52 protein-coding genes (1 of these 52 cut by a window edge) are annotated in these 56,083 nt (G+C 72.0%); 17 read left to right on the forward strand and 35 right to left on the reverse strand.

The window, feature by feature from the left end; all coding sequences use genetic code 11:
- Positions 1 to 602 precede the first annotated feature (602 nt).
- On the forward strand, positions 603 to 1,604 hold the full coding sequence (trpS, locus tag ABZT74_RS28505) for a tryptophan--tRNA ligase (protein ID WP_356439340.1): 1,002 nt from the start codon (positions 603 to 605) through the stop codon (positions 1,602 to 1,604).
- 60 nt (positions 1,605 to 1,664) lie between these two features.
- On the opposite strand, the gene proC is transcribed toward trpS, so the two are convergent.
- The 7 genes from proC to ABZT74_RS28540 all read right to left on the reverse strand — a co-directional run bounded on the left by proC (position 1,665) and on the right by ABZT74_RS28540 (position 7,202).
- The gene (gene proC / locus ABZT74_RS28510; RefSeq protein ID WP_355878642.1) at positions 1,665 to 2,474 is read right to left on the reverse strand and encodes a pyrroline-5-carboxylate reductase; all 810 of its coding nucleotides are present in this window, start codon (positions 2,472 to 2,474) and stop codon (positions 1,665 to 1,667) included.
- Between the two features lie 119 nt (positions 2,475 to 2,593).
- Entirely contained in the window at positions 2,594 to 3,433 is an 840-nt protein-coding gene (locus ABZT74_RS28515; RefSeq protein WP_356439342.1) for an ABC transporter permease, read from the reverse strand.
- Positions 3,430 to 4,236: an ABC transporter ATP-binding protein gene (locus ABZT74_RS28520; protein ID WP_355878648.1), complete on the reverse strand. Its 807-nt coding sequence runs from the start codon at positions 4,234 to 4,236 to the stop codon at positions 3,430 to 3,432. The genes ABZT74_RS28515 and ABZT74_RS28520 overlap by 4 nt, the downstream gene beginning before the upstream one ends.
- 664 nt (positions 4,237 to 4,900) lie before the next feature.
- Positions 4,901 to 5,713 (reverse strand): class I SAM-dependent methyltransferase, encoded by an 813-nt coding sequence (locus ABZT74_RS28525; RefSeq protein ID WP_356439345.1) that lies wholly within the window; start codon positions 5,711 to 5,713, stop codon positions 4,901 to 4,903.
- Positions 5,714 to 5,935: 222 nt separating this feature from the next.
- Positions 5,936 to 6,448: an EamA/RhaT family transporter gene (locus ABZT74_RS28530; RefSeq protein ID WP_356439348.1), complete on the reverse strand. Its 513-nt coding sequence runs from the start codon at positions 6,446 to 6,448 to the stop codon at positions 5,936 to 5,938.
- Between the two features lie 66 nt (positions 6,449 to 6,514).
- A complete protein-coding gene (locus tag ABZT74_RS28535; RefSeq protein WP_356176183.1) occupies positions 6,515 to 6,832 on the reverse strand; it encodes a hypothetical protein in 318 nt (105 codons plus the stop codon).
- A 49-nt stretch (positions 6,833 to 6,881) separates the two neighbouring features.
- Positions 6,882 to 7,202 (reverse strand): peptidase, encoded by a 321-nt coding sequence (locus ABZT74_RS28540; protein ID WP_356176041.1) that lies wholly within the window; start codon positions 7,200 to 7,202, stop codon positions 6,882 to 6,884.
- Between the two features lie 134 nt (positions 7,203 to 7,336).
- Here ABZT74_RS28540 and ABZT74_RS28545 point away from each other — a divergent pair, with 134 nt between their 5' ends.
- Positions 7,337 to 9,493 carry a serine/threonine-protein kinase gene (locus ABZT74_RS28545; RefSeq protein ID WP_356439351.1) on the forward strand — a complete coding sequence of 719 codons (2,157 nt, stop codon included), beginning with the start codon at positions 7,337 to 7,339 and terminating at the stop codon, positions 9,491 to 9,493.
- A gap of 59 nt (positions 9,494 to 9,552) precedes the next feature.
- On the opposite strand, the gene ilvD is transcribed toward ABZT74_RS28545, so the two are convergent.
- The 4 genes from ilvD to ABZT74_RS28565 all read right to left on the reverse strand — a co-directional run bounded on the left by ilvD (position 9,553) and on the right by ABZT74_RS28565 (position 14,902).
- Positions 9,553 to 11,406: a dihydroxy-acid dehydratase gene (gene ilvD / locus ABZT74_RS28550; protein ID WP_356439354.1), complete on the reverse strand. Its 1,854-nt coding sequence runs from the start codon at positions 11,404 to 11,406 to the stop codon at positions 9,553 to 9,555.
- Between the two features lie 193 nt (positions 11,407 to 11,599).
- Complete coding sequence (locus ABZT74_RS28555) at positions 11,600 to 12,217, reverse strand: TetR family transcriptional regulator (protein ID WP_356176049.1); 618 nt, start codon at positions 12,215 to 12,217, stop codon at positions 11,600 to 11,602.
- On the reverse strand, positions 12,214 to 13,038 hold the full coding sequence (locus ABZT74_RS28560) for a sugar phosphate isomerase/epimerase (RefSeq protein WP_355878672.1): 825 nt from the start codon (positions 13,036 to 13,038) through the stop codon (positions 12,214 to 12,216). The genes ABZT74_RS28555 and ABZT74_RS28560 overlap by 4 nt, the downstream gene beginning before the upstream one ends.
- Before the next feature lie 931 nt (positions 13,039 to 13,969).
- Complete coding sequence (locus ABZT74_RS28565) at positions 13,970 to 14,902, reverse strand: Ppx/GppA phosphatase family protein (RefSeq protein ID WP_355878676.1); 933 nt, start codon at positions 14,900 to 14,902, stop codon at positions 13,970 to 13,972.
- A 209-nt stretch (positions 14,903 to 15,111) separates the two neighbouring features.
- On the opposite strand from ABZT74_RS28565, the gene ABZT74_RS28570 reads away from it, so the two are divergent.
- Positions 15,112 to 15,867: a hypothetical protein gene (locus ABZT74_RS28570; protein ID WP_356439455.1), complete on the forward strand. Its 756-nt coding sequence runs from the start codon at positions 15,112 to 15,114 to the stop codon at positions 15,865 to 15,867.
- 78 nt (positions 15,868 to 15,945) lie between these two features.
- On the opposite strand, the gene ABZT74_RS28575 is transcribed toward ABZT74_RS28570, so the two are convergent.
- Positions 15,946 to 17,781, reverse strand: a complete 1,836-nt coding sequence (locus ABZT74_RS28575; protein ID WP_356176058.1) for a hypothetical protein — start codon at positions 17,779 to 17,781, stop codon at positions 15,946 to 15,948.
- A 377-nt stretch (positions 17,782 to 18,158) separates the two neighbouring features.
- Between ABZT74_RS28575 and radA the strand changes: the two genes are divergently transcribed.
- Together radA and disA are read left to right on the forward strand one after the other, a co-directional pair.
- On the forward strand, positions 18,159 to 19,568 hold the full coding sequence (gene radA / locus ABZT74_RS28580; protein ID WP_356176060.1) for a DNA repair protein RadA: 1,410 nt from the start codon (positions 18,159 to 18,161) through the stop codon (positions 19,566 to 19,568).
- 68 nt (positions 19,569 to 19,636) lie between these two features.
- Entirely contained in the window at positions 19,637 to 20,761 is a 1,125-nt protein-coding gene (gene disA / locus ABZT74_RS28585) for a DNA integrity scanning diadenylate cyclase DisA (protein WP_355878683.1), read from the forward strand.
- A 136-nt stretch (positions 20,762 to 20,897) separates the two neighbouring features.
- Here disA and ABZT74_RS28590 read toward each other — a convergent pair whose 3' ends face one another.
- Positions 20,898 to 21,731, reverse strand: a complete 834-nt coding sequence (locus tag ABZT74_RS28590) for a hypothetical protein (RefSeq protein ID WP_356439358.1) — start codon at positions 21,729 to 21,731, stop codon at positions 20,898 to 20,900.
- A 191-nt stretch (positions 21,732 to 21,922) separates the two neighbouring features.
- Between ABZT74_RS28590 and ABZT74_RS28595 the strand changes: the two genes are divergently transcribed.
- From ABZT74_RS28595 to cseC, 5 genes are all read left to right on the forward strand, one after another.
- Complete coding sequence (locus ABZT74_RS28595) at positions 21,923 to 22,840, forward strand: A/G-specific adenine glycosylase (RefSeq protein WP_356439361.1); 918 nt, start codon at positions 21,923 to 21,925, stop codon at positions 22,838 to 22,840.
- Between the two features lie 250 nt (positions 22,841 to 23,090).
- Positions 23,091 to 23,642 (forward strand): SigE family RNA polymerase sigma factor, encoded by a 552-nt coding sequence (locus ABZT74_RS28600; RefSeq protein WP_164372953.1) that lies wholly within the window; start codon positions 23,091 to 23,093, stop codon positions 23,640 to 23,642.
- A 41-nt stretch (positions 23,643 to 23,683) separates the two neighbouring features.
- Positions 23,684 to 24,280, forward strand: a complete 597-nt coding sequence (locus ABZT74_RS28605) for a hypothetical protein (protein ID WP_355878693.1) — start codon at positions 23,684 to 23,686, stop codon at positions 24,278 to 24,280.
- Between the two features lie 19 nt (positions 24,281 to 24,299).
- Positions 24,300 to 25,007, forward strand: coding sequence for a two-component system response regulator CseB (gene cseB / locus ABZT74_RS28610; RefSeq protein ID WP_355878696.1), 708 nt, complete (start codon positions 24,300 to 24,302; stop codon positions 25,005 to 25,007).
- Between the two features lie 7 nt (positions 25,008 to 25,014).
- On the forward strand, positions 25,015 to 26,529 hold the full coding sequence (cseC, locus tag ABZT74_RS28615) for a two-component system sensor histidine kinase CseC (RefSeq protein WP_356439364.1): 1,515 nt from the start codon (positions 25,015 to 25,017) through the stop codon (positions 26,527 to 26,529).
- 25 nt (positions 26,530 to 26,554) lie between these two features.
- On the opposite strand, the gene ABZT74_RS28620 is transcribed toward cseC, so the two are convergent.
- The 3 genes from ABZT74_RS28620 to ABZT74_RS28630 form a co-directional block, all read right to left on the reverse strand.
- Entirely contained in the window at positions 26,555 to 26,998 is a 444-nt protein-coding gene (locus tag ABZT74_RS28620; RefSeq protein ID WP_356439367.1) for a VOC family protein, read from the reverse strand.
- A gap of 79 nt (positions 26,999 to 27,077) precedes the next feature.
- A complete protein-coding gene (locus tag ABZT74_RS28625) occupies positions 27,078 to 27,554 on the reverse strand; it encodes a helix-turn-helix transcriptional regulator (RefSeq protein WP_356439458.1) in 477 nt (158 codons plus the stop codon).
- Positions 27,555 to 27,675: 121 nt separating this feature from the next.
- Positions 27,676 to 29,304, reverse strand: a complete 1,629-nt coding sequence (locus ABZT74_RS28630; protein ID WP_356439370.1) for an MDR family MFS transporter — start codon at positions 29,302 to 29,304, stop codon at positions 27,676 to 27,678.
- A 169-nt stretch (positions 29,305 to 29,473) separates the two neighbouring features.
- Between ABZT74_RS28630 and ABZT74_RS28635 the strand changes: the two genes are divergently transcribed.
- Entirely contained in the window at positions 29,474 to 30,067 is a 594-nt protein-coding gene (locus ABZT74_RS28635; protein WP_356439373.1) for a TetR/AcrR family transcriptional regulator, read from the forward strand.
- Between the two features lie 139 nt (positions 30,068 to 30,206).
- Here ABZT74_RS28635 and ABZT74_RS28640 read toward each other — a convergent pair whose 3' ends face one another.
- On the reverse strand, positions 30,207 to 30,914 hold the full coding sequence (locus ABZT74_RS28640) for a M23 family metallopeptidase (protein ID WP_356176078.1): 708 nt from the start codon (positions 30,912 to 30,914) through the stop codon (positions 30,207 to 30,209).
- 804 nt (positions 30,915 to 31,718) lie between these two features.
- Complete coding sequence (locus ABZT74_RS28645; protein WP_355878711.1) at positions 31,719 to 34,247, reverse strand: ATP-dependent Clp protease ATP-binding subunit; 2,529 nt, start codon at positions 34,245 to 34,247, stop codon at positions 31,719 to 31,721.
- A gap of 430 nt (positions 34,248 to 34,677) precedes the next feature.
- On the opposite strand from ABZT74_RS28645, the gene ABZT74_RS28650 reads away from it, so the two are divergent.
- Entirely contained in the window at positions 34,678 to 35,337 is a 660-nt protein-coding gene (locus ABZT74_RS28650) for an SCO3374 family protein (protein ID WP_356439376.1), read from the forward strand.
- Here ABZT74_RS28650 and ABZT74_RS28655 read toward each other — a convergent pair.
- From ABZT74_RS28655 to ABZT74_RS28700, 10 genes are all read right to left on the reverse strand, one after another.
- Complete coding sequence (locus tag ABZT74_RS28655; protein ID WP_081218632.1) at positions 35,268 to 35,603, reverse strand: Lsr2 family protein; 336 nt, start codon at positions 35,601 to 35,603, stop codon at positions 35,268 to 35,270. The genes ABZT74_RS28650 and ABZT74_RS28655 overlap by 70 nt on opposite strands.
- Before the next feature lie 227 nt (positions 35,604 to 35,830).
- A complete protein-coding gene (locus ABZT74_RS28660; protein WP_355878717.1) occupies positions 35,831 to 36,400 on the reverse strand; it encodes an amino-acid N-acetyltransferase in 570 nt (189 codons plus the stop codon).
- Positions 36,401 to 36,409: 9 nt separating this feature from the next.
- Positions 36,410 to 36,871: a BlaI/MecI/CopY family transcriptional regulator gene (locus tag ABZT74_RS28665; RefSeq protein ID WP_355878720.1), complete on the reverse strand. Its 462-nt coding sequence runs from the start codon at positions 36,869 to 36,871 to the stop codon at positions 36,410 to 36,412.
- Between the two features lie 168 nt (positions 36,872 to 37,039).
- Positions 37,040 to 37,225, reverse strand: coding sequence for a hypothetical protein (locus ABZT74_RS28670; RefSeq protein WP_356176084.1), 186 nt, complete (start codon positions 37,223 to 37,225; stop codon positions 37,040 to 37,042).
- Positions 37,226 to 37,281: 56 nt separating this feature from the next.
- A complete protein-coding gene (locus tag ABZT74_RS28675) occupies positions 37,282 to 37,887 on the reverse strand; it encodes a hypothetical protein (protein WP_356439461.1) in 606 nt (201 codons plus the stop codon).
- 310 nt (positions 37,888 to 38,197) lie between these two features.
- A complete protein-coding gene (locus ABZT74_RS28680) occupies positions 38,198 to 38,995 on the reverse strand; it encodes a type III pantothenate kinase (protein WP_355878726.1) in 798 nt (265 codons plus the stop codon).
- 8 nt (positions 38,996 to 39,003) lie between these two features.
- Positions 39,004 to 39,981, reverse strand: coding sequence for a carboxylating nicotinate-nucleotide diphosphorylase (gene nadC, locus ABZT74_RS28685; protein WP_356176190.1), 978 nt, complete (start codon positions 39,979 to 39,981; stop codon positions 39,004 to 39,006).
- Positions 39,982 to 39,986: 5 nt separating this feature from the next.
- The gene (locus ABZT74_RS28690) at positions 39,987 to 41,756 is read right to left on the reverse strand and encodes an L-aspartate oxidase (protein ID WP_355878733.1); all 1,770 of its coding nucleotides are present in this window, start codon (positions 41,754 to 41,756) and stop codon (positions 39,987 to 39,989) included.
- Positions 41,753 to 42,745, reverse strand: a complete 993-nt coding sequence (gene panC / locus ABZT74_RS28695) for a pantoate--beta-alanine ligase (RefSeq protein WP_356439379.1) — start codon at positions 42,743 to 42,745, stop codon at positions 41,753 to 41,755. Before panC ends, ABZT74_RS28690 begins: the two co-directional genes overlap by 4 nt.
- Complete coding sequence (locus ABZT74_RS28700) at positions 42,742 to 43,680, reverse strand: DUF2520 domain-containing protein (protein WP_356176091.1); 939 nt, start codon at positions 43,678 to 43,680, stop codon at positions 42,742 to 42,744. The genes panC and ABZT74_RS28700 overlap by 4 nt, the downstream gene beginning before the upstream one ends.
- 220 nt (positions 43,681 to 43,900) lie before the next feature.
- On the opposite strand from ABZT74_RS28700, the gene ABZT74_RS28705 reads away from it, so the two are divergent.
- The gene (locus tag ABZT74_RS28705) at positions 43,901 to 45,106 is read left to right on the forward strand and encodes a beta-eliminating lyase-related protein (protein ID WP_356176094.1); all 1,206 of its coding nucleotides are present in this window, start codon (positions 43,901 to 43,903) and stop codon (positions 45,104 to 45,106) included.
- Positions 45,107 to 45,187: 81 nt separating this feature from the next.
- On the opposite strand, the gene ABZT74_RS28710 is transcribed toward ABZT74_RS28705, so the two are convergent.
- Positions 45,188 to 45,406: a hypothetical protein gene (locus ABZT74_RS28710; protein ID WP_355878743.1), complete on the reverse strand. Its 219-nt coding sequence runs from the start codon at positions 45,404 to 45,406 to the stop codon at positions 45,188 to 45,190.
- A 157-nt stretch (positions 45,407 to 45,563) separates the two neighbouring features.
- Here ABZT74_RS28710 and ABZT74_RS28715 point away from each other — a divergent pair, with 157 nt between their 5' ends.
- The gene (locus tag ABZT74_RS28715) at positions 45,564 to 46,670 is read left to right on the forward strand and encodes a DUF5937 family protein (protein ID WP_356439381.1); all 1,107 of its coding nucleotides are present in this window, start codon (positions 45,564 to 45,566) and stop codon (positions 46,668 to 46,670) included.
- Positions 46,671 to 46,722: 52 nt separating this feature from the next.
- Here ABZT74_RS28715 and ABZT74_RS28720 read toward each other — a convergent pair whose 3' ends face one another.
- From ABZT74_RS28720 to ABZT74_RS28730, 3 genes are all read right to left on the reverse strand, one after another.
- Positions 46,723 to 47,355, reverse strand: a complete 633-nt coding sequence (locus ABZT74_RS28720; protein WP_356176098.1) for an AAA family ATPase — start codon at positions 47,353 to 47,355, stop codon at positions 46,723 to 46,725.
- Between the two features lie 61 nt (positions 47,356 to 47,416).
- Complete coding sequence (locus ABZT74_RS28725; protein WP_355878752.1) at positions 47,417 to 48,088, reverse strand: response regulator transcription factor; 672 nt, start codon at positions 48,086 to 48,088, stop codon at positions 47,417 to 47,419.
- A gap of 79 nt (positions 48,089 to 48,167) precedes the next feature.
- Positions 48,168 to 49,373, reverse strand: a complete 1,206-nt coding sequence (locus ABZT74_RS28730; RefSeq protein WP_356439384.1) for a sensor histidine kinase — start codon at positions 49,371 to 49,373, stop codon at positions 48,168 to 48,170.
- Positions 49,374 to 49,491: 118 nt separating this feature from the next.
- Here ABZT74_RS28730 and ABZT74_RS28735 point away from each other — a divergent pair, with 118 nt between their 5' ends.
- On the forward strand, positions 49,492 to 50,568 hold the full coding sequence (locus tag ABZT74_RS28735) for an SAM-dependent methyltransferase (protein WP_355878758.1): 1,077 nt from the start codon (positions 49,492 to 49,494) through the stop codon (positions 50,566 to 50,568).
- On the opposite strand, the gene ABZT74_RS28740 is transcribed toward ABZT74_RS28735, so the two are convergent.
- On the reverse strand, positions 50,533 to 51,684 hold the full coding sequence (locus ABZT74_RS28740; RefSeq protein ID WP_356176104.1) for an NADH-quinone oxidoreductase subunit D: 1,152 nt from the start codon (positions 51,682 to 51,684) through the stop codon (positions 50,533 to 50,535). The genes ABZT74_RS28735 and ABZT74_RS28740 overlap by 36 nt on opposite strands.
- Before the next feature lie 31 nt (positions 51,685 to 51,715).
- Between ABZT74_RS28740 and ABZT74_RS28745 the strand changes: the two genes are divergently transcribed.
- Both ABZT74_RS28745 and ABZT74_RS28750 read left to right on the forward strand, forming a co-directional pair.
- A complete protein-coding gene (locus ABZT74_RS28745) occupies positions 51,716 to 52,219 on the forward strand; it encodes a PH domain-containing protein (RefSeq protein ID WP_356439388.1) in 504 nt (167 codons plus the stop codon).
- Between the two features lie 86 nt (positions 52,220 to 52,305).
- Positions 52,306 to 53,607 (forward strand): PH domain-containing protein, encoded by a 1,302-nt coding sequence (locus ABZT74_RS28750; RefSeq protein WP_356439391.1) that lies wholly within the window; start codon positions 52,306 to 52,308, stop codon positions 53,605 to 53,607.
- 346 nt (positions 53,608 to 53,953) lie between these two features.
- On the opposite strand, the gene ABZT74_RS28755 is transcribed toward ABZT74_RS28750, so the two are convergent.
- A complete protein-coding gene (locus tag ABZT74_RS28755; protein ID WP_356439394.1) occupies positions 53,954 to 55,738 on the reverse strand; it encodes a hypothetical protein in 1,785 nt (594 codons plus the stop codon).
- A 340-nt stretch (positions 55,739 to 56,078) separates the two neighbouring features.
- Positions 56,079 to 56,083 carry the 3' portion of an alpha/beta hydrolase-fold protein gene (locus ABZT74_RS28760; RefSeq protein WP_355878770.1) on the reverse strand. 1,126 nt of this gene lie beyond the right edge of the window, so the window shows 5 of its 1,131 coding nt (coding positions 1,127-1,131); the start codon falls outside the window, past its right edge; its stop codon occupies positions 56,079 to 56,081.

Consider the following 56,083-nt stretch of genomic DNA (forward strand, 5'->3'; position numbering starts at 1 on the left):
CTCCGGGCGCTTCCCTTCGGTCTTGCGTTTCCGACTCTATCAGACCGTTTCCGTATCCGATTTCCTCGGCGCTTTCCAGGTTTTCGCTTTCGCGTCTCCCTTTCCGGCGAGTCCGACTCTATCAGATCCTTTCGGGCCTGACCCCCAGTCAGCGGGGCTTGTCTTCGCAGCTGTTGGGCCGTTCCGACGAGTGAGACATTAGCGGATTCCTGGCTCCCGAGCTAATCGGGGTGGCGCCCTTTCGAACGCGGAATCCTCATTTCGCAAACACGCATGAAAACGAGCTGACGACGAGTCGTCGGTCGTTGAATGGTGGTGCGGAATGGCTGTCCGGGGACCGACCGGGGTCGGCGCTCACGTCGGACAACTCGGAGAACACTACGTACGGGGTGGGGGCGTGTCAACTCCGGTCCGGACCGGCCCGCCCGGGCGTACTGTGGCCCCCATGACTACGCGTACGTGCACCCAGCTGTGGTGGGCCGCCTGACGGCGGCCGTACGCACGTAGGTACTCAACGGCCGCCGCTCTCGGCGGCCGTTTTTGTGTCTCCCTCCTGGGGAGCCGGCCGGTGGGTGCGGCGGCCTCGATCAGGAGGTGGAGAGATGACGCTGATCTTCAGCGGGGTCAAGCCGACCGGGCATCTGACGCTGGGGAACTACCTGGGAGCCGTGCGGCGGTGGGCCGAGGTGGACCAGCACCGGGCCGACGCGCTGTTCTGCATCGTCGACCTGCACGCGTTGACCGTGGACCACGATCCGGCGCGGGTGCTCAGACTCAGCAGGCAGGCGGCGACGTTGCTGTTGGCGTCGGGGCTCGATCCCGAGGTGTGCACCGTGTTCGTCCAGAGTCATGTCGACGAACACGCGCGGCTGTCGTATCTGCTGGAGTGCGTCGCGACCGACGGGGAGATGCGGCGGATGATCCAGTACAAGGAGAAGGCCGCGCGGGAGCGGGCGCGGGGTGGGAGCGTTCGGCTGTCGTTGCTGACGTATCCCGTGCTGATGGCGGCCGACATCCTGGCGTACGGGGCGGACGAGGTGCCGGTCGGCGACGACCAGACGCAGCATGTCGAGCTGACCCGGGATCTGGCGGTGCGGTTCAACCAGCGGTACGGGCACACGTTCGTGGTACCCCGGGCGACCCGGCCGGAGGTGGCGGCGCGGGTCATGAACCTTCAGGAGCCGACGTCGAAGATGGGCAAGAGCGACGACGTGGGTCCGGGGGTCGTCTATCTGCTGGACGAGCCCGACGCCGTACGGAAGAAGGTCATGCGGGCCGTGACCGACAGCGGGCAGGAGGTCGCGTACGACCGGGAGGAACGGCCGGGGGTGTCGAACCTGCTGGAGATCCTCGCCGCCTGTGAAGGCGGGGATCCCGAGGAACTGAGCGGTACGTACACGTCGTACGGCGCTCTGAAGAAGGACACCGCCGAGGCCGTGGTCGAACTGCTCAGGCCCGTGCAGGAGAGGCACAAGGAGCTGTGTGCCGATCCCGGCGAGGTGGAACGGGTGCTGCGGGACGGCGCGGTGAGGGCCAGGGAGCGGGCACGGCCGACGGTGGACGCGGCCTACCGGGCGATCGGCTTGCTGCCGGCGGCGGACTGAAGGGCGCCGGGAGCGCGCCTTCGGCATCCCGGTCCCCGGGTGCCGAAGGCGTCGGCCCGGTCAGCTGTTGCCGGAGGCGAGCTCGCGGCTGCGGTCGCGGGCCGCTTCGAGGGCGGCGATGAGCGCGGCGCGCACGCCGTGGTTCTCGAGTTCGCGGATCGCGTTGATCGTGGTGCCCGCGGGGGACGTGACGTTCTCCCGGAGCTTCACCGGGTGTTCCCCGCTGTCGCGGAGCATGACGGCGGCGCCGATCGCGGACTGGACGATCAGTTCGTGGGCCTTGTCGCGGGGCAGGCCGAGCAGGATGCCCGCGTCCGTCATGGCCTCGACGAGGTAGAAGAAGTACGCCGGTCCGGAGCCGGACAGGGCCGTGCAGGCGTCCTGCTGCGACTCGGGGACGAGCAGCGTCTTGCCGACGGCTCCGAAGATCTCCTCCGCGTAGGCCACGTGCTCGGGCGTGGCGTGGCTGCCGGCGGAGATGACGGACATGGCCTCGTCTACGAGGGCGGGGGTGTTCGTCATGACCCGGACGACTGGCGTCCCGGCGGCCAGGCGCTCCTCGAAGAACGAGGTCGGGATGCCGGCCGCGCCGCTGATGATCAGGCGGTCGGCGGGGATGTGCGGCGCGAGCTCGTCGAGGAGGGTGCCCATGTCCTGCGGCTTGACGGTCAGGATGAGGGTGTCGGCGGTCTTCGCCGCTTCCGCGTTGGTGACCGGGGTGACGCCGTGACGGTCCCGGAGTTCCTTCGCCCGCTCCGGCCGGCGGGTGGTGACCAGGAGGTCGGTGGGGGCCCAGCCGGCTCGGATCATTCCGCTGAGCAGGGCTTCGCCGATCTTGCCGGTGCCGAGGACTGCGACTTTCTGGACCATGGTTGCGGGTGCCCTCCGAGGGTTGGATCGTCCGTGTTCATCCTCCCACCGGGGTCATGGGGGCGGGCGGGGTGTCCGGTGGGCGGACGGGCGCGGAAGGGCTCGGAGGGGGCGGGCGGCTAGGACGTACGGCGGCGCAGCGTGGCCGCGCCGAGGAAGAGGACCAGCACCGCGCTGCCGGCGACGATCAGGATGTCGCGTACGAAGGTCGCGGTCATGTCGGTGTGCTGGAGAACCTGGTTCATGCCGTCGACCGCGTACGACATCGGGAGCACGTCGGAGACGGCCTCCAGGACGGGGTGCATGGCCGGGCGCGGGGTGAACAGGCCGCAGAGGAGGAGCTGGGGGAAGATCACGGCCGGCATGAACTGCACGGCCTGGAACTCGGAGGCGGCGAAGGCCGAGACGAAGAGGCCGAGGGCGGTTCCGAGAAGGGCGTCGAGCAGGGCGACGAGCAGGAGCAGCCAGGGTGAGCCGGTGACATCGAGGCCGAGGACCCAGACGGCGAGGCCGGTGGCCAGGGCGGACTGTACGACGGCGACCGTGCCGAAGGCGAGGGCGTAGCCCGCGATCAGGTCGCCCTTGCCGAGGGGCAGGGCGAGGAGGCGTTCGAGGGTGCCGGAGGTGCGTTCGCGCAGGGTCGCGATGGAGGTCACCAGGAACATCGTGATCAGCGGGAAGATCCCGAGCAGGGACGCGCCGATGGAGTCGAAGGTCCGGGAGCTGCCGTCGAAGACGTAGCGGAGCAGGAACAGCATCACGCAGGGGACGAGGATCATCAGCGCGATGGTGCGCGGGTCGTGCCGGAGCTGGCGCAGGACCCGGCTCGCGGTGGCGGTGGTGCGGGAGAGGGTGAGGGCCCTCGGACGGGAGACGGGGCGCGGGCCGGAGGCGTGGTCGGGCGCTGAGACGGCGGGGCTGTCGGGGGCCGTGGCCGTGGTCGGCTGTGCGGGGCTCATCGGGCGGTCTCCTCGCGGGGGTCGGTGGCCCCGGCGGGCCGGGGTTCGGGGAGGGCCGCGGCCGCCTCGTCGACGAGGGTGAGGAAGGCGGCCTCGACGGTGTCGGATCCGGTCCTCTCGCGCAGGGCGTCCGGGGTGTCGTCGGCGAGGATCTCGCCCTCGCGCATGAGCAGGAGCCGGTGGCAGCGCTCGGCCTCGTCCATCACGTGCGAGGAGATGAGCAGCGTGGCGTCGCGCTCTTCGGCGATGCCGTGGAAGAGGCTCCACAGGTCGCGGCGCAGGACGGGGTCGAGTCCGACGGTGGGTTCGTCGAGGACGAGGAGTTCGGGGGCTCCGAGCAGGGCGACGGCGAGGGAGACGCGGTTGCGCTGGCCGCCGGAGAGGGTGCCGGCCAGTGCGTCGGCGTGCGAGGTGAGGTCGACGTCGGTGATCGCGCGGGTGACGTCGGCGTGCCGTCGTTCGGCGGCGGCCCTGCCGGGGTCGAGGATCGCGGCGAAGTAGTCGAGGTTCTGGCGGACGGTCAGGTCGTCGTAGACCGAGGGCGCCTGGGTGACGTAGCCGATGCGCGAGCGGAGCGTGGGGTCGCCGGCGGGGCGGCCGAGCACTTCGAGCGTGCCCTCGACCTTGGCCTGGGTACCGACGGTCGCGCGCATCAAGGTCGATTTTCCGCAGCCGGACGGGCCGAGCAGCCCGGTGATCCGGCCGCGCGGGACGGTGAAGTCGAGTCCGCGCAGGACGGTACGGGGGCCGCGCAGGACGGTGAGGCCTTCGGCGCGGACGGCGGCGGGCTGGGGTGAGGACACGGGCGTTCCTGGGAGTCGGGTGTTCAGGAGTGGGGCGTGCTGGGGCGGGAGGGAGGGATGTTCGGGGTGTTCGGGGTGTTCGGGGGCCGGATACCGGGTGCTTGCGTGACGGTGGGCGCTCCTGGGAGGTCCGGCTCCTGGGGCGGGTGTCGCGCTCTTGTGGCGTCCGTGGCGTCCGTGGCGTCCGTGGCCCTCGTGATGTTCGTTGTGTCCGTGACGTCTATGCCGCTCATGGCGTCTGAGTTGGGCACGGTGCGTGTGGGGTCTGTGATGCGTCCGGTGACGGTGATGCGTGTGCCGTCGGTCGGCCTCGACTGAATAATCATCACCCGATGAATATTGCTCTCGCGCGGGCAGAACGGTCAAGGGCCTGGAGCTCAGGGCGGCTTCGCCCGGTCGGCGGCGGACGCGGGCGCAGCGAGGGCGCAGCGAGGCGGCCGGGCTGTCCGTTGACGTACGGCCACCGTCCCCCGTGGGCCTCGGGCAGCTCGCGGAGGCGGACGGGGCGGGACGGGGCCGTCGAGGCGGTCAGGGCCGTCCTGGCGCTCGCGCTGATCGCTCCGGCGGAGGCGCGCTTCCACGGTGCGGCCGTGCCCGGGGATGTCTGCGTGCTCATGGAGGCGGGCAGTTGTGCGGCGGCCCTGGGGTGGGCCGCCGCACCGGGTCACGAGTGGGTCGCGACCAGGAGCTCCACGACGTAGGTCTCCTCGACGAGCCCGTCGGGGAACGTCCGGAGGAGGTGCTCGCGCTCCTCCGCGAAGAACGCCGCGGTGGCCTCCTCGCCGAGGACCAGGAAGGCCGAGTGGCTGCCGATGTTGGCGAGGTGGGTGTCGAGCGGGACGCGGCGGCTCCACCGGACCCGGCTCCGTTCGAAGGACAGGCGTCCGGCGGGGTCGGCACTGAGGGAGTGGGCGGCACGGGCACCGCTGCCGTTCTTCTCGACCACCGGATCGATGCCGAGGAAGCGCTCGGTGCGCCGGGCGGCCGCCTCGATCCATGGCACGTCGAGCGCCTCGGTGTTCCACCACAGGGCCAGCGCCCCGCCGGGCCGCAGCACCCGCAACGCCTCCGGCACGGAACGGTCCGGGTCGGTCCAGTGCCAGGACTGGGCGTACGTCATGAAGTCCACGGAGGCGTCCGCGAGCGGAAGAGCGTCGCCGCTGCCCCGGACGATCGGGAGGTGGGGGTGGACGCGGCGGAACTCGGCGGCCATACCCGGGCCCGGTTCCACGGCGAGGACGTCCGCGCCGCGGTCGTGCAGGAGGACGGTCGAGATGCCGGTCCCCGCACCGACGTCGGCGACCCTGGCACCGGCCAGGGTCCGGCCCGCGAGCTCCTCGACGGCGTCGAAGAGGGCGGGCGGATACGAGGGACGGTTCGCCGCGTACTGGGCCGCCGCCGCGTTGAAGGAGTGCGCGCGGGTGCCATGCGGGGCGGGCTCGGGGCTGGGGGCGGAGGGAGAGGAGGAAGCCGTCATGGGGTCATGATCGCTGGCGGGGCCGAGTGCTGAGTAGGGGTTTCCTACGGGGCGAGAGCGGGGCCCGGTCGGGGCGGTCGCTTCTCGCGCCGGTTCCCGTGCCGACGGGCTCGGCTCCCGCCCCTCGCCGACGCCAGGCCAGGAGTCGCGGCTGCGTGCGGCTGCTCTTCGCCCGCGCGTCGAGGCCGGGCACTACGGCCGTTCACCGTCGGCGGGACGACGTCAGGCCTTGCGGCTCTTCTTCGCCTTGGACGGGTTGCCGGTGCGGCGCGTGGTGCGGCGGGCGTACTGCTCCTTCGCCGTCTCGTACTCCTCGCGGTGGAGCCGCTCGCCGGGGGCCTCGGTGAGGGAACGGAAGCAGTAGGCGAGCAGGGAGCCGACGAAGCCGATGGCCAGGAGCCCGCGGAGGGATGCCTGGCGGTCGGGGTCGGGCCGCCTGGTGAACGAGCCGGAGGTGTGACGGAACGCGAGGGCGCTGCACACCGTGAACATCACGACGACCATCACCGTCACGGGCGTGCCGACGTCGGCGATGGCCAGGCCCTGGTAGGCGAAGCGGAGCACGAAGCAGGCGGCCACCGCGGCGGCGAGCGAGCCGACGGCCACACCGGCGCGCCGGCCGGCGTAGCCGCCGTCGTGCTCCACCCAGGTCGTCCCGAAGAAACGCAGGGGCTCGGGCAGGGGCCCCGCGGGGGTGCCTGTCGCGGTTCCGGGGGTCGTCGTCTCGTCGGTCACCCGACGATTATCGCCCCGGCTCCGGGACCGGTGGGCGCCGCGGGGGCCCTGGTGCGGTGGTCCGGGTCAGGAGCACTGCGGGGCGACGTAGCCGTCGCTGCCCGTGTGGACGTAGGCGTCCGAGACGAACTGGGCGTTGGCGATGTTGTCCCAGATGGTCGACGTGCCGTAGTAGCCGCTGACGGACTCCCCCTGGCACTGGCAGCGGATGGGGACGCTCTGACCCGCCGGGATCGTGCGAACGACCGGGTAGTGCGTGCCGGGCCCGCTGCGGACATTGACGCTGGCACCGGGGGCGAGCGGATACGTCCTGGTGACCGCTGCCGCCTGGGACATGGTTCCCGCCACGGCCAGGAGCGCGGTGGCGAGGCCGCCCACCAGCATCCCCCGTCTGCCGGACACGATCTTCACAGTCGGTTCCCTTCGTCTGACGTCAGGAGCACTTCGGGGCGACATAGCCGTCGCTGCCCGTCTGTACGTACGCGTCCGACACGAACTGGCCGTTCGAGATGTTGTCCCAGATCTTGCTCGCGCCGTAGGGGCCGCTCACGGACTCCCCCGGGCACTGGCAGTAGATCGGGATACGCGAACCCGCCGGCAGGGTGCGGACGATGCTGAAGTGGGTGCCCGGGCCGCTTCTGACGTTGACGTTGTGACCCGGTGCGAGTGGGTAGGTGCGGAGCGCCTGGGCGGTCAGCGGCTCGGATTCCGCCGCTTCGGTCGAGTCCGTGAGAGCAAGGTCTTCCGTGGCCATATCGATCTCCCCCGTTGATTGGTTCACGCCAAAATCATGCTGCGCGCCGAGGCTAGCAAGCCGCCGATGTTTCGTACGCGGGATCGACTAGGCTCTGCGCGTCGCGCATGCGGTCGAACCCACGGGGGTGAGTGATGCCGCCACAGCGCAGCACCGGTACGGACCCGGAAGCGGAACAGCCGCGCTATGCCGGGCAGTACCTGCTGGAGGCGGAACTCGGCTCCGGCGGCATGGGCATCGTTCATCTGGCGCGCTCCGCCTCCGGGTTGAGACTCGCCGTCAAGGTCGTCCACGCCGCGCTCGCCCAGGACCCCGAGTTCCGGGGGCGGTTCCGCCAGGAGGTCACGGCCGCCCGCCGGGTCAGCGGTGCCTTCACCGCGCCCGTGGTCGACGCCGATCCCGAGGCCGAGAACCCGTGGATGGCAACCCTGTTCATTCCGGGGCCGACCCTTGCCGAGCACGTGAAGCGGAACGGCGCGCTGTCGTCGGCGCGGCTGCGCCATCTGATGGCCGGGCTCGCCGAGGCGCTGCGGGACATCCACCGCGCCGGAGTCGTCCACCGCGACCTCAAGCCCAGCAACGTCCTGCTGGCCGACGACGGTCCGAAAGTCATCGACTTCGGCATCTCCCGCCCGGCCGACAGTGAACTTCGCACGGAGACGGGCAAGTTGATCGGCACGCCGCCGTTCATGGCTCCGGAGCAGTTCCGCAAGCCACGGCATGTGGGCCCGGCCGCCGATGTGTTCGCCCTCGGCTCGCTGATCGTGCACGCCGCCACCGGGAGCGGACCCTTCGATTCGGACAGTCCGTATCTGGTCGCCTATCAAGTCGTCCACGACGAACCGGACTTGACAGGTGTACCGGACGACCTCGTGGGCCTGGTCGCGCGCTGCCTCGCCAAGGAGCCGGAGGACCGGCCGACCCCGGACGAGCTGATGACGGCGCTGCGCTCGGTCTCCGCGTCGTACGACACCCGGGCGTTCATACCCGAACAGCGCACCGGGAACGGGGAGTCGGAGAAGCCGGCGTTCGCGGTCCGGGCGGCAGCGCCCGAGCGTCCGGAGGGTTCCGAGGACCCCACCCACACGGCCGGGCGGAAGGGGTCCGGGAGGCGGTGGCGTCTGCCGGTGGCCGTCGCGGTCGCCGCCCTGACCGTCGGCGGGCTCGGCGTCCTCGGCCTTCATGGACACCCGCACGACCCCGCGACGAAGCAGGACACGGCGGCGACACCTCGGATCGCCTTCCGGCCATGGGAGCTCGACCTCAGTGCGTCCGGCACGAAGGCCCAGGGACAGCCCCAGTGCACGGATGCGCCGAAGGAGCTGTTCTGTGTCCGGCCCGGTGTCCTGGCGGCCGCGATCGATCCCGATGGCGGCGAGGTGCTCTGGTCGCGGAGCGACCCGGGGGACGTGAGTGCCTACGCCACCCCGGCTCCGGTTCTCTCCGGAGGACTCCTGCTGGTGGGCGGCAGCAACGGGCGTCGCCTGACCGCGCTGGATCCCGTGACCGGCTCGACGCGCTGGAGCCGAGACGTCTCGTCCTACTCCGGTGCTGTCGCCCACGTCGCCGGCGTCGTGCTGCTCAGCGGCTCCGACTCCCGGGTCACCGCCCTGGACGCCGCCACCGGTGAGGAGATGTGGCGCCACGCGATCCCCGGGTTGGCCGTGCCGCAGTTCCACACGTACGGGGACGGGACCGCCTATGCGGTGGCGCCGCCTTCCGGGACGGGGACCCGGGTGACCGCGGTGAACCCGCAGACCGGCGCCGTGAAGTGGCAGCGCCGCGTGGAGGGGACGCTGGATCTGGTGGCCGCCCGTGACGGCACGGCCTGGTTCACCTCGGCCACCGTCGACCAGTACACGAATGCCGTGCTGCGCTACGACGTGGCGACGCGCGCCCTCCGCCGCACCGTGCTGCGCATCCCACAGGCACAGGCCCAGACGGTGCTCCGGGGGGACGTGGCCTACCTGTTGGGAAGCGACGGTTCGCTGGTCGCCGTGGACACCCGGACCTCGAAACAGCTGTGGCGGGTGGAGACATCCGTCAGCAAGGCGTCGGCGCCGGTCGTGTCGGGCCATCGCCTCTACCTCAGCGCGGTGGACGGGCGGCTCATCGCGGTCGACACCGATCGGGGCACCCTTCTCGGTCAGACCCGGGCCCGCCTGGGTGACCAGCGCGGCTCACTCGTCAGTCTGCTTCCCGCCCCCCTCCCCGCCCGGGACAAGATCTACGCCACCTCACCCGACGGCTCCCTCTTCGCGGTCGACGCGCGGGATCCCTCGGGGTGGTGACAGGCCGAAGGGGGCCGCCCCGGCAGGAGCGGCCCCCTTCGCTGTCCTCAGGCCGGTGTTCAGCCCAGCTTCGAGACGTCCCGGACCGCGCCCTTGTCCGCGCTGGTCGCCATCGCGGCGTACGCGCGGAGCGCTGCGGAGACCTTGCGCTCACGGTTCGCGGGGGCGTAGACGCCGTTCAGGGCCTCGTGCCGGGCGGCCAACTCCTCGTCGGGGACGAGCAGTTCGATCGAGCGGTTCGGGATGTCGATACGGATGCGGTCACCGTCGCGGACGACGGCGATCGTGCCTCCGGACGCGGCCTCCGGGGAGGCGTGGCCGATGGACAGGCCCGAAGTGCCGCCGGAGAAGCGGCCGTCGGTGATCAGGGCGCAGGTCTTGCCGAGGCCGCGGCCCTTGAGGAACGAGGTCGGGTAGAGCATCTCCTGCATACCCGGGCCGCCCTTGGGGCCCTCGTAGCGGATGACGACGACGTCGCCGTGCGTGATCTCCTTGCGGAGGATCTTGTCGACGGCCTCCTCCTGCGACTCGCAGACGACGGCCGGACCCTCGAACGTCCAGATGGACTCGTCGACGCCGGCGGTCTTCACGACGCAGCCGTCGACCGCGAGGTTGCCCTTGAGGACCGCGAGGCCGCCGTCCCGGGAGTAGGCGTGCTCGGAGGAGCGGATGCAGCCGTTCTCGGCGTCCTGGTCGAGCGCCTCCCAGCGCTCCGACTGGGAGAAGGCCTCGGAGGAGCGGACGCAGCCGGGGGCCGCGTGCCACAGCTCGATCGCCTCCGGGGACGGGGAGCCGGCGCGCACGTCCCAGGTCTTCAGCCAGTCCGAGAGCGACGGGCTGTGCACCGAGTGGACGTCCTCGTTCAGCAGGCCCGCGCGGTGGAGCTCACCGAGGAGGGCGGGGATGCCGCCGGCGCGGTGCACGTCCTCCATGTAGTACGTGCGGTCCTTGGCGACGTTCGGGGCGACCTTGGCGAGGCAAGGCACCCGGCGCGAGACCGCGTTGATCTCGTCGAGGCCGAAGGGGACTCCCGCCTCCTGGGCGGCGGCCAGCAGGTGCAGGATCGTGTTGGTGGAGCCGCCCATCGCGATGTCGAGGGCCATGGCGTTCTCGAAGGCCGCGTGCGTGGCGATGTTGCGCGGGAGGACCGACTCGTCGTCCTGGTCGTAGTAGCGGCGCGTGATCTCGACGACCGTGCGGCCCGCGTCCTCGTACAGCCCCTTGCGGGCGGTGTGGGTGGCGAGGACCGAGCCGTTGCCGGGCAGGCTCAGGCCGATGGCCTCGGTCAGGCAGTTCATCGAGTTGGCGGTGAACATGCCGGAACAGGAGCCGCAGGTCGGACAGGCGTTCTCCTCGATACGGAGGATGTCCTCGTCCGAGATCTTGTCGTTCACGGCGTCGGAGATCGCGTCGACCAGGTCGAGCGTGCGGACCGTGCCGTCCACCAGGGTGGCGCGGCCGGACTCCATGGGACCGCCGGAGACGAAGACCGTCGGGATGTTCAGGCGCAGCGCCGCCATCAGCATGCCGGGCGTGATCTTGTCGCAGTTGGAGATGCAGATCAGGGCGTCGGCGCAGTGCGCCTCGACCATGTACTCCACCGAGTCCGCGATCAGGTCGCGGGAGGGCAGCGAGTACAGCATGCCGCCGTGCCCCATCGCGATGCCGTCGTCGACCGCGATGGTGTTGAACTCGCGGGCGATGCCGCCGGCCGCCGTGATGGCCTCGCTCACGATCCGGCCGACGGGCTGGAGGTGGGTGTGGCCCGGCACGAACTCCGTGAAGGAGTTGGCGACCGCGATGATCGGCTTCCGTCCGATGTCCGCGCCCGGTACACCGGAGGCGCGCATCAGGGCGCGTGCGCCCGCCATGTTGCGGCCGTGGGTGACTGTGCGGGACCTCAGATCGGGCATCGTCGCTCGCTCCTTCGGGGAGGTATGAGGAGAGTTATGACTGACGTCGAGCCTACGCCGGTGCTCCAGGATCCGGACCGGGTGTCCGCATCCCGGGACATCCGTCTCGCTCAGCGACCACCGCTACGGGGTGTACGCGCAGGTCAGCGAGGTTGCGAGGGTCCGGAACCCCACCGTACGCCGGTCCAGTCGCTCATGGGTTCGTCAGGTGTCCCTGGACCACGGGGGCCACTCGGGCCACGATGCGCTCGATGTCCGCGGAGGCCAGCGGCTCGACCCTGATCACGTAGCGGAGCATCGCGACCCCGACCAGCTGGGCCGCCGCCAGCTCGGCGCGCAGTTCCGCGTCGGAGGCGTCGAGCCGGGCCGCGATCCGGCGCAGCAGCTGCGCGGCGACGAGCCGGCGGAAGACGGCGGCCGCGGTGTCGTTGTTCACCGCCGAGCGGACGATGGCGAGCAGCGGTGTACGGCTCGTGGGGTTCTCCCAGACGCCGAAGAAGAAGCGGGTCAGGCGTTCCCCGACGCCGTCGAGCGGTCCCTCGACGATCGTGTCGGGGGCGCCGAACGCGGGGGCCATGGCTCCCGCGACAGCCGCTTCGAAGACCTGCTCCTTGGTGCCGAAATAGTGGTGGACGAGCGCGGGGTCCACGCCGGCGGCCTTGGCGATGCCGCGCACCGACGTCTTCTCGTAGCCGCGCTCGGAGAACTCCTCGCGGGCCGCGTCGAGGATGCGGTCGCGGGTGGCGGGGCCGGCCTCCGTCTGCGTACGGGTGGGGCGTCCCCGGCCGCGGCGGGGGGCGACGTCCGTCACCTGCGGGGCACCTTCACCGCGGACGCCAGGTGGAGCCGGGTGAAGGCCAGGGCCTCCGCCAGGTCGGCCTCGCGCTCGGCGCTGGACATGGCGCGGCGGGTGTTGACCTCGATGACGACGTGGCCGTCGAAGCCGGACTGGGCGAGGTGGTCGAGCAGTTCGGCACAGGGCTGGGTGCCGCGGCCGGGGACCAGGTGCTCGTCCTTGCCGGAGCCGTTGCCGTCCGCGAGGTGCACGTGGCCGAGGCGGTCGCCCATGCGGTCGAGCATCTGGAGGGCGTCCGTGCGGGCGGTCGCGGTGTGGCTGAGGTCGATCGTGAAGTGCCGGTAGTCGTCCTTCGTCACGTCCCAGTCGGGGGCGTACGCGAGCATCTCCCGGTCGCGGTACCGCCACGGGTACATGTTCTCGACGGCGAACCGGACGTCCGTCTCGTCGGCCATCCGCCAGATTCCGGTGACGAAGTCACGGGCGTACTGGCGCTGCCAGCGGAACGGGGGGTGCACCACGACGGTGCTGGCGCCGAGCTTCTCGGCGGCGGCCTTCGCGCGCTGGAGCTTGGTCCACGGGTCGGTGGACCAGACGCGCTGCGTGATCAGGAGACACGGGGCGTGGACGGCGAGGATCGGCATCCGGTGGTGGTCGCTGAGGCGGCGGAGGGCGTCGATGTCCTGGCTGACCGGATCGGTCCACACCATGACCTCGACACCGTCGTAGCCGAGGCGCGCGGCGATCTCGAAGGCCGTCGCCGTCGACTCCGGGTACACGGACGCCGTGGACAGCGCGACCTTCGCATCCGGGATCCGCACGACTGGTTCTGCCACGAGGGACAGCGTACGGGGTGCCTTGGGCGGGTGGGTGAGGCTCGGTGGCGGTGGCCGGGACGCTCAGGTGTGCGTCCCGGGGCGGGGCCCTGCGTCCTCCGGGGCGGGGTGATCGGGCCTCGGGGCGGGGGTGGTTGGGCTCCTGCCTGGGGGTTCTCGGCCGCTCGGGTGTGGAGGGGGTGCGCGTTGCGTTCGCGGGGTTGTGAGCCTGGTCTCCCGGGGAAGTGTGGGCGAGGCCACGTGGTGTGCGGGGGCGGTATGGGGGCTTGGGGGTGTCTCTGTGCGGAGGCGGGTGCATGATCGCGCAGGTGCCGTGCGACTCCGCCGGGCCTCGGTCCGGCTCGGCCCGTACGCCCGGGCCACTCGCCGTGACAGGCGTCGACCGTGCCCGGGTGCGGGGGCGCCGTGGCTGATCGCGCAGTTCCCCGCGCCCCCTGAGTACGCCTCCGCCCGGCCCGGACCCGTACGCGCCTCGGCCACTCGCCGTGACGGGCGTCGGCCCATGCCCGGGTGCGGGGGCGCCGTGGCTGGTCGCGCAGTTCCCCGCGCCCCTGAAGACGTCTCCGCCCAGCCCGGACCCGTACGCGCCTCGGCCACTCGCCGTGACAAGCGTCGACCGTGCCCGGGTGCGGGACCGCTGTGGCTGATCGCGCAGTTCCCCGCGCCCCTGAGTACGTCTCCGCCCGGCCCCGTCCCAGCGCGGCCCGTCTGCCCGGGCCACTCGCCGTGACCGGCTGCCGGACCGCTGTGGCTGATCGCGCAGTTCCCCGCGCCCCTGAGTACGTCTCCGCCCGGCCCGGTCCCAGCGCGGCCCGAGCGTCCGCACCTCTGAGTACGTCTCCGCCCGGGCCCCAGCACCCGCTCTCGGCCCGCGCACCCGGGCCCCTGAGACGTCTCCGTCCAGCCCCGCCCCCGCTCTCCCTCGCGGTCGTTAGTTTGATTCCATTTGGTCCAGGCGGCGGAGGATGACTCCCTCTCGGAGGGCCCAGGGGCAGATTTCCAGTGTTTCCACGCCGAAGAGGTCCATGGCGCCCTCGGCGACCAGCGCGCCGGCGAGGAGCTGGCCTGAGCGGCCCGGGGAGACGCCGGGGAGTTCGGCCCGTTCGTCGGCCGTCATGGCGGTGAGGCGGGGGACCCAGTCCTCCAGGGAGCGGCGCTTCAGTTCGCGCTGGACGTACAGGCCGTCGGTGGAACGTGCCGCGCCGGCGAGGCGGGCGAGCTGCTTGAACGTCTTGGACGTGGCGACCACGTGGTCGGGGGCGCCGAACCGGCTGAACTCACCGACGGTCCGGGCGATCTGGGCGCGCACGTGACGCCGCAGGGCCCGTACGTCCGCCGGGTCCGCCGGATCGGTGGGCAGCCAGCCCGCGGTCAGCCGGCCCGCGCCCAGCGGCAGCGACACCGCAGCGTCGGGCTCCTCGTCGATGCCGTACGCGATCTCCAGGGAGCCCCCGCCGATGTCGAGGACGAGGAGCTTGCCCGCGGACCAGCCGAACCAGCGCCGGGCGGCGAGGAAGGTGAGCCGGGCCTCCTCGGCGCCGGTGAGGACCTGCAGCTCGACACCGGTCTCGGTCTGCACGCGCGCGAGGACCTCGTCGGCGTTGCTCGCCTCGCGGACGGCCGACGTCGCGAACGGGAGCAGTGCCTCGACGCCCTTGTCCTCGGCGGCCTCCAGGGCCTCCTGGACCGTTTCGATCAGTTTGTCGACACCCTCGGGGCCGATCGCCCCGCTCTCGTCGAGCAGTTGGGCGAGCCGCAGATCGGCCTTGTGCGAATGCGCGGGCAGCGGGCGGGCGCCGGGGTGGGCGTCCACCACCAGCAGATGCACCGTGTTCGAACCCACGTCGAGGACACCGAGTCTCATGTACGGAACGCTACTGCCCGCGCGGCGCTTCTCGTGGGGTGGGGCGAAAGGCCTTGTCAAAGGGTGATCTGCGGGTGACGGACGGGGCGTCCCCGGAGGGGGCCGAAGCGACTTACCCTGGACCCGTGCCAAAGACGAAAAAGGCGAAGTCCGACAAATCAGCCACGGGTTCTTCGCAGGCGAAGGCCGCGAAGTCGAAGAAGGCGGCGATGAAGAGCGACGAGAAGGGCCTCGACTTCGCTCGCGCGTGGGTGGAGTTTCCCGATCCGGCCGACGACGAGCAGATCTTCCGGTGCGATCTGACATGGCTGACCTCTCGCTGGAACTGCATCTTCGGGAGCGGCTGCCAGGGCATCCAGGCCGGCCGCGCGGACGACGGCTGCTGCACGCTGGGGGCCCACTTCTCGGACGAGGAGGACGAGCAGCGGGTCGCGGGGCACGTGGCCCGGCTCACGCCGGAGATCTGGCAGCACCACGACGTGGGTACGGAGACCGGCTGGGTCTCCGAGGACGACGACGGTGAGCGCCAGACCCGCCCGTACAAGGGCTCCTGCATCTTCCAGAACCGCCCCGGCTTCGCCGGCGGCGCGGGCTGCTCACTGCACATCCTGGCGGTGAAGGAGGGGCGCGAGCCCCTGGAGACCAAGCCGGACGTCTGCTGGCAGCTGCCCGTGCGCCGCACGTACGAGTGGATCGACCGGCCCGACGACACCCGGATCCTCCAGGTCTCCATCGGCGAGTACGACCGCCGGGGCTGGGGCCCGGGCGGCCACGACCTGCACTGGTGGTGCACGTCGGCGACGTCGGCGCACGGCGCCGGTGACCCGGTGTACGTCTCGTACCGGCCGGAGCTGGTCGAGCTGATGGGCAAGGAGGGGTACGACCGCCTGGCCGAGCTGTGCCAGGAGCGCCTCGCCGCGCAACTGCCGCTGCTGGCACCGCATCCCGCGGACCCCGTGGCCTGACACCCGGTGGCCCGACAACCCGGTGGGCCGCCCCGTCCGGCGGGGGGCCACGGCCCGTATGCCTCGCACGGGCCCGCCCTACGACGAGGGGCTCGCCGTGCCGCTGTCGCTCGGCGGGGGTGTCGAGCCGCCCGGGTCCGAGGGGGACGGGTCGCCGCCCGTCGGGGTGGGCGACGGGTCGGTCGGGCTGTCGGAGGGCTCCGGGTCGGCCGGAGGCGTCGAGACCGGAGCCGACGAGCTGGTGTCGCTCGGGGTCGGACCGGGTCCGTGGCCGTGGCCGCCGGGGTGGGACGGGCGCGCGTTCCCGTACCCGTCGATGGTGACGACCGCGCCCGCCGGGGCGACCGACACCCGCGCTCTCCAACGGCCGAGCGGCTCGTGGAGATGATCGACGTACACCTTGATCGTCAACGATTCGCCGGGGTCGAGCGTTCCCGACGCCTTGCTCAGATAGAGCCAGGCCGCGCCGGTGCGGGCCGACCAGTGGACCGGTGCGCTGCCGGACGCGGTCAGGGTGACCAGCGTGGTGTCGCCGTCGTTGCGGGCCGCCACGGACAGGTGCCCCCGGCTGCTCCCCGGGGCGCTGACGACCTCCACGGAGACGTCAGGTGAGCGGCTGCCCTTGGTGAAGCGCGAGTCGGGCCGGGAACTGGCGTTGCCCGCGTTCTCGTAGCCTCCCGCCCGGCCCGCGTCCAGGCCGTCGGGGTCCTGCGCCTCGCTCGCGGTGGCCGGCCGGCCGTCGACGCCCTCGCCCGTCAGCGGCGCGCCCCGGTACGCCGCCCACAGGGCGACGACGGGCGCGGCGACGACGGTGGCGACGATCGCGGTCGTGACGGCACGCGCGCGCAGCCGGTCGCGCCGGGCCGCGTGATCCTTGGGGTCCATCGGGAATCCGCGCCGGTCGAAGCGCGGAGCGCTGCCCCGCGCGCGGGGGGCGTGTGCCATGGCCACACGCAGGTCCGCCTGCGGGGCTTGAAGGACGGGGAGCGCGGCGGGCGTGACGCTGGTGCCGGGCCAGGTGCCGGGGACCGCGCGCTCGGCGGTACGGCGGCAGCGCGGGCAGTCGTCGACGTGCCGGACCAGTTCGCCGCGCAGGGTGGCGCTCAGGACGAGCCTGCTGTCGCCGGTGAGCCGGGCGACGCTGGGGCAGGTGCCCGTCTCGACGACGGCGAGCGCCGCACGCGTGCGTTCCACCTCGCAGGCGGCCGAGGCGAGCAGCTCGCGGGTGCCGGCCAGGTCCATGCCGAGGACGGCGGCGACCTCGTGGGCGGCGAGCTGGTGGCGGACGGCGAGTTCGAGCGCCTCGCGCTGTTCCGGGGTCGTACCGGCGGCCTCCGGCCAGGCCAGCAGGGCGAGTTCGTGGCTCCGTCGCGCCTGGGCCTCCTCCGAGAGGGGGACGGCGCTCAGTGCCTCGGCCGCGCGCCGGTCTGCCGCGGACTTGTGGGCTCCTTTGTGGGGGGCCTTGAGCTCGGCCGCCCCTTCGGCGCCGCCGGACGTGCCGAAGCCCCGGGAGTCGTTCCTCTGCCGCTTCGACGGCTTCCGCGGAGCGTGTCGCCCGGAGGCGTGCGCCGCCTGGCGCTTGCGGCGCGCCTCGGTGAGCTTGCGCAGGCAGGACCAGCGGGCCAGTGCGTAGAGCCAGGCCCTGCGGTCGGCGCCGGACTCCGGGCCGCGCGGACTGCGGCGCTCGGCGAGGGCGAGGGTGTCCCCGAGGGCGGCGGTGGCCGCGTCGTGGTCGCACAGCACGGACAGGCAGTAGGTGAACAGGCCGTCCAGGTACGGCTCGTACCGCGCGGGGGGACGCTCGGCCAGGGTGTGGGGGGTCGCGCCGCGGGGCACGGCCGCCCGCTTGCGCGCGGCTCCGTGCGCCCGGTGTGCGCCGGTGGTGTGCGTGGAGGTCTCCGGACTGCTGCTCATCACCCGTGCGACCGTAGGTGCCCGGCGGTGGCCGCTTCCTCCACCTTGAGCACATTTAATCCGTACGGGTGAAACGATCCCTCAATAGGGGACAGTGACCCCCGATCCCTGGCCTGGGCCGTCACGGGCGGCGATGGCAGTCGATGGCAGATGACCCGGCGCGAGACCACCGGAGGTTCCGTCACGCGGGGGTGGAACCGGGGCACGGGGGGCTCGGGGTGGCCGACGCGAGGGCGGGTCCGGGCGGCCGGGCGGACACCGCGGCGGGCCGCGTGGGGTGACGGCTCCGGAGGGGGCCGGGCGGCCGGGGCGGGCCGGTTCCGCCGCCGGCGGCCGGCGCGGGCCCGGTTGTCAGTGGGTCCGGCTACGGTTCGGTCATGGCTGCCCGTACGAAAACCGCGAAGGACCGGCCGTCCTACCGCTGCACCGAGTGCGGCTGGCAGACGGCCAAGTGGCTCGGCCGCTGCTCCGAATGCCAGGCGTGGGGGACGGTCGAGGAGTACGGCGCGCCCGCCGTCCGGACGACGGCCCCGGGCCGGGTGACCACCTCCGCGGTCCCGATCGGACAGGTCGACGCCCGTCAGGCCACCGCCCGCAGCACCGGCGTGCCCGAGCTGGACCGTGTCCTCGGCGGCGGCCTCGTCCCCGGCGCGGTCGTCCTCGTCGCGGGCGAACCCGGCGTCGGCAAGTCCACGCTGCTGCTGGACGTCGCCGCCAAGTCGGCGAGCGACGAGCACCGCACGCTGTATGTGACGGGCGAGGAGTCGGCCAGCCAGGTACGCATGCGCGCCGACCGCATCAAGGCGATCGACGACCACCTGTATCTCGCCGCCGAGACCGATCTGGCCGCCGTCCTCGGCCACTTGGACGCGGTGAAGCCGTCCCTGCTGATCCTGGACTCCGTGCAGACCATCGCCTCCCCGGAGATCGACGGCGCGCCCGGCGGCATGGCGCAGGTCCGCGAGGTGGCGGGCGCGCTGATCCGCGCTTCCAAGGAGCGGGGCATGTCCACCCTGCTCGTGGGCCATGTCACCAAGGACGGCGCGATCGCGGGTCCGCGCCTGCTGGAGCACCTGGTGGACGTCGTCCTTTCCTTCGAGGGCGACCGGCACGCGCGCCTGCGCCTCGTGCGCGGCGTCAAGAACCGCTACGGGACGACGGACGAGGTCGGCTGCTTCGAGCTGCACGACGAGGGCATCACCGGGCTGACCGACCCCTCGGGGCTCTTCCTGACCCGCCGCGCCGAGCCCGTGCCCGGCACCTGCCTGACCGTCACCCTCGAAGGCCGCCGCCCCCTGGTCGCCGAGGTCCAGGCGCTCACCGTGGACTCGCAGATCCCCTCCCCGCGACGCACGACGTCCGGCCTGGAGACCTCCCGCGTCTCGATGATGCTCGCCGTGCTGGAGCAGCGCGGCCGGATCAGCGCGCTCGGGAAGCGGGACATCTACTCGGCGACGGTCGGCGGAGTGAAGCTCTCCGAGCCCGCCGCGGACCTCGCCATCGCGCTGGCCCTCGCGTCCGCCGCGAGTGACACCCCGCTGCCCAAGAACCTCGTGGCGATCGGCGAGGTGGGGCTCGCGGGCGAGGTGAGACGCGTCACGGGCGTGCAGCGCAGGCTGGCCGAGGCGCACCGGCTGGGCTTCACGCACGCCCTCGTCCCGGCCGACCCCGGCAAGGTCCCTGCCGGTATGAAGGTGCTGGAAGTGGCCGACATCGGAGAGGCGCTGAGCGTGCTTCCGCGCTCGCGTCGCAGAGAGGCCCCACGGGAAGAGGAGCGGCGCCGGTAGACTTTGCCCTGGTCTCGCCCGTCCGTACGAACCGAGCGCGACCGGAAACCCGCGACCGGAGGAGTGCAGTGGCAGCCAACGACCGGGCAGCAGCTCCCGGAAAGTCCGGTGGGAGCTCCGGTGCCGATGGCCAGATGCGCGCCGCGCTCAGCGCCGTGGCACCCGGTACGGCACTGCGTGACGGGCTCGAACGGATTCTCCGCGGCAATACGGGCGGACTCATCGTGCTCGGCTCCGACAAGACCGTCGAAGCGATGTGTACGGGCGGATTCATCCTGGATGTCGAGTTCACCGCGACCCGTCTGCGCGAGCTGTGCAAGCTCGACGGCGGCATCGTGCTCGACAAGGACATCACCAAGATCCTGCGGGCGGGTGTGCAGCTGGTGCCCGACCCGACGATCCCGACGGAGGAGACGGGTACGCGGCACCGCACCGCGGACCGGGTGAGCAAGCAGTGCGGCTACCCCATCGTCTCGGTCTCCCAGTCGATGCGCCTGATCGCCCTGTACGTCGACGGTCAGCGCCGTGTCCTGGAGGACTCCGCCGCGATTTTGTCGCGTGCCAACCAGGCCCTCGCGACCCTGGAGCGCTACAAGCTCCGGCTGGACGAGGTGGCGGGCACGCTGTCCGCGCTGGAGATCGAGGACCTGGTCACCGTCCGGGACGTCTCGGCGGTCGCGCAGCGGCTGGAGATGGTGCGTCGTATCGCGACCGAGATCGCCGAGTACGTCGTGGAGCTGGGCACCGACGGACGCCTTCTGACGCTCCAGCTCGATGAGTTGATCGCCGGCGTCGAACCCGACCGCGAGCTGGTCGTCCGGGACTACGTGCCGGAACCGACCGCGAAGCGGTCCCGCACCGTCGACGAGGCGCTCTTCGAGCTGGACGCGCTCAGCCACGCGGAGCTTCTCGAACTGTCCACGGTGGCAAGGGCGTTGGGCTACACCGGCTCCCCCGAGGCGCTCGACACCGCGGTGTCCCCGCGCGGGTTCCGGCTTCTCGCGAAGGTGCCGCGCCTCCCGGGCGCGATCATCGACCGGCTCGTCGAGCACTTCGGCGGGCTGCAGAAGCTGCTCGCCGCGAGCGTCGACGACCTCCAGACGGTGGACGGCGTGGGCGAGGCCCGGGCCCGCAGTGTCCGCGAGGGCCTGTCCCGGCTGGCGGAGTCCTCGATCCTGGAGCGCTACGTCTGAGACCGACGGCCGGCCGCCGGACGGGTACACCTCGTCCGGCGGGCGCCGCGCCCTGAGCACGGGCGACGGGTGAGTCCCTCGGGGCGGCGGCGCCGCGCAGGCCCCGGCCTTCCCATCGGGAGACCGGGTCCGGCGCTCAGTCCTTCGAGAGCACGAACGACGTCTGCGCCTTGGTGAGGCCCGGAGCCTTCGCCTCGACCAGATACGTGCCGGCGGGGGCGGAACCCGCAGGGGGCGTGGCGCACTTGGGAGCGCCGGGCTTGCGGTCCCACTTCACGGTGTAGACGACCTGGTTGTGCGCCGGGACGCGGTACAGCGCGCCCGTGGAGCCCTTGGGGCAGTCGTCGGAGGCCCAGATGTCGTCGTCGCTGCCGGCCTGAGTGATCGTCAGCACCGTGTTCTTCGGGCCGAGATCGACCTTGCAGTCACTGCCCGAGGTGTTCTTGGCGATGAGCTGGATGGTGGGCCGCTCGTCGGGGGCGTACGAGTTGTGCACGCTCTTGAGCGTCAACTTGACGTAGTTCGGGGTGCAGTTGGGGAGGCTGGAACCGGCCGGGAGCTGACCGCCCGCCCCGGCGCCGCCGTTGGCGCCGTCGCCGGAGCCGCCCCCGGTGCTTCCGCCGGAACCCGCGGACCCCGAACCGTCGCCGGAGCCGTCACCGCTCCCGCCGTCGCCACTGCCGTCCCCGCCACCGCTGCCGTCGCCGGCGCTGCCGCCACCGCTCGACTCGTCCCGGCCGCCCGGGTGTTGACTGATCGCGGGGCCCGAGCCGGAGGGGCCCGGCGTGATCGAGGGCGCGGGGTTCTTCCCGTTCGATCCGCCGGAGTCGTTGCCACCACCTCCGCCGCCCGGGCCGACCACCCAGACCGTGAGCAGCGCCAACAGGGCTGCCACGGACAGCAGAACGGCCCTCCGACGCCAGTAGATGGTGGAGGGAAGCGGCCCGACCGGATTGCGCAGTGATCCCACGGCGCAAACTGTACGAGAGATCCGCCGCGCCGCCGGCCCCACCCGCCGCCCTGGCATCAACTTTTCCGGATCATCATCCCGGTCGGCGCCTTTCGGGGGACGTGGAGACGGCCGGGTGCGGTCTTTCACCACCGCCCGCCCCCGGCGTCGCCCCCACGTCCCCGCCCCCGCATGGCAGGATCGATACCGCCATGACTGCACCCACCAAGCCCACCGAAACCGCCCGGAACGCTCCCGGCGAGGACCTCCACGCGCCTGTCATCGACTGGTTCGACGAGCACGCCCGCGAACTGCCCTGGCGCCACCCCGACGCCGGACCCTGGGCGGTGATGGTCAGCGAGTTCATGCTCCAGCAGACCCCCGTCAACCGCGTGCTGCCCGTGTACGAGCAGTGGCTGGCCCGCTGGCCGCGCCCCGCCGACCTGGCGAAGGACGCCCCCGGCGAGGCCGTCCGGGCCTGGGGCCGGCTCGGCTACCCGCGCCGTGCGCTGCGGCTGCACGGCGCCGCGGTGGCCATAACGGAACGGCACGGCGGCGACGTACCGACGGAGCACGCGCAGTTGCTGGCGCTGCCCGGCATCGGGGAGTACACCGCGGCGGCGGTCGCCTCGTTCGCGTACGGCCAGCGGCATCCCGTGCTGGACACCAACGTCCGCCGGGTCTTCGCCCGTGCGGTCACCGGCGTGCAGTACCCGCCGAACGCCACCACCGCGGCCGAGCGCCGGCTCGCCCGCACGCTGCTGCCCGAGGGCGAGAACACGGCCGCACGCTGGGCGGCGGCCTCGATGGAGCTCGGCGCACTGGTCTGCACGGCGAGGAACGAGTCCTGCCATCGCTGTCCGATCGCCGCGCTGTGCGCGTGGCGGCTGGCCGGCAAGCCGGAGCACGACGGGCCGCCGCGCAAGGGGCAGACGTACGCGGGCACCGACCGCCAGGTGCGGGGCAAGCTGCTGGCCATCCTGCGCGAGGCCCATGTGCCCATTCCGCAGGCCGCGCTGGACCGCGTGTGGGAGGAACCGGTCCAGCGGGCCCGGGCGCTGGACGGACTCGTCTCCGACGGACTGGTCGAGCCGCTCGCCGGCGGTCTGTATCGGCTGCCGTCGGCATAGCCGGAGGGTCGAACCGGCACCAAGCCGGACATAAACCCACTCCGCCTTACCCAGCTCCTACATCCGTTACACAACCGACGGACAGCCGAGTGCTGGCCGCAGGCTGTCTCGGACAACCCCGTGACAACGCCTCCGTAACTTCATTGCCGTACCGCAGGGCGGCCGCGACGAGCGGCCGGGGAGCCCTCGGTCGCAGGCAACGGAGAACCGGCAGCGGGCAGGTCGGAAACGGGGATGGAGGCGGTTGATCATGGCGCACGGCGAGGTGCTCGAATTCGAGGAGTACGTCCGCACTCGACAGGACGCGCTGCTGCGCAGTGCCCGCCGTCTGGTCCCCGACCCGGTCGACGCCCAGGACCTGCTCCAGACCGCGCTCGTACGGACGTACGGCCGCTGGGACGGGATCGCGGACAAGCGGCTGGCCGACGCCTACCTGCGCCGCGTCATGATCAACACCCGCACCGAGTGGTGGCGGGCCCGCAAGCTCGAAGAGGTGCCCACCGAGCAGCTGCCGGACGCGAGCGTGGAGGACGCCACCGAGCAGCACGCGGACCGCGCGCTGCTGATGGACATCATGAAGGTGCTGGCACCCAAGCAGCGCAGTGTCGTGGTGCTGCGACACTGGGAGCAGATGTCGACCGAGGAGACGGCCGCCGCACTCGGCATGTCGGCCGGAACGGTCAAGAGCACGCTGCACCGGGCGCTGGCGCGGCTCCGCGAGGAGCTGGAGAGCAGGGACCTGGAAGAGGGCGCCGCCCGCGCGCTCGAAGCGAGTAGGGAGCGGGAGCGTTGCGCGGCCTAGGAGTTCGGGCCAGACAGGTCCTGAAGGCGGGGAGTTCGGCAGTGGCCGCGCTCGCCGCCCTCGGCCTTTTCATGACCGCCTGCGCGACGGGCGGCACCGGGGCACGCGACGAGGGCCCGGCGGGCAGTGACGCCGTCGCCAAGGGCAGTACGGCACCGGTCGGCTCCGCCTCGCCGACCAAGGCGCCCCGGCGGGTGGACGCGGTGAAGATCGTCCGGGACGATCCTGCGGTCAGCGCGGCGGTCAAGCGCGGTCTGAAGCCGTGCGTCGCCGACGAGTACCCCGTCGACGTGTCGTACGGGGACCTCACCGGGGGCGGCTCGAACGACATCGTCATCAACGTGATGACCTGCGCCGACGCGGTCGGCATCGGCTCGTACGTGTACCGCGAGCGGAACGGCCGGTACGAGAACGTCTTCAAGGCCGAGGAGCCGCCGGTCTACGCGGAGATAGACCGGGGCGACCTGGTGGTGACCCAGCAGCTGTACGAGAAGGGCGACCCCGTGTCGTACCCCTCCAGCGAGGAAGTGATCACCTACGGCTGGTCCACGGCCCGCTTCGTCGAGCGGTCCCGGATCCACAACGACTACAGCAACGCGGTGGGCGGGGCGAGTTCGGCCGCCCCCGACGCGAACTGAGAGCAGACGGAGCAGCCGGATGGCAGAGCAGACCCACGTCCTGTTCGTCGAGGACGACGACGTCATCCGCGAGGCCACACAACTCGCCCTGGAGCGTGATGGCTTCGCGGTCACGGCCATGCCCGACGGGCTCTCGGGCCTGGAGGCGTTCCGCGCCGACCGCCCCGACATCGCCCTGCTGGACGTGATGGTCCCCGGACTCGACGGTGTCTCGCTGTGCCGCCGCATCCGCGACGAGTCGACCGTCCCCGTCATCATGCTGTCCGCGCGGGCCGACTCCATCGACGTCGTGCTCGGCCTGGAGGCCGGTGCCGACGACTATGTGACCAAGCCGTTCGACGGCGCGGTCCTGGTGGCCCGGATCCGCGCGGTGCTGCGCCGCTTCGGGCACGCGAACGGCGGCCAGGGCGCGCCCGGCGAGGGGCCCGCGTCGGTGGACGGCGGTGTGCTCGCCTTCGGCGACCTGGAGATCGACACCGAGGGTATGGAGGTGCTCCGCAACGGGACGCCGGTGGCGCTGACGCCCACCGAGATGCGGCTGCTCCTGGAGTTCTCCTCCGCGCCCGGTACGGTGCTGAGCCGCGACAAGCTGCTCGAACGGGTGTGGGACTACGGCTGGGGCGGGGACACCCGCGTCGTCGACGTCCATGTGCAGCGGCTGCGTACGAAGATCGGCCAGGACCGTATCGAGACGGTCCGCGGCTTCGGCTACAAGTTGAAGGCCTGAGCAGGGTATGCGGGGGATATTTCAGCGGTCGGCGGCGGCTCCGGGCAAACGCCCGGTGCCGGGGCAGGGACCGGTTCGGGACAGACACACGGACACGGTCGTGGGCCGGGTCACGCGCCCGGCCGGCGGGCCCGGCACCAGTGCGGGCGCGGGCCGGGACACGGGCAGGATCCGCGGTCTGGGCATCGGCATCGACCGCGGCTCGGACTCGGGCACGAGCATCCGTACGGGCATCCGCTGGAAGCTCAGCACGGCGATCGCCCTGGTCGGCGCGCTCGTCGCGATCGCGCTCAGCCTCGTCGTGCACAACGCGGCCCGTGTCTCCATGCTCGACAACTCGCGCGACCTGGCGGACGAGCGCATCCAGCTCGCCGAGCGCATGTACGGGCCGGGCCGTCCGCCGCCGTTCGGCGCCAAGATCGACGACCCCTCCATCCCCGCGGACCTGCAGGAGAAGGTCGGCGAGGGCAGGCGGGCGACCTACGTCTCCGACAACGCGGCCGGGGTGCCGGACATCTGGGCCGCCGTTCCGCTCAGGAACGGACAGGTGCTGTCCTGGCACGAGCGGTTCACCGACCGCAACGCGGACGTGATGAAGGACCTCGACCAGGCGCTGGTGATCGGCTCCATCGCCGTCGTCTTCGGCGGCAGCGCGCTCGGTGTGCTCATCGGCGGCCAGCTGTCCCGCCGGCTGCGCAAGGCGGCGGCCGCCGCGAACCGCGTCGCCAAGGGCGAGACCGACGTCCGCGTCCGGGACGCGATCGGCGGCGTCGTGCTCGACGAGACCGACGACCTCGCGCGGGCCGTGGACGCCATGGCCGACGCGCTCCAGCAGCGCATCGAGGCCGAACGCCGGGTGACCGCGGACATCGCGCACGAACTCCGCACACCCGTGACGGGGCTGCTCACCGCCGCCGAACTGCTGCCTCCCGGCCGCCCCACCGAGCTGGTGCGGGACCGGGCGCAGGCCATGCGCACCCTCGTCGAGGACGTCCTGGAGGTCGCCCGGCTCGACGGCGCCTCCGAGCGGGCCGAACTGCAGGACATCATGCTCGGCGACTTCGTCAGCCGCCGCGTGGCCGCGCGGGGGGCGGACGTGGAGGTGCGCGTGGTGCACGAGTCGGAGGTCACGACGGACCCGCGGCGTCTGGAGCGTGTCCTGTTCAACCTCCTGGCGAACGCCGCCCGGCACGGGAAGCCGCCCATCGAGGTCACCGTCGAGGGTCGTGTCATCCGGGTACGCGACCACGGTCCCGGCTTCCCGGAGAAGCTCCTCGCCGAGGGCCCGAGCCGCTTCCGCACCGGCAGCACGGACCGCGCGGGCCACGGCCACGGCCTCGGCCTCACCATCGCCGCGGGCCAGGCGAGGGTGCTCGGCGCCCGGCTCACCTTCCGCAACGTACGGCCCGCGGGCGCCCCCGACGACGTACCCGCCGAGGGCGCGGTCGCCGTCCTGTGGCTGCCGGAACACGCGCCGACGAGCACGGGCAGCTACCCGATGCTGCCGCCCGCCGCGAAGTAGCGGGCGGCCGGGCGAGGCCGGACCGTCAGCTCCAGTCCCGCTCCAGGTCGAGGTCGCCCTCGCGGCGCTGGGTGAAGGAGAACCAGTTCCCGGAGTCGTCGCGGAAGAGGGCCTCCGTGCCGTACGGGCGCTCCTGCGGTTCCTGGAGGAACTCCACGCCCCGGTCCTTGAGCTTGCGGTAGTCGCCGTGGATGTCGTCGGTGCGCAGCACGCCGGCGCCGAGCGCACCCTTGGCGACCAGCTTCTTCATCATCTCGGCGGATTCGGGGTCCATGGCGGGCGGTCCCGGCACCATGAGGGTCAGCTCGACCTCGGGCTGGTCCGGAGCACCGACGGTGAGCCAGCGCATGCCGCCCTCCCCCATCGTCATGTCCGTACGGACCTCCAGACCGAGCTTCTCGGTGTAGAACTGCCGGGCCCGGTCCTGGTCGAGAACCCAGACGGTCGAGATGGCCAGCCCTTTGATCATGGTGTGCTCCAGGTGTGCGGGGTCGCGCGGCAGTGACGGGCGCGTCGTGCGTGCCCTGCCACCGTAGGCAGCCGCCGGGTCAGGGCGCTTCTCCGGAATTGCGGTCTTCCGCACCAGGGGTCGCGCGGGGCCCGTCGTCCGTGGCCCGGCCGGTACGCGCGGTGCTGCCCGGGCCCGTCCGGAAGCCGCCGGCCCAGAGCATCGCGTAGCAGCCGGGGATGAGCGCCGCGCCCCGGCCGACGTGCCGCGCCCGGTACGCGCTGGGTGTGAGCCCGGTCCACGCCTTGAAGCGCGCGGAGAACGTGCCGAGGCTGCTGAAGCCGACCAGATGGCAGACCTCCGTCACCGAGAGGTTGGCGGTGCGCAGCAGGTCCTCGGCACGGTCGATGCGCCGGTGTGTCAGGTACTGCCCCGGCGTCTCGCCGTACGCCGCCTTGAACGCGCGGACGAAGTGGTACCGCGAATACCCGGCCCGCGCGGCCAGCGCGTCCAGGTCGACGCCGGACTCGGCCCAGTCCCGGTCCATGACGTCCTTGGCGAGCCGCAGCTGCCGCATTCGGTCCACTCCCCGATGGTGGCACGCGGCACCGACAGCGGCCCGGAACGGGCGAAGGCCCCCGGGGCGGACAGCGCCGGGGGCCTTCGGGTCGAAGCGGTCAGGAAGGGGGCGGGGCCGGTCAGACCGACTCGGCCAGCGTGGCCGCGGGGGCCGCGTCACGCGGCTCGTCCTCGCCGGGCTTGGGGGCGGCCGCTCCCCTCAGCGGGACCTCCTTCACGAACACCGCCGCGGCCAGGGCGAGCACCGCGATCGCGGAGCCGAGCAGGAACGCGGAGTGCGTACCGGAGGACACGGCGTGCTGGTACGCCTCCCGCGCGGGAGCCGGCAGCTTCGCCAGGCTGGCCGCGTCGAGCTGCGCGGACGCCTCGGTCAGCTTGGAGCCGAGGGCCCCGGCCCGCTCGGTCATGACGTCCTGCACCCGGTTGTTGAACAGGGCGCCCATGATGGCGACGCCGAAGGACGAGCCGAGCGTACGGAACAGGGTGGTGGACGAGGACGCGACCCCCATGTCCTTCATCTCCACGCTGTTCTGCGCGACGAGCATCGTGATCTGCATCAGGCAGCCCATGCCGGCGCCGAGCACCGCCATGTACAGACCGGAGGTGAAACGACTCGTCTCGGTGTCCATCATCGAGAGCAGGAACAGACCGGCGATCATCAGTACGCTGCCGACGAGCGGGAAGATCTTGTAGCGGCCGCTGCTGGTGGTGACCCGGCCGGCGACCAGCGACACGGCGAGCATCGCGCCGAGCATCGGCAGGAGCAGCAGACCGGAGTTGGTGGCGGACGCGCCCTGGACGGACTGCTGGTACAGCGGCAGGAAGAGCACGGCGCCGAACATCACGAAGCCGGTGATGAAGCCGATGATCGACATCAGCGTGAAGTTGCGGCTCCGGAAGATGTGCAGCGGGATGATCGGCGCGGCTGCCTTGGTCTGCCAGAACACGAAGCCGACGAGGGCGGCGACGCCGATCCCCGCCAGTTCCATGATTCGCGCGGAGCCCCAGGCGTACTGGCTGCCGCCCCAGGTCGTGACCAGGACGATGGAGCAGATGCCGAGGGTCAGCAGCCCGGCACCGAGGTAGTCGATCGTCGCCTTGACGCGCTTCTTCGGCAGGTGCAGTACGACGGTGATCGCGATGAGGGCGAGGGCGCCGATCGGCAGATTGATGTAGAAGGACCAGCGCCAGCCCCAGTGGTCGGTGATGGTGCCGCCGACCAGCGGGCCGAGGATCATGGCGAAGGCCATCACGCCGGCCATCATGCCCTGGTACTTGCCGCGCTCACGGGGCGGGATCAGGTCTCCGATGATCGCCATGACGCCGACCATCAGACCACCGGCGCCGAGGCCCTGGATGGCGCGGAAGCCGATGAGCTGCCCCATGTCCTGGGCCATACCGCTCAGCGCGGAGCCGATCAGGAAGATCACGATCGAGGTCAGGAAGGCGCCCTTGCGCCCGTACATGTCACCGAGTTTGCCCCAGATCGGGGTGGAGGCCGCGGTGGCGAGCGTGTATCCCGTGACCACCCAGGAAAGGTGCTCCAGGCCGCCCAGATCACCGACGATCGTCGGCATCGCGGTGCCCACGATCATGTTGTCCAGCATCGCGAGCAGCATCGCGGTCATGAGCGCCATCAGTACGACCCGTACGCTGCGCGGCTGCTTCCCCCCTTCGGCCGCCGGCTGGTCGACAGCCGGCCCCCCGGCCCCCGCGACCGCTTCGGCCGCCTGCGTCTTGTCCGCCATCGTTTCCACTCCCCTGGTTACCACTGCCGCCACCCGGCTACTTACTTGCCGACCGGCAAGCTGACTACACTGAGGAAAGTAGACCCGTAACTAGCCGGGCGTCAAGTAAGTTTAAGTAGTTTTGCCGCGGGGTCACAGGTAGGTTTTCAGGAGCACCAGGAGTACGAGGATGGGCGGCACGATGGACGGCACCAAGCGGCAGCGCCGGGGCGACACCCGGCAGCGCATCCAGGACGTCGCCCTAGAACTCTTCTCCGAGCACGGGTACGAGAAGACCTCGCTGCGGGAGATCGCCGAGCACCTCGATGTCACGAAGGCGGCGCTCTACTACCACTTCAAGACCAAGGAAGAGATCCTCATCAGCATCTTCGAGGATCTGACGAGGCCGCTCGACGAGCTGATCGAGTGGGGCAAGCAGCAGCCGCACACCCTGGAGACCAAGCAGGAGGTCCTGCGCCGCTACAGCGACGCTCTCGGCGGCGCGTCCCCGCTCTTCCGCTTCATGCAGGAGAACCAGGCGACGGTCCGCGAGCTGAGCATCGGCGAGACCTTCAAGGACCGGATGATCAGCATGCTGGACATCATCAAGGAGCCGGAGTCCCCTCTGACCGACCAGGTCCGCTGCATCAGCGCGCTCTTCACGATGCACGCCGGGATGTTCGTCCTCAAGGACGTGGAAGGCGACCCCGAGGACAAGCGCAAGGCGGTCCTGGAGGTCGCGATCGATCTGGTGACGCAGGCCCACGGCGGCCCGGCCGCGTAGGCGCCGACGCGGGGGGCACGAACGCGGAGGGACGAACGCGGAGGCGGAGCCTCTCGGCGCCGCTTCCTGACGCCGTGAGACTCCGCCTTGGTCCGCCCCGTCCGGGCACTGCCGCGCCGGCTCACCGGCACGGGGTGGATCAGACCTTGACGCCCTTGCCGTGCAGGAAGGCGACGGGGTCGATGGCCGAGCCGTAGTTCGGGGTCGTACGGATCTCGAAGTGAAGGTGCGGGCCGCTCGAGTTTCCGGTGTTGCCGGACTTGGCGATGTGCTGACCGGTCGTGACGACCTGGCCTATCTTCACGTCGATGCGCGACAGGTGGGCGTACTGCGAGTACGTGCCGTTGCCGTGCTTGATGACGATGGCGTTGCCGTACGCGGGACCGTCGCCGGCGCCGTTGCCGCCGGTCTTGACGACGGTGCCGCCGTGCGCGGCCATGACGTCGGTGCCCAGCGGCACGGCGTAGTCCTGGCCGGAGTGCTTGTGGGACCACATGCCGCCGGCCTGGTTGAAGGTCGCGGACAGCGTGTACTTCTTGACCGGGTCGATCCACGAGGCGGCCTTCTTGGCGGCGGCCTGCTTGGCGGACACGGTGGTCTTCTTGGCGGCCGCGGCCTTGGTGGCGGCTGCGGCCTTCTTCGCGGTTGCGGCCTTGGCCTGCGCGGCGGCCTGCGTCTGCACGGCGTGCGCCGCGGTGACGGTTCCACTGCTGCTGAGGCCGGATTCGGCGGCGGTCGCGACCCCTGCGCCCAACGCGACCGTGGCACTCAGACCGACGGCCACGACGGCCGCCCGGTTGCGGACCAGCGACGTGAGGGACTTGCGGGACGTGACGCGCTTCGACATGAATACCTCGCGATGACGGGGACAAGGGCGGTGCGACCACTCGGTTGCGATGACCGCCGACCGGGTGGGCCATACCTTGGTAACCCGCGCACCCAGGGATGCCCAAACCCCCTCGCTACGACGCAAACTAGTAGTTCATCCCGAAACCGAATGAACCTTGACAGCTCGGACATCTAGTAGGCGATCTTCCTGTTTCGCCCCGGGAAACGAGGTTTAGGCCCACTTCGGGCTGCGCCATCCCTGGTGAAACGGGCTTCCGGACCGTCGGCCCGCAGGACGGGAGGACCGTCCCGGGGGTTCTGGGCCAAAGGTCCTTTATGTCCGTTCTCATGCATCCACTATTCGTCCTAGTACCGGACAAATCGCCTGTGCGCCATGTCACCGGGCAGCCCGTTCCGGACCCCCCTGAATGTGACCCGGGCTACCCTCCCGCCCCTGGTCACACGGCACTTGGGGGTGTGCCCCAGGCCACTTCGGCCCCCTCCGCACTGACCCAGGGCGACGGCCCGGACATGGTCCGCGACCGTGGGGAGAGGGACCGGGGGCTCGGGCCCGCTCCGGGCAGCCCAGGAGACGGGGAACGGGGGCGGCGACGGGGCTCTCCCATCCTGCGGACGGACCTTCTGCGGACGGACCCGCTGCGCGCGGCGTGCGCCCTCGCGCGCCGGGCGCAGCGGGTCCGGCCCTCGAACGGCCGACGCGTGGAGCAGCGCCCCCAGAGACGGCGCCCCGCGCCCGGGCACGCGAAAGGGGCTGCCCCAGGACCGTGGTCCTGGGGCAGCCCCTGTCAGGCGAACCCGGGGGTTACGCCTCCTTGCTCAGGTTGGGACCGGCGCCGCCGGCCGCCTGCTCGATCGGGGGGACGTCGGGCAGTGCCGACTTCTCCTCGCCGCGGAAGGTGAAGGCCTTGGTCTCGCCCTCGCCCTCCGTGTCGACGACCACGATGTGGCCGGGACGGAGCTCGCCGAAGAGGATCTTCTCGGAGAGGACGTCCTCGATCTCGCGCTGGATGGTCCGGCGCAGCGGCCGGGCGCCCAGCACGGGGTCGTAGCCCTTCTTCGCGAGGAGCGACTTGGCACTGGGGCTGAGCTCGATGCCCATGTCCCGGTCCTTCAGACGCTCGTCCACCTTCGCGACCATGAGGTCGACGATCTGGATGATGTCTTCCTCGGTGAGCTGGTGGAAGACCACCGTGTCGTCGACACGGTTCAGGAACTCCGGGCGGAAGTGCTGCTTCAGCTCGTCGTTGACCTTGGCCTTCATCCGGTCGTAGTTGCTCTTGACGTCGCCCACGGCCGCGAAGCCGAGGTTGAAGCCCTTGGAGATGTCCCGCGTGCCGAGGTTGGTCGTCATGATGATGACCGTGTTCTTGAAGTCCACGACCCGGCCCTGGGAGTCGGTCAGACGACCGTCCTCCAGGATCTGCAGCAGCGAGTTGAAGATGTCCGGGTGGGCCTTCTCGACCTCGTCGAAGAGGACGACGGAGAACGGCTTGCGACGGACCTTCTCGGTCAGCTGACCGCCCTCTTCGTAGCCCACGTAGCCGGGGGGCGAACCGAAGAGACGCGAGACCGTGTGCTTCTCGCTGAACTCCGACATGTCGAGGGAGATCAGCGCGTCCTCGTCACCGAAGAGGAACTCCGCGAGGGTCTTCGACAGCTCCGTCTTACCGACACCCGAGGGGCCGGCGAAGATGAAGGAACCACCGGGACGCTTCGGGTCCTTCAGACCCGCTCGCGTACGGCGGATCGCCTGGGAGAGCGCCTTGATGGCGTCCTTCTGGCCGATGACCCGCTTGTGGAGCTCGTCCTCCATGCGCAGCAGACGCGAGGACTCCTCCTCGGTCAGCTTGAAGACCGGGATGCCGGTGGCCGTGGCGAGGACCTCGGCGATGAGCTCGCCGTCGACCTCGGCGACGACGTCCATGTCGCCGGCCTTCCACTCCTTCTCCCGCTTGGCCTTCGCCGCCAGCAGCTGCTTCTCCTTGTCGCGGAGAGACGCCGCCTTCTCGAAGTCCTGGGAGTCGATGGCCGACTCCTTGTCGCGGCGGACGCCCGCGATCTTCTCGTCGAACTCGCGGAGGTCCGGCGGCGCGGTCATCCGGCGGATGCGCATCCGGGAGCCCGCCTCGTCGATCAGGTCGATCGCCTTGTCGGGCAGGAAGCGGTCCGAGATGTACCGGTCGGCGAGCGTCGCCGCCTGCACCAGGGCCTCGTCGGTGATGGAGACGCGGTGGTGGGCCTCGTACCGGTCGCGCAGACCCTTGAGGATCTCGATCGTGTGGGGGAGGGAAGGCTCCGCCACCTGGATCGGCTGGAAGCGGCGCTCGAGGGCCGCGTCCTTCTCGAGGTGCTTGCGGTACTCGTCCAGCGTGGTCGCGCCGATGGTCTGCAGCTCACCGCGGGCCAGCATCGGCTTCAGGATCGAAGCCGCGTCGATGGCGCCCTCGGCGGCACCCGCTCCGACGAGCGTGTGCAGCTCGTCGATGAACAGGATGATGTCGCCGCGGGTGCGGATCTCCTTGAGCACCTTCTTCAGGCGCTCCTCGAAGTCACCGCGGTAGCGGGAGCCGGCGACCAGCGCGCCGAGGTCGAGGGTGTAGAGGTGCTTGTCCTTGAGGGTCTCGGGCACCTCGCCCTTGACGATGGCCTGCGCGAGGCCTTCGACGACGGCGGTCTTGCCGACGCCGGGCTCGCCGATCAGCACCGGGTTGTTCTTCGTACGGCGGGACAGCACCTGCATGACCCGCTCGATCTCCTTCTCGCGCCCGATGACCGGGTCGAGCTTGGACTCACGAGCGGCCTGGGTGAGGTTCCGGCCGAACTGGTCGAGGACCAGGGACGTGGAGGGGGTGCCCTCGGCGGGACCGCCACTGGCGCCGGCGGTCTCCTTGCCCTGGTAGCCGGAGAGCAGCTGGATGACCTGCTGCCGCACCCGGTTGAGGTCTGCGCCCAGCTTGACCAGGACCTGGGCGGCGACGCCCTCACCCTCACGGATCAGGCCGAGCAGGATGTGCTCCGTGCCGATGTAGTTGTGGCCCAGCTGAAGGGCCTCGCGGAGCGACAGCTCCAGGACCTTCTTGGCACGGGGGGTGAAGGGGATGTGGCCGGACGGGGCCTGCTGGCCCTGACCGATGATCTCCTCCACCTGCTGGCGGACCGCCTCGAGCGAAATCCCGAGGCTCTCCAGGGCCTTAGCGGCGACACCCTCACCCTCGTGGATCAGGCCCAGGAGGATGTGCTCGGTGCCGATGTAGTTGTGGTTGAGCATCCGGGCTTCTTCCTGAGCCAGGACGACAACCCGCCGCGCGCGGTCGGTGAACCTCTCGAACATCGTTAATCGCTCCTCAGAGCGGTCAGGCAGTAAGGGGACGCTCCCCTCCCTGTCCTTCCGCAGCTTAGTCCCGCAAGCGGGGACCGCTCATTCCAACTGCCGACACCGTCCTTGGCCTCCTGACCCCGAACGCCGACATCTGCCTCAACCTGATGGTGCGAGACGATGTTCCCGCAGGCCAGGCAGATACCCTCACCATCAGTACGCCGATGGCGAACGTGAGATGCCGGATTCCTGCGTGTCGCCCCTCCCACTAGGGATGTCTTACCCGCACGCACGGACAGTCCATGCCGCGCGCACCGGTTCCCTCCGCTACGGGCGAACACCCATGCCCCGCCGAACGCTTCCGCACGCCCGTTTGTCCGGAACTCTGTGCGCCCATGGGGACACCCAGCGTAACTCCGGGGCTCTTCCGGCGGTTGCTCCTTGCATGGTTCCCACCGTTCCCCTTCCCCGTCGGCCGCTCGACCCGGGTGATCCGGTCGATCCGGTGCAGCAGTGGTACGAGAACGAACTGGGCTGGGCCACCGTGCCCGGTCCGCCGTGGCGGCTCGTGACGGGGGTGCTCTTCGACGTCCTGGAGGGGCCTGCCGAGGCGGGGTTCGCGGCCCTGCGGCATCTCGGGCCCGGGTCCCCGGTGGTTCTGCACGGGGACCGGATGGGACTGCTGGTGGCCGCGGGGAGCGCCGAGGAGCTGCCGGGGCTGCTCGACTGGCTGGAGTGGGGCGGCCTGGCGCTGGACCTCACGGCGGTCGGCGGGGGCGGAAGCGTCGAGGCTCCCCCGCCGCCGGGTTTCCCTGCTCCGCCGGCCGGACGGGAGACGCGGGAGGACCCGCGAGGGGCCGCCCGCTGGCTGCGGCCCCCCGAGCCCGGCTGTGCCGTGCGACCGGCACTGCCGACGCTGTCGGCACTGGGCGGCGGGGCCGTCGGCGGGGGCGTTGGGGGCGCCCCCGATCTCGTACGCGTCGTACAGACGATGGCGACGCAATGTCACCGGGTGCGGCTGGGGCGCGTGAGCGCTCAGCCGTTGACCTCTTCGTACTTCTCGCGAATGGACGCGGGAACGCGGCCGCGGTCATTGACCTCGTAGCCGTTCTCCTTGGCCCACGCGCGGATCTGCGCGGTGTCCTGGCTGCCGCCGGAAGTGGCGCGCGCCTTTCCGCGTCCGCCCGAAGCACGGCCTCCGGTACGACGACCACCCTTCACGTAGGGCTCGAGAAGGCCACGGAGCTTGTCCGCATTGGCGGTCGTGAGATCGATTTCGTACGTCTTGCCGTCCAGCGCGAACGTCACGGTCTCGTCCGCCTCGCCACCGTCGAGGTCGTCGACAAGAAGGACCTGAACCTTCTGTGCCACTGGATTTCCTTTCATCGATAACTTCAGGGCAAGGAGGGTCCGCGGCGTCCGCCGTTTCGCCGTCCCTTGTTATATGCAGTACTGCAGTACGTCGGAAAGCAAACCGCTTTTGCTGGAAAAACACAAACCCCTGGCAGAGACTCAGTGGACACCGACTGCCGGGAAACATGCGCGTTTCGGACATAGGGCCCCTGGGCAAGGCGCTCGGCCGGAATAGCCGACGGCGATCACAGATGCAGAAGCATCCGGCTGTTGCCCAAGGTGTTGGGTTTCACCCGTTCGAGACCGAGGAACTCCGCCACGCCCTCGTCATAGGAACGCAGGAGCTCGGCGTACACCTCGGTGTCGACAGGAGTCTCACCGATCTCCACGAAGCCGTGCTTCGCGAAGAAGCCGACTTCGAAGGTCAGACAGAAAACCCGCCGAACGCCCAGCCACCGGGCGGTCTGCAGCAACTTCTCCAGCAGCTGATGTCCCACGCCGAGGCCCTTGACCGCCGGGTTCACGGCGAGAGTGCGGACTTCCGCGAGGTCTTCCCACATCACGTGCAGCGCGCCGCAGCCGACGACCTCGGCGTTGTCGTCGCGTTCCGCGACCCAGAACTCCTGGATGTCCTCGTAAAGAGTGACCGTGGGTTTGTCGAGGAGGATGCGGCGTCGCACGTTCGCGTCAAGGAGCCGGCGTACGGCCGCGACATCGCTGGTCCTGGCCCGCCGGACGGTGAGGGCTTTTGCGGCGACTTCGGGATGCTGTGCCGGAAGGTCTGCTGGAACCTCTGCGGGATGCTCTGCTGGCATGAGCGGACGCTATCGCCCGGAGTCGTCCTCGTGGGCGGCGGGGTTCTCCTCGGAGGGCTCGGCCGCCGGTGGCCTTTCGGCGGCTTCGGAAGCCGGGGGTTCGGGTAGTTCGGGCCCTTGCACCATGCGTACGGCATCGCTGAGCGCGACCCGTTGTTCCTGGCTCATCATCCCGAAGAAGGCGACGAGAGCGGCCGCCGGGTTGTCGCTCTGCGACCAGGCGTCGTTCATGAGGGCGGCGGAGTAGGCGGCTCGTGTGGAGACCGCTTCATATCGATAGGCCCGGCCTTCCGCCTCGCGGCGGACCCAGCCCTTCTGATGGAGATTGTCCAAAACGGTCATCACCGTGGTGTACGCGATGGACCGTTCCTGTTGAAGGTCTTCCAGGACTTCCCGAACAGTCACCGGGCGGTTCCACTTCCACACCCGCGTCATGACCGAGTCTTCGAGTTCTCCCAATGGGCGAGGCACAGTCCAGAACAATAGTGGGAGAGAGTCAACAAAAAGGGCGTACGACTCGAAGAACGTATGAAACACATGAAACGTCCGAGTCGTACGCCGTGAAGGGCGCGGTACGCGTCGGGGCGGCCCTGCGCCGCGGAGCCCCGGGCGGGGACTCCGCGGGGGCGCCCGGGAGGGTCAGACCCCGGCGTCCTTGGGGGTCGAGGCCTGCTGGGCGCTTTCCGCGCGCGCGAGGACGGCGTCGACGGCCGCGTCCTCCTTGGCCTTGTTGGCACCGCCCTGGGTCTTCACGATCGTCACGATGAGCCCGACGAAGAAGACGGCCATCACGACGGGGGGCACGAGCGCGGAGACATAGTCCATGCGTCCAGAGTAGCCAGGGGGCGCCCTGCCGATCCCTCGGGGTCGGCAGGGCGGTGTCAGCCCGCCGCCAGCTGCTGCGGGGGGTTCGCCGGGGGCGGGCCGGGCTTGCGGCGCGGCGGGAAGACCTCACCCGGGGTGGGGATGGGACGGTCCGTGCGGGGGGTGTCGGCCGGGGGCTGCGACCGGGGTTTCGGCTCGGCCTTCTTCTCCGGCCGGTCGGCGGCCCGGCCTCCGGGCAGCGCCAGCAGCCGGGTGCGGGACGACGGCACCGACGGGACCGCGGCGACCGAGCGGCCCGCGAGCCGGGCGCGCACGTCCTGCTCGGCGAGGACCCGGCAGCGGTCCAGCAGGGCGGCCGCGGTGGGGTTGCCGCGCAGTGCGCGCAGCGCCGCGAGGTCGTCGGCGTTCGGCCGGTAGCCGGCCGCGAGGACGTCCTCCAGGAGGACGAGGTAGCCGCCGACGGTGCCCGGCAGCGCGGCACGGTAGCGGGAGAGGTCCGCCAGCAGGAAGGCCCGGAGCCTGACCCCCTCCTGGAGCGCCTCGTCGACCGACTCGGCGAGGCGATGGCAGTCCTGGACGTCCTCGGCCGAGACGGGACTGGGGTGCAGGGCAAGGGCGAGAGCGCGACGGAGCACACGCAGCTCCTCCGCACCGAACGCCATGCCGCCGTGGGATCCGTAAGGCGTAGGCATGCGGTGACGATACGCGCTAATCAGACAAAAGCCGCATAGCGAAAGAAATATGGCGCGTCCCGTTCGGGGGCGGTCACGGAAGAACTCCGGAGAACGGGTTCACGGGAACTCTCCGGAGAAGTCCGCGAGAACGCCGGCGCGGGACACCGGGAACACATCGCGCGAAGAGTCGCGGACGCCGAAAGGAGCCGCATTCGGAAAGGGGCGCGGCGCGGGCCGGCCGGTTCCGCGGGATTTCCGAGCGGGGCCGGGGTCCGGCGGACGGCCGGACCCCGGAGGCTCACATGCGGGAGACGTTGCGCTCGTAGACCAGGCGCAGACCGATCAGGGTCAGCCACGGTTCGTGCTCGTCGATCACCGAGGACTCGCCGAGGACCATGGGGGCGAGGCCGCCCGTGGCGATGACGGTGACGTCCTCGGGGTCCTCCGCGAGCTCGCGCGCCATGCGGTTCACGACGCCGTCGACCTGGCCGGCGAACCCGTAGATGATCCCGGACTGCATGGCCTCGACGGTGTTCTTGCCGATCACCGAGCGCGGCCGGGCCACCTCGATCTTGCGGAGCTGCGCGCCCCGGACACCGAGCGCCTCGACGGAGATCTCGATGCCGGGCGCGATGACGCCGCCGATGTACTCGCCGCGCGCGCTGACGGCGTCGAACGTGGTCGCCGTGCCGAAGTCGACGACGATCGCCGGTCCCCCGTAGAGCTCGACGGCCGCGACGGAGTTGATGATCCGGTCGGCGCCGACCTCCTTCGGGTTGTCCGTGAGGATCGGCACGCCGGTCTTGACGCCGGGCTCGACGAGGACGGCGGGGACATCGCCGTAGTAGCGCCGCGTCACCTCGCGCAGCTCGTGCAGCACGGACGGGACGGTGGCGCAGATCGCGATGCCGTCGATGCCGTCGCCGAGTTCCTCGCCGAGCAGCGGGTGCATGCCCATGAGGCCCTGGAGCAGCACGGCGAGCTCGTCGGCGGTGCGGCGCGAGTCGGTGGAGATGCGCCAGTGCTCGACGATCTCCTCCCCGTCGAAGAGACCGAGGACCGTGTGGGTGTTGCCTACGTCGATGGTCAGCAGCATGGCCGGGGTTACTCCGCCGCTCGCAGGTCGAGGCCGATGTCCAGGATCGGCGAGGAGTGCGTGAGCGCGCCCACGGCCAGGAAGTCGACGCCCGTCCCCGCGTACGTCGCGGCGTCGGCGAGGGTCAGCCGGCCGGACGCCTCCAGGAGGGCGCGGCCCTCGACGACGCCGACGGCCTTCTCGCACTCGGCGGGCGTGAAGTTGTCCAGAAGGATCAGGTCGGCGCCCGCCTCCACGACGTCACGGAGCTGGTCCAGGGTGTCGACCTCGACCTCGATCGGGAGGTCCGGGAAGGCCTCCCGCACGGCCTTGAACGCCTGGGCCACGCCGCCCGCGGCGACCACGTGGTTGTCCTTGACCAGCGCGGCGTCCGAGAGGGACATGCGGTGGTTGACGCCGCCGCCGCAGCGCACGGCGAACTTCTCCAGCGAGCGCAGGCCCGGCGTCGTCTTGCGGGTGTCCCGCACGCGGGTGCTGGTTCCCTCCAGGGCGTCCGCCCACGCGCGCGTGGCGGTCGCGATGCCGGAAAGGCGGCACAGGATGTTGAGCGCGCTGCGCTCGGCCGTGAGCAGGTCACGGGTGCGGGTGGTGACGCTGAGCAGGGTCTGGCCGGCCTCGACGCGGTCGCCGTCCTCGACGTGCCGCTCGACCTCGAACTCGTCCGTGCAGACCACGGAGAGCACCGCCTCGGCGACCCGCAGGCCCGCGACGACGCCCGCGTCCCGGGCGGTGAAGTCACCGGTGGACACGGCGTCCTCGGCGACGGTCGCGACACTCGTCACGTCCACCCCGTGGTCGAGGTCCTCCTGGATCGCCACGTTGGCGATGTCCTCGACCTCGAGGGGGTCGAGTCCGGCGTCGGCGAGGAGCTGGGCGAGCGCGGGGTCGAGGCCGCACTCCAGGTACTCCTCGTCCGTTTCGGCGCCGCAGCCGCAGCCGTCGCCGCAGCCACCGCTCTGGACGAGGGGAAGGTCGGGGGTGCTCACTTCGGTCACTGCTCCTGGGGACGGGACGGGGGCGCCTGACGAGGCTGCCGGGTCGTCGGGGGGAAGTCTGCGGTATCGGTGGTCCGGACCGCGAGTGTCCGGTCGGGATTCAGCCGTACGACGATGTGGCGGCGCCAGTCCGTGTCGTCCCGGTCCGCGTGGTCCTCGCGCCAGTGGCAGCCGCGGGTCTCCTCACGGAGGAGGGCGGCGGCGACCAGGACGCGGGCCACGCACAGCAGGTTGGTCGCCTCCCAGGTGTCGACGCCCGGCTCGGAGGTCTTGCCGTTCTCGTCGAGGGCCTCCCGCGCCTCGCCGTGCAGGCGCTGGAGCTGGTCGGCCGCGGTCGCGAGGGACTCGGCGGAGCGCAGCACGCCGGCGCCGCCGGTCATGATCCGCTGGATCGCGAACCGGGCCTCCGGGGCGAGCAGCGGGTGCGCGGGCTTCTCCGGATGCGGGACCGCCTCGGGCACGCGCGCGTGGAGGCCGTCCTCGGCGCTGCCCGCCGCGATGTCGGCGGCGATGCGCTCCGCGTAGACCAGGCCCTCCAGCAGCGAGTTCGAGGCGAGCCGGTTGGCGCCGTGGACGCCGGTGCAGGCGACCTCGCCGCACGCGTACAGACCGGGGACGGTGGTGCGGCCGCGGGCGTCGGTCCGTACGCCTCCGGAGGCGTAGTGCGCGGCCGGGGAGACCGGGACGGGCTCGGTGACGGGGTCGATGCCGTGGGCCCGGCAGGCGGCGAGGATGGTCGGGAAGCGGTGCTCCCACATGTCGGCGCCGAAGTGCCGGGCGTCGAGGAACATGTGCTCGGCGTCCTGCTCCTGCATGCGGCGCGTGATGCCCTTGGCGACGATGTCGCGGGGCGCCAGCTCGGCCAGTTCGTGCTGGCCGACCATGAAGCGCACGCCGTCCGCGTCGACCAGGTGGGCGCCCTCGCCGCGGACCGCCTCGGAGACCAGCGGCTGCTGGCCCTCCGCGTCGGCCCCGAGGAACAGCACCGTCGGGTGGAACTGGACGAATTCGAGGTCGGAGACCTCGGCGCCCGCGCGCAGGGCGAGGGCCACGCCGTCGCCCGTGGAGACGGACGGGTTGGTGGTCGCGGAGTAGACCTGGCCCATGCCGCCGGTGGCGAGGACCACGGCGGGGGCGTGCACGGCGCCCACGCCGTCGTGCTGGCCCTCTCCCATGACGTGCAGGGTGACGCCCGCCGTGCGGCCCTCGGCGTCGGTGAGGAGGTCGAGGACGAGCGCGTTCTCGACCGTGGCCAGGCTCCGCTCGCGGACCGCCTCGACCAGGGCCCGGGAGATCTCGGCACCCGTGGCGTCGCCGCCCGCGTGCGCGATGCGCCGGCGGTGGTGACCGCCCTCCCGGGTGAGTTCGAGGCCGCCCTCGGAGGACTCGTCGAAGTGCGCGCCGGTCGCGATGAGCCGGCGGACCGCGTCGGGGCCCTCGGTGACGAGGATGCGCACCGCCTCCTCGTCGCACAGGCCGGCACCCGCGACGAGGGTGTCGTCGAGGTGCTGCTCGGGGGTGTCGCCGTCGCCGAGGGCCGCGGCGATGCCGCCCTGCGCCCAGCGGGTGGAGCCGTCGTCGAGGCGGGCCTTGGTGACGACGACGGTGCGCAGCCCCGCGGCCTCGCAGCGCAGGGCCGTGGTCAGGCCGGCGACGCCGGAGCCCACGACCACGACGTCCGCGGTGAGGGCCCAGCCGGGGGCGGGCGCGTGCAGGCGTATGCCGGTGCCCGTAGCGCTGTCTGAACCTGTGCCTTTGCCGGTCACGAGGCGGCTCCGAAGGTGAGGGGGATGTTGTCGATCAGCCGGGTCGTCCCGACCCGGGCGGCGACGGCGAGGACCGCCTCGCCGGTGAAGTCGTCCTGGACGTCGGTGAAGTCGGAGGGGTCGACGAGAGCCAGGTAGTCCAGGGTCAGCGGCGGGTTCATGCGGGCCGCCTCGTCGAGGACGAGCCGGGCGGCCGAGCGGACCCCGACGGGTCCGCCGGGGGCGGCCTTCGCGACGGCGTGCGCGTCGGCCGCGGCCCGGGACTCGCCCAGGGCGCTCAGGGCCTCGGCACGCGCGCGCGTGGCGGGCACCTCGCGGGCCCGGGCGCGCAGCGCCTCCTGCGCGGCGTGCCGGTCGCGGCCCGCGAACAGGGCCTGCGAGAGGGCGAGCGCGGTGTGCCGCTCGGCCGCCGCCAGGTAGCGGTTGCGGCTGGAGAGGGCGAGGCCGTCCTCCTCGCGCACGGTGGGCACGCCGACGATGTCCACGCCGAAGTTCAGGTCGCGGACCATGCGCCGGATCAGCGCCAGCTGCTGGGCGTCCTTCTGCCCGAACAGCGCGGCGTCCGGGCGGGTGAGGTGCAGCAGCTTGGCGACGACGGTGAGCATGCCGTCGAAGTGTCCCGGCCGCGCGGAGCCCTCCAGGCGCTCGCCCATCGGCCCGGCGGAGATCCGGACCTGCGGTTCGCCGCCGGGGTAGACCTCGTCCACGGCGGGCGCGAACACGACGTCCGCACCGGCCAGTTCGCCGATCTTCAGGTCGGCGTCGAGGGTGCGGGGGTAGCGGTCGAGGTCCTCGCCCTGCCCGAACTGGAGGGGGTTCACGAAGACGGTCACGACGACCTCGCCGTCGTCACCCGCGATCTCACGGGCGGCGCGCACCAGGGTGGCGTGGCCCTCGTGGAGTGCGCCCATCGTCATGACGACGGCTCGGCGGCCCGTGCGGGCGCGCGCGTGCAGCTCGTCGGCGGTGCGCAGCAGGGCGGTGGTCATCGGGTGTCTCCCTCGGTCCCCTGGGTCCCGTCCGCTCCGTTGGCGAGTACCCCCAGGAGGTCCTCGGCGAGTTCCGGCTTGAGCAGTCCGTGGGCGAGCGCGCGGTCGGCGGTCGCGCGGGCCATCGCGAGGTAGCCGGCGACGGTCTGCGGGGCGTGCTCGCGCAGTTCGGCGACGTGCGCGGCGACCGTGCCGGCGTCGCCGCGCGCGACGGGGCCGGTCAGGGCCGCGTCGCCCGATCGCAGGGCGTTGTCCAGCGCGGCGCCCAGCAGCGGGCCGAGCATCCGGTCGGGGGCCTCGACACCGGCGGTGCGCAGCAGCTCCATGGACTCGGCGACCAGGGTCACCAGGTGGTTGGCGCCGAGCGCGAGGGCCGCGTGGTAGAGCGGCCGGGACTCCTCGGCGATCCACTCGGGCTCGCCGCCCATCTCGATCACCAGGGCCTCGGCGGCCAGCCGCAGCTCGTCGGGGGCGGTGACCCCGAAAGAGCAGCCTGCGAGCCGCTGGACGTCCACGGCGGTGCCGGTGAAGGTCATCGCGGGGTGCAGCGCGAGCGGCAGCGCGCCCGCCCTGAGGACCGGGTCGAGGACACGCGCGCCGTACCGGCCGGAGGTGTGCACGACGAGCTGGCCGGGCCGGACGGCGCCGGTCTCGGCGAGGCCCTCGACGAGCCCGGGCAGGGCGTCGTCCGGGACGGTCAGCAGCACCAGTTCGGAGCGCTCCAGGACCTGCGCCGGGGAGAGCAGCGGCACGTCGGGCAGCAGCTGCGCGGCGCGGCGCCGGGAGGCGTCGGAGACGCCCGAGACGGCCACCGGGCGGTGCCCGGCGAGCTGGAGCGCGGCGGCGAGGGCGGGGCCGACCCGGCCTGCGCCGACGACGCCGACGGCGAGCCGCGCTGGGCGGTCCTTGGGCTCTGACTGCGGGAACATACTCACTCGACGGCGGCCTTCCGTTCCAGTCCGCTCGGGGTACCGGACGATTTCTCGTCATGTTAACGCGATTGCCTCGGGAGGCGTCCGGTCGTCCACAGGCTGTGGGTGCCCGCGGACGGCCCGGAACCCCGGCCGGCCGACCGCGCGAGCACGATCCGCGCAGGTCACGGGCGTGCGGAAAATTGAAGATGACCGCCGGGCAGGCTCAGGACATCATCCAGGGATGAGCGACAGGGCGACAGAGACGGGTACGGAGCCTGCGGAGCAGGCCGGGGAGGCGGCGGCACCGCTGTCTCCCAAGGAGCGGTTCGAGCGGCGCGCGGTCGCCTGGAAGACGGCGGAGCGGGTGCTGTGGCGGCCCAGCTACCAGCAGACCCTTCGTGAGCGCCTGGCGTGGCTGAGCGAGGCCGCCGAGGAGACGTACGACCTCGGCGGGCGGGTCGACATGTACGGCGACGGCATCGTCGAGGCCCTGGAGGAGCGCGTCGCCGGGCTGCTGGGCAAGGAGGCCGCGGCGTTCTTCCCGACCGGCACCATGGCCCAGCAGATCGCGCTGCGCTGCTGGGCCGGCCGCACCGGGAACCCGACGGTCGCCCTGCACGCCCTCAACCATCCCGAGGTCCATGAGCGGCACGCGTTCAGCCAGGTCAGCGGGTTGCGCCCGGTGCGTCTGACGGACGAGTCGCGGATGCCGACCGCCGAGGAGGTACGGGACTTCCCCGAGCCGTTCGGCGCGCTGCTGCTGGAACTGCCGCTCAGGGACGCCGGTTTCGTCCTGCCCACCTGGGAGGAGCTGACCGAGGTGGTCGAGGCCGCCCGCGAACGCGACGCGGTGGTCCACTTCGACGGGGCCCGCCTCTGGGAGTGCACCCCGCACTTCGGCCGCCCCCTCGACGAGATCGCGGGCCTCGCGGACAGCGTGTACGTGTCGTTCTACAAGTCCCTCGACGGCTTCGGCGGCGCGGCGATCGCCGGCCCCAGGACGCTCATCGACGAGGCGAAGACCTGGCGGCACCGGTACGGCGGCATGATCATCCAGCAGTTCCCGACCGTCCTGTCCGCCCTGATCGGCCTGGAGCGGGAACTGCCCCGGCTGCCGGAGTACGTCGCCCACGCGCGCGTGGTGGCGACCGCCCTGCGCGAGGGGCTCGCCGAGGCCGGGGTGCCGTGGGCCCGCGTCCACCCGGAGGTGCCGCACACCCACCAGTTCCAGGTCTGGCTGCCGTACGACCCGGACGTCCTCGGGGACGCGGCGCTGCTGCAGACGGAGGAGACCCGGACGGGCCTGTTCGGCCAGGGCTGGGCACCCGGAGGCCCGGGCCTCTCGCTCACCGAGGTCACCGTGGCGGGGCCGGGCATGGAGTGGACGGCGGACGACGTGAAGGCGGCCGTCCGCGAGTTCGTGAAGCGACTGCCCGCGAGTTCGTGAAGCGACTGCCCGTCGCGGTCACCGGGAGGCCGCGACGGGCCCCGGCTCAGCGCTCAGCGCTCAGCGCTCAGGGCTCAGGGCTCAACAGGCCGGGTGGTGGCGTCCTCCGTGCAGCCACCGGCCCAGGGCGCCCCGGATCCGTCCCCGCGCCGGGCGCCCTGCCACGACCGCCCGGAAACGCCGGTACTCACGCAGCTCGCGCACGGTCTCGGCGTCGTGGGCGCCCGGTGCCGGAGGGGCGGGCTCCCCGTGCTGCGCGGCGCGGTAGGTGTCCAGGAGGTACTGCTGGGTGATGCTCATGACGGATCGCCTCTCGGGACGGTGACGGGATCCGAAGGTCCGCGCGAAGTGCCCTGCTCGTCCCAGGTTGCGCCTCATCACGACGGGTGTCGCGTCGATTGACGGCCACGGTCGATCGACGGCGGCCGTTGTCGGTGGCGGGGTGCACCATGGGGGCATGAGCGTGCGTATCGACATCGGCGGGCTGCGGCCGGAGCGGATCAGTTTCGTGCCGTCCCCGCTGGCCGAGCTGGGCATGGCGCTGCACGCGCTCGCGGAGCCGGCCCACCACCCCGGGCTCCAGGGCTGGGTGACCGGCGTGACCGCCGGGCTCGACCCGCACCTCGCGGACCGTATGTGCGAGGCGGACTTCCTGTGGCGTACGACGTTCTCGGACCTGTTCCTGCCGTGCGCGGGCATCCCCGGCGGGGCCACCATGCCGGGCGGGACGCTCGCCGAGGACCTGGACCTGCTCGACAACCTCACCGACGAGCAGTTCGTCGACACGGCCCTGGAGTTCACCTCGGCGCTGGCGTACAGCTCGGCGGGACCGCACGCCCTCGACGACCCCGAGGTGCGCCGCAGGGCCGTCGACCTGGCCGCCTCGCGCGGCCCGCAGCAGACGCGGTTCACCGAGCGGCTGCTGACGGACCCGCCCGGTGTGCGGGCCTGGCTGCGGCAGTTCCTGGAGGACTGCGACGAGGCCTTCTTCGCGGAGACGTGGTCCCGGCTGCGGCACCCACTGGCCGCCGAGGCCCGGCACCGGACCGAGCTGCTCCGCCGCAGGGGCCTGGCCGAGACGCTGTCCTCCGTGTCCTCCGCGCTGTCGCTGGACGAGACGGCGGGGCGCATCGTCGTCGACAAGCTGACCGAGGGGCACACGGTCACGGCGGACGACGGTCTGCTCCTCGTCCCCACCAGCCTCGGCCGCCCGCACCTGATGGTCCTGCACCGCTACCGGTGGCAGCCCGTGCTGCACTACCCCGTCAGCTCCCCCGACCTCGCCGTCCCGCCCTCCGTCGAGCAGCTCACCCTGCGCATGACCGCCCTCTCCCACCCGGTCCGGATGCGCATCTGCCGTCACCTGGCGCGCAGCGCGTACACCACCGGCGAGCTGGCGCAGGTGCACGGCATGACCGCGCCGGAGATATCCCGGCACCTCGGCGTGCTCAAGAAGGCGGGCCTGATCACCACCCGGCGGCGCGGCCGGTACGTGCTGCACCAGCTCGACGTCGGCGTGGTGGCACGGCTGGGCAGCGACTTCCTGGAAGGCCTGCTGCGGTAGGGCCGCCCGCGGGCGGCCGGGCGGAGGGGATCGCCCGGACGGGCGCCGGGGGTCAGTCGAAGCGGATGTGGCGCGCGCTCGTCCACGCACGCCGCAGGCGCCCGCGGACGGCCCCCTCGCGGTTCGGCGTGAGCGTCAGTCCCGCGAGCACCGCGATCCGGTCGGCGGTCCTCGCGACGGTCGCCTGGTCGGTCCACAGATGCTCGGCGAACTCCGGTTCGCGCAGCCGCTCCAGGCAGTGGTCGAGCCGCTCCACGGCCCAACTCTCGTGCCGCAGCGGGGCGTCCTTCCCGGCGACGTACCGCAGGAGCCGCCCGAAGCCGCGCTCGCGCAGCCGCGCCAGGACGGTCTCCCGCTCGGCCAGCAGCGTGAAGTGCCGGACGTCGTGGCCCAGTTCGCGAAGGCGGCCGACCGTCTCCGCGAAGTGCCGCGGATCGGTCACCGTCATGGGCGCGATGACCACACCGTCGTGCTTGCCGAGCGCGAGGTCGAGCACCTCGACGACGCCCTGCCGCCAGGACACCAAGTCCTGGAAGTCGCCGCGCAGTTCGGGCGGCAGCATCCGGCGCAGACCGAAGCCGGGATGTTCCGGGTCGCAGATGACACTGCCGGGCAGCCGGCGCTGGATCTCGTGTGCGGTCTGTGTCTTGCCGCCCCCGAAGGGGCCGTTGATCCACAGGAGCATGCGCAGACCCTAGTGGCCGCCGGTCACGCCCCGGTCACGCCTGGCCCGGTGCGCCGTACGGTCAGCCGAGCCCGCCGGCCCGCACCAGCCCCGTCTCGTACGCGAGGACGACGACCTGGACCCGGTCGCGCAGCCCCAGCTTCGTGAGGATGCGCCCCACATGGGTCTTCACGGTGGCCTCGGACAGGACGAGCCGCGCCGCGATCTCGCCGTTCGACAGACCCTGCGCGACGAGGATCATCACCTCGCGCTCCCGCTCGGTGAGCCGCTCCAGCCCCTTGTGCTGCGGCTCCTTGCCCGTGTTGGGCAGCATCGGAGCGAACCGGTCGAGCAGCCGCCGCGTGGTGGACGGCGCGACGACCGCGTCCCCGCTGTGCACGGACCGGATGGCGGCGAGCAGCTCGCCGGGCGGCACGTCCTTGAGCATGAAGCCGGAGGCGCCCGCCTTCAGCCCGGAGAAGGCGTACTCGTCGAGGTCGAAGGTGGTGAGGATCAGCACCTTCGGCGGGTTCGGGTCCGAGCAGATACGGCGGGTCGTCTCCACGCCGTCCAGCTTCGGCATGCGGACGTCCATGAGCACGACGTCGACCGCGGTGGCGCTCAGCACCTGGAGGGCCTCGACGCCGTCGCCCGCCTCGGCCACGACCTCCATGTCCGGCTGGGCATCGAGCACCATCCGGAAGCCGGTGCGCAGCAGCACCTGGTCGTCGACGAGCATCACGCGGATCGCCATCGGGGTCCTTTCACTTCGTACGGGTCACCGTACGGATCAACCTACGGATCAACCTATGGATCAAGCGTGTGTACAGGTGTCAGTGGGCCGGCTTGAGCGGCAGCAGGGCGCTGATGCGGAAGCCTCCACCCGGCCGCGGCCCCGCGTCCAGGGTGCCGCCGACCATGCCGATGCGCTCGCGCATGCCGATCAGGCCGTGGCCCTGCCCGTCGGCGCCCCCCTCCTCGTACAGCTCGTGGGGCGCGCCCTTGCCGTCGTCCTCGACGAGCAGGCCGAGGCCGTCGTCGAAGTAGACCAGGCGGACGCTCGCCCCCGCGTTCGGCCCCCCGTGCTTGCGGGTGTTGGTGAGCGCCTCCTGCACGATGCGGTACGCCGTCAGCTCCACGCCGCTGGGCAGCGGTCGCGGGGTCCCCTCCACCTTGAAGTCGACGGGGAGACCGGAGACGCGGCACTGCTCGATCAGGTCGTCGAGCTGCTCGACGTCGGGCTGCGGCACGTACTCGCCGCCCTCCTGGTGCTCGCCGGTGCGCAGGACGCCGAGCAGGCGGCGCATCTCGGCGAGGGCCTGCCGGCCGGTCCCGGAGATGGTCTCCAGGGCCTTTTTGGCCTGGTCCGGCGCGGTGTCCATGACGTACGCGGCGCCGTCGGCCTGCACCACCATCACCGAGACGTTGTGCGCGACGACGTCGTGCAGCTCACGGGCGATGCGGGCACGCTCGGCGGCGACCGCCACCTTGGCCTGCGCCTCGCGCTCCTTCTCCAGCCGGGCCGCGCGTTCCTCCAGCTGGGCGAGGTACGCCCGGCGGGTGCGGATGGAGTCGCCGAGCACCCAGGCGAGCGCGAACGGAACGGTCTGGAAGATCGCTATGAGGACGCCGCCCAGGGCACCCGACTCGTTCGCCGGCCAGCGGAGCTGCGCGAGCGTGCCCGCGCACAGGCCGCCGGCCAGCGCGAACCGCGACGCCCAGCGCGCGCCGTCCGCGGCGACCGTGTAGATGATCACCAGCATCGCGAAGTCGGCGGTCATCACCTCGACGTCGACGACGAGCTGCACGAAGCCCATGACCGCGGCCAGGACGAGCATCTTCTCCGGCATACGGCGGCGCAGCGCGACCACCACACACAGGAAGAAGGCGATGGGCAGCGTCTCGGCGACCGACCCGTGGTGGTCCGCGGCCCCGTCGACACTGACGATGTTCACGCCGGTGATCCCGAGCAGGGCGACGGCCCAGAAGCTGTCGACCCATGTCGGGTGCCTGCGGAGAAAGTCATAGAGGCGCTGCACGTAACCCAGAGTAGGGAAGCGTGCAGCGTGCAGGGGTCAACCCGAGGACCGATCCGGGACCGCCCCTCGTACTCCCCAAGGTGGAGGCCCTCCCCTGCCCGGCGCTTAGTGTGGGCCGGTGAGAGCGACGACAGGCCCCAGGGAGAACGGCACGTGGCGCGGGTGGCGTGAGGCGACGGAAGAGGCGCTGTACGGGCCCTCCGGCTTCTACCGCGGGCCCGAGGGGCCCGCGGGACACTTCCGGACCTCGGTGCACGCCTCACCGCTCTTCGCGGGGGCCGTGGCACGGCTGCTGTGCCGTCTCGACGTGGCGCTCGGCCGGCCCGGGGAGCTGGCGTTCGTCGACATGGCGGCGGGCCGCGGTGAGCTGGCGGCCGGCGTCCTCGCCGCCCTCCCCGCCGAGGTGGCCGCCCGCGTGCGCGCCTACGCCGTCGAGCGCGCCGCCCGGCCCGCCGGTCTGGACGCCCGGATCAGCTGGCTCGCCGAGCCGCCGCGCGCGGTCACCGGGCTGCTCTTCGCCAACGAATGGCTGGACAACGTGCCGGTCGACGTCGCCGAGACGGACGCGGAGGGAGTGCCGCGGCGGGTCCTCGTGGGCGCCGACGGCTCCGAACGCCTCGGGGAGCCCGTCGGCGGCGCGGACGCGGAATGGCTGCGCACCTGGTGGTGGACGCCGTCCGCCGCCCCCTCCGAAGGCTCCCGCGCCGAGATCGGGCTGCCCCGCGACCTGGCCTGGGCCGACGCCGTGGGCTCGCTCGACCGGGGGCTCGCCGTCGCCGTCGACTACGCACACTCCGCCGGACGGCGACCGCCCTTCGGGACCCTCACCGGCTTCCGGGACGGACGGGAGACGGCACCGGTGCCGGACGGTTCGTGCGACATCACCGCGCATGTGGCGCTGGACGCGTGCGCACGGGCCGGAGGACACGTGACGACGCAGCGCGCGGCGCTTCGGGCGCTGGGCGTGAGCGGCGCGCGCCCCCCGCTCACGCTCGCGTCGACGGACCCGGCCGGCTACGTCCGCGCTCTCGCGGGCGCCGGGGCGGCGGCGGAACTCACCGCGCCGGGGGGCCTCGGCGACTTCGGCTGGCTGATCCGTCCCGTCGGCCTCGGGGACGCCCGCGACGCCGTCCCGGCGGACGGCGACCCCTTCGGGGCCCTACTTGTCGATGTCCCCGACGACGAAGAACAGTGATCCGAGGATCGCCACCATGTCGGCGACCAGCGTGCCGGGCAGCAGCTCGGTGAGCGCCTGGATGTTGTTGAACGACGCGGACCGCAGTTTCAGCCGGTACGGCGTCTTCTCGCCCTTGCTGACGAGGTAGTAGCCGTTGATGCCGAGCGGGTTCTCGGTCCACGCGTAGGTGTGTCCCTCGGGCGCCTTCAGCACCTTGGGCAGCCGCTGGTTGATCGGCCCGGGCGGCAGCTCGGCGAGGCGGTCGAGGCAGGCGTCCGCGAGGTCCAGGGAGACGTGCGTCTGCTCCAGGAGGCACTCGAAGCGGGCCAGGCAGTCGCCCTCCTGCCGGGTGACGACCCGCAGGGTGTCCCGCAGTTCGCCGTACGCCAGGTAGGGCTCGTCACGGCGCAGGTCGAAGTCCACACCGGAGGCGCGCGCGACGGGACCGCTCACTCCGTAGGCGTGCACGGCCTCCGCGGACAGGGTGCCCACACCGCGGGTCCGCCCCCGGAAGATCTCGTTGCCGAGCACCAGGTCGTCGTACACGCTCATCCGCGAGCGCAGCGCGGCGACGGAGGCACGCGCGCGGGTGGCCCATCCGGCGGGGAGGTCCTCCTTGAGGCCGCCGACCCGGTTGAACATGTAGTGCATGCGGCCGCCGGAGATCTCCTCCATGACGTGCTGCAGTTCCTCGCGCTCCGTGAAGGCGTGGAAGATCGGGGTGATCCCGCCCAGCTCCAGGGGATAGGACCCCAGGAACATCAGGTGGTTGAGGACGCGGTTCAGCTCGGCGAGGAGCGTGCGGGTCCACACCGCGCGCGCGGGCACCTCCATGCCGAGCATCCGCTCCACGGCGAGGACCACACCCAGCTCGTTCGAGAAGGCGGACAGCCAGTCGTGGCGGTTGGCCAGCATGATGATCTGGCGGTAGTCGCGCGCCTCGAAGAGCTTCTCCGCGCCGCGGTGCATGTAGCCGACGACCGGCTCCGCGTGCTGGATCCGCTCGCCGTCGAGCACGAGCCTGAGCCGCAGCACGCCGTGCGTGGACGGGTGCTGGGGGCCGATGTTGAGCACCATGTCGGTGCTCTCCGCGGCGCCGCCGATACCGACCATGGTCTCCGTCGTGGGAGTCATGGACACAGTCTGTCGTACGTACGCTTGCCCCATGGAGACGGGGAGCACGGAGACCACCGAGAACGCGACGCCCGAACCGGTGTGGACCGGACTGCCTCCGGGTCTGCTGCGGATGCGCCGGCTGCTGCTGGTGGTGTGGCTGGGGCTGCTGACGATCGCCGTCGGCGTGCTCCTCGGCGTGTTCGCGGGCACCGGCTGGGCGCTGTTCGCGCTGGTCCCGCTCGCCCTGGCCGGGTGGGGCTGGCGCATGCTGGGCCGCAACTGGCGCTCCTGGCGGTACGCCGAGCGCGCCGACGACCTGCTGATCAGCCGGGGCGTGCTGTGGCGCGAGGAGACCGTGGTGCCGTACGGGCGCATGCAACTGGTCGAGGTGACCTCCGGGCCGGTCGAGCGGCACTTCGGGCTCGCCAGCGTGCAGCTGCACACGGCGGCCGCGGCGACCGACGCCTGCATCCCCGGGCTGGACCCGGCCGAGGCGGAGCGGCTGCGCGACCGGCTGACCGAACTCGGCGAGGCCCGATCGGCGGGCCTGTGAGCACGGCCTCCCCGGGCCCCTCGGGCCCCCCGCCCGCCGTGCCCGGGGGTCCGGCCGCCACGGCCGCGCTGCCGGACGAGGGCTCCATGGCCGGGCAGGAGCCGCTGTCCGAGCGGCGGCTGCATCCCGTGACCCCGTTCCGGCGTGCCTGGGCGCCCGTCGCCGTCATCGCCGGCTGGGCCGTCCACGACCCCAACCAGGCGCAGGAACAGCTGACCCGGCTCACCACGACGGCGCTGCTCGTCGGGCTCGCCGTGATCGTGCCGGGCGCCGCCCTCTACGGCTTCCTGAGCTGGTGGTTCACCCACTTCGCGGTGACGGACACGGAACTGCGCATCCGTACCGGGCTGTTGTTCCGCCGCACCGCGCACATCCGCCTCGACCGGCTCCAGGCCGTCGACGTCACCCAGCCGCTGCTGGCCCGCGTCGCGGGCGTCGCCAAGCTGAAACTCGACGTCGTCGGGGCGGACAAGAAGGACGAACTGGCCTACCTGGGCGAGGGCGAGGCCCGCAAGCTCCGTGCCGTGCTCCTCGCCCGCGCGGCCGGGTTCACACCCGAGGCGGCCCGCGAGGTCGGCGAGGCACCGGTACGCCAACTGCTGCACGTGCCGCCCGGCGTCCTCGCCGTCTCCCTGCTGCTGACCGGCGCGACCTGGGGCTCGCTGGCCGCCGCACTCGTCGTCCCGCCGCTGCTGTGGTTCGCCACGCACAGCGTGTGGACGGTCCTCGCGACCGGCATCCCGCTGCTCGGCGCGGCCGGCGCGAGCAGCGTGGGGCGCTTCGTCGGCGAGTACGACTGGACGGTGGGCGAGTCCCCCGACGGGCTGCGCATCGACCACGGACTCCTGGACCGTACGCACGAGACGGTGCCGCCCGGCCGGGTGCAGACCGTGCGGATCGTCGAGCCGCTGCTCTGGCGGCGGCGCGGCTGGGTCCGCGTCGAACTGGACGTGGCGGGATCGTCGAACTCGGTCCTGGTGCCGGTCGCCCCGCGCGAGGTGGCCGAGGCCGTGATCGCCGCGGTGCTGCCCGGGGTGACCGTCCCGGTGTCCCTGGACCGGCCCCCGCGGCGGGCCCGCTGGTGTCTGCCGTTCTGGTGGCGCGGCCAGGGAATGGCCGTCACCGGCGCGGTCTTCGCGGCGCGGCACGGCCTGCTGCGGCGCAGCCTCTCCCTGGTCCCGCACGCGAAGGTGCAGAGCGTCCGGCTGACGCAGGGGCCCTGGGAGCGGTTCAAGGGGCTCGCCGACGTGCACGTCGACACGGGCGCGGGCAAGACGGTGACGGTACGGCTGCGCGACACCGAGGAGGCGAGGGAACTGCTCCAGGCGCAGGCGGACCGTTCCCGCACGGGGCGTCGGGAGGCCCGACCGGACCGGTGGATGGCCTGACGGGGCGGAGGATCCGACGGGCGTGCGGGTCCGGCCGGGAGGGCCTGCCGGTGTGCGGGTCCGGCAGGGAGAGGTCTGCCGGTGTGCGGGTCCGGCCGGACGAACGATCGGAACCGACGGCGTGCGGCTCCGACCCGGCGGAGGATCCGAAGACGTGCGGCTCCGACCCGGCGGGGGATCTGACACGGGCACGCACCCGCGCATGGCCGAGTGGAGCGCCACGCGTGCGTTGCCGGAGAGAGCGCCACGCGCGCGTGCTCGGGGTATCCGGGTGGGGACAGCGGTGAGGGCAGTGGCGTCGTGCCACTGCCCTCACCGCGTCACCGGCGTCGGATGTGCGAGCGGCTCAGGAAGCCGCGCTCCGCAGCCCCGCCACGTCGATCTGCTCGGTCTCGTCATGCGCGGTCAGGTCGATGACCTGGCCGGCCCCGAGCGAACCCTCGCTCGCGGTCTTGAACCCGGACTCCGCCTCCGCCTTGTGCAGGGCGAGCGCCTCCTGGCCGACGACATCGGCCAGGTCCTCGTTCTGCACGGCCTCCATCGCGGCCGCGTCGGAGGCCTCCTTCTGCGTACCGAAGAAGTCGAACCCGCCCTCGACCGAGGGACGTCGCACCGGCGCGGTGGGCGGGACGACGGCGACGGCCGTCGGAACGGTGAAGTGCCCGGACCGCTTCACGGGCTCGGCGGGCCTGGCGGGGTGGTGCGCCCGGGCCGTCGGAGCCGGTACGACATCTGCGGACGGGGCGGAGGAGCCGGACGACGTGGCCTGGGCGGCCGGGCGGGACGGCGAAGGCTTTGCCTCGGCGGCCGCGCGCTGATGCCCGCCGACCGCCTCGGGCTTCCCCTGCGCCCCACCGTCCTCCGCTCCGGCGCCCGAGGCCGGGCCCGGTCCGGTGGAGGGGCCCGCGTCCGGCGGTGTCGCCGGCCCACGCCTTGGAGCGCCCTTCGGGGGCTCGCTGTTCCGGGTCGCGGCCTTCGGGCCGGTCGTACGCTGCCTGGCCGCCGCGCTCTTGCGGGCCGCCGCGTCCTTCACGGCCGCGTCGAGCGCGGACTCGCCGTGCTCGGCACCGTGCGAGGTGGCCCTCGCCGGCTCCGCGCCGTCTTCGGCATCCGCGTCCGTGACGGGCGCGGCATCGGGGTCCGGGTCGGCGTCGGGGTCGTTGTCGGACTCCGCCACGGCGACCGCTCCGGGAGCCGCCGTCGCGGCGTCCTCCTTCTGCGGAGCGCCGCTCGATATCCGGCTCAGCGCGGCGCCCGCCCGCAGGAACAGCCCCGAACCGGCCGGCGAGAAGACCTCACCCGCCTTCTCGGCGTCGGCAACGGCCTCGGCGTCGGTGTGGGTGTCGGCCTCGGTCTCGGCGCCGGAGTCGGTGGAGTCGGTCGTGTCGGTGCCCGTGGGCGACGCGTCGTCCCCGGCCGCCGTCCCCGCGTCCTCCACGGACTCGCCGGCCTCCGCAGCCGCGGAGTCGGTCGCGTCCTTCGTGTCGTCCCGCGGGTCCTCCGCCGGCTCGGCGTCGTCCGCCTGCGCGGCCGCCACGGCGTCGGAGGAGCGCTCGCGCTCGCCGTCCGTCCCCGGAGCGTCGGCGACGCCGAAGAACCCCGCCGGGTCGACGGGTTCCGGGGTGGCCGCCTCGTCCGGAGCGGTCCGCGCGGCCGGGAGGGCACGCGTCGGGACCGACGCCTCTATGGCGAGCTGCCGACGCCCCTCCAGGGCGGTCGCCCGCTCCGTCTCCGCGGTCGCGTACCGCCGCAGCAGCGCCGCGTGTTCGTTGCGCAGGCCGGCCAGCTCGGTGCGCTTGGCGCGCAGCTTGTGCTCCAGCTTCACGCGCAGCTCGCGCGACTCGTCGAGGTCGGTCTCCAGTTCGGCGACCCGCTCGTCGTGACGCCACTCGTCACTCGCCCGCGCGCGCGTGAGGTCGGCGACGCGTTTGCCCGCCGCGGTGTCCCAGCGGCGCATGACGACCGCACCGGCGACCGCCGTCACCGCGGCACCCGCGGCCAGCACACGGAGCACGGCCGGCTCCGTGAACAACCAGGGCCCCACGGCGCAGACGAGCGACACGCCGGCGATCGCCGAAGGAGGCAGCAGCCTGTGCAAGGGCGGGGAATGGCGGTGGCGTCCACGTGGCATGGCCAGAAACTTACCGCGCGTAGGCGAATCGTGGTGCCCCGCACGGTAAAAACACAGCCACCCCGGAGGCTTTGTCGCGTACCGGCCGCCGACAGGACGTGTCCCTTGTCCCGCAAGGGCCGTCGCAAACCACCGGCCTCCCCCGCCCGTTGATCAATTCGGGCCGCCGCGAGGCGGTCACCCCGTCGGAATCAGCGGGCGGCGGCAATTCTCCGGGACGGCTTTCCGGCGCCGGACACCGAATTCATGCCGACCCGGCACACGCCCGTCACACCCCCTCCGACGACCTCCCCCCGCACCGCGCGGGACGCCGTGCCGGCGTCCCGCGGAACGGGCCGACTCAGC

Origin of the sequence: Streptomyces sp. NPDC005302 (genome assembly GCF_040607345.1) — a bacterium.
Classification (GTDB): domain Bacteria; phylum Actinomycetota; class Actinomycetes; order Streptomycetales; family Streptomycetaceae; genus Streptomyces.

Excerpts from the sequence above, each read along its gene's own strand:
- ABZT74_RS28545 (WP_356439351.1), top strand. The coding sequence starts at position 7,337 with ATGCCGCCACAGCGCAGCACCGGTACGGACCCGGAAGCGGAACAGCCG.
- ABZT74_RS28725 (WP_355878752.1), bottom strand. The coding sequence starts at position 48,088 with ATGGCGATCCGCGTGATGCTCGTCGACGACCAGGTGCTGCTGCGCACC.
- ABZT74_RS28755 (WP_356439394.1), bottom strand. The coding sequence starts at position 55,738 with ATGCCACGTGGACGCCACCGCCATTCCCCGCCCTTGCACAGGCTGCTG.
- ABZT74_RS28705 (WP_356176094.1), top strand. The coding sequence starts at position 43,901 with ATGAGCGACAGGGCGACAGAGACGGGTACGGAGCCTGCGGAGCAGGCC.
- ABZT74_RS28740 (WP_356176104.1), bottom strand. The coding sequence starts at position 51,684 with ATGACTCCCACGACGGAGACCATGGTCGGTATCGGCGGCGCCGCGGAG.
- cseB (WP_355878696.1), top strand. The coding sequence starts at position 24,300 with ATGGCAGAGCAGACCCACGTCCTGTTCGTCGAGGACGACGACGTCATC.
- ABZT74_RS28595 (WP_356439361.1), top strand. The coding sequence starts at position 21,923 with ATGACTGCACCCACCAAGCCCACCGAAACCGCCCGGAACGCTCCCGGC.
- ABZT74_RS28675 (WP_356439461.1), bottom strand. The coding sequence starts at position 37,887 with ATGGCGTTCGGTGCGGAGGAGCTGCGTGTGCTCCGTCGCGCTCTCGCC.
- panC (WP_356439379.1), bottom strand. The coding sequence starts at position 42,745 with ATGACCACCGCCCTGCTGCGCACCGCCGACGAGCTGCACGCGCGCGCC.
- ABZT74_RS28630 (WP_356439370.1), bottom strand. The coding sequence starts at position 29,304 with ATGGCGGACAAGACGCAGGCGGCCGAAGCGGTCGCGGGGGCCGGGGGG.
- ABZT74_RS28670 (WP_356176084.1), bottom strand. The coding sequence starts at position 37,225 with ATGGACTATGTCTCCGCGCTCGTGCCCCCCGTCGTGATGGCCGTCTTC.
- ABZT74_RS28745 (WP_356439388.1), top strand. The coding sequence starts at position 51,716 with ATGGAGACGGGGAGCACGGAGACCACCGAGAACGCGACGCCCGAACCG.
- ABZT74_RS28645 (WP_355878711.1), bottom strand. The coding sequence starts at position 34,247 with ATGTTCGAGAGGTTCACCGACCGCGCGCGGCGGGTTGTCGTCCTGGCT.
- radA (WP_356176060.1), top strand. The coding sequence starts at position 18,159 with ATGGCTGCCCGTACGAAAACCGCGAAGGACCGGCCGTCCTACCGCTGC.
- ABZT74_RS28650 (WP_356439376.1), top strand. The coding sequence starts at position 34,678 with ATGGTTCCCACCGTTCCCCTTCCCCGTCGGCCGCTCGACCCGGGTGAT.
- ABZT74_RS28715 (WP_356439381.1), top strand. The coding sequence starts at position 45,564 with ATGAGCGTGCGTATCGACATCGGCGGGCTGCGGCCGGAGCGGATCAGT.
- ABZT74_RS28565 (WP_355878676.1), bottom strand. The coding sequence starts at position 14,902 with ATGAGACTCGGTGTCCTCGACGTGGGTTCGAACACGGTGCATCTGCTG.
- ABZT74_RS28720 (WP_356176098.1), bottom strand. The coding sequence starts at position 47,355 with ATGCTCCTGTGGATCAACGGCCCCTTCGGGGGCGGCAAGACACAGACC.
- ilvD (WP_356439354.1), bottom strand. The coding sequence starts at position 11,406 with ATGCCCGATCTGAGGTCCCGCACAGTCACCCACGGCCGCAACATGGCG.
- ABZT74_RS28710 (WP_355878743.1), bottom strand. The coding sequence starts at position 45,406 with ATGAGCATCACCCAGCAGTACCTCCTGGACACCTACCGCGCCGCGCAG.
- ABZT74_RS28525 (WP_356439345.1), bottom strand. The coding sequence starts at position 5,713 with ATGACGGCTTCCTCCTCTCCCTCCGCCCCCAGCCCCGAGCCCGCCCCG.
- proC (WP_355878642.1), bottom strand. The coding sequence starts at position 2,474 with ATGGTCCAGAAAGTCGCAGTCCTCGGCACCGGCAAGATCGGCGAAGCC.
- ABZT74_RS28575 (WP_356176058.1), bottom strand. The coding sequence starts at position 17,781 with ATGAGCAGCAGTCCGGAGACCTCCACGCACACCACCGGCGCACACCGG.
- ABZT74_RS28640 (WP_356176078.1), bottom strand. The coding sequence starts at position 30,914 with ATGTCGAAGCGCGTCACGTCCCGCAAGTCCCTCACGTCGCTGGTCCGC.
- ABZT74_RS28660 (WP_355878717.1), bottom strand. The coding sequence starts at position 36,400 with ATGCCAGCAGAGCATCCCGCAGAGGTTCCAGCAGACCTTCCGGCACAG.
- ABZT74_RS28535 (WP_356176183.1), bottom strand. The coding sequence starts at position 6,832 with ATGCTGGTGGGCGGCCTCGCCACCGCGCTCCTGGCCGTGGCGGGAACC.
- ABZT74_RS28540 (WP_356176041.1), bottom strand. The coding sequence starts at position 7,202 with ATGGCCACGGAAGACCTTGCTCTCACGGACTCGACCGAAGCGGCGGAA.
- ABZT74_RS28625 (WP_356439458.1), bottom strand. The coding sequence starts at position 27,554 with ATGCGGCAGCTGCGGCTCGCCAAGGACGTCATGGACCGGGACTGGGCC.
- ABZT74_RS28620 (WP_356439367.1), bottom strand. The coding sequence starts at position 26,998 with ATGATCAAAGGGCTGGCCATCTCGACCGTCTGGGTTCTCGACCAGGAC.
- ABZT74_RS28750 (WP_356439391.1), top strand. The coding sequence starts at position 52,306 with ATGGCCGGGCAGGAGCCGCTGTCCGAGCGGCGGCTGCATCCCGTGACC.
- ABZT74_RS28635 (WP_356439373.1), top strand. The coding sequence starts at position 29,474 with ATGGGCGGCACGATGGACGGCACCAAGCGGCAGCGCCGGGGCGACACC.
- ABZT74_RS28600 (WP_164372953.1), top strand. The coding sequence starts at position 23,091 with ATGGCGCACGGCGAGGTGCTCGAATTCGAGGAGTACGTCCGCACTCGA.
- ABZT74_RS28515 (WP_356439342.1), bottom strand. The coding sequence starts at position 3,433 with ATGAGCCCCGCACAGCCGACCACGGCCACGGCCCCCGACAGCCCCGCC.
- cseC (WP_356439364.1), top strand. The coding sequence starts at position 25,015 with ATGCGGGGGATATTTCAGCGGTCGGCGGCGGCTCCGGGCAAACGCCCG.
- trpS (WP_356439340.1), top strand. The coding sequence starts at position 603 with ATGACGCTGATCTTCAGCGGGGTCAAGCCGACCGGGCATCTGACGCTG.
- ABZT74_RS28570 (WP_356439455.1), top strand. The coding sequence starts at position 15,112 with ATGAAGAGCGACGAGAAGGGCCTCGACTTCGCTCGCGCGTGGGTGGAG.
- ABZT74_RS28680 (WP_355878726.1), bottom strand. The coding sequence starts at position 38,995 with ATGCTGCTGACCATCGACGTAGGCAACACCCACACGGTCCTCGGTCTC.